The organism is Pseudomonas sp. THAF187a, from assembly GCF_009363395.1.
Classification (GTDB): Bacteria; Pseudomonadota; Gammaproteobacteria; order Pseudomonadales; family Pseudomonadaceae; genus Aquipseudomonas; species Aquipseudomonas khazarica.
Genome location: NZ_CP045349.1, coordinates 3,860,844 through 3,916,641, shown reverse-complemented (window position 1 = coordinate 3,916,641; position 55,798 = coordinate 3,860,844). Strand labels below are relative to the sequence as shown.

At 65.2% G+C, this 55,798-nt stretch carries 53 protein-coding genes (2 of these 53 only partly in view); 38 read left to right on the top strand and 15 right to left on the bottom strand.

All coding sequences use genetic code 11. From position 1 onward, the window contains the following. Positions 1-270, bottom strand: partial view of an NUDIX hydrolase gene (locus FIV02_RS18160; RefSeq protein ID WP_037049459.1) — the start only. Its footprint begins 285 nt before the window's first position; 270 of the gene's 555 nt are visible here — the first part of the coding sequence; it begins with the start codon at positions 268-270; the stop codon falls past the left edge of the window. A 148-nt stretch (positions 271-418) separates the two neighbouring features. Between FIV02_RS18160 and FIV02_RS18155 the strand changes: the two genes are divergently transcribed. Genes FIV02_RS18155 through FIV02_RS18135 form a run of 5 tightly spaced genes read left to right on the top strand, consistent with a single transcriptional unit; the run spans position 419 to position 3,682 of the window. Further along, positions 419-1,021, top strand: coding sequence for a CoA pyrophosphatase (locus FIV02_RS18155; RefSeq protein ID WP_037049712.1), 603 nt, complete (start codon positions 419-421; stop codon positions 1,019-1,021). A 12-nt stretch (positions 1,022-1,033) separates the two neighbouring features. Beyond that, entirely contained in the window at positions 1,034-1,558 is a 525-nt protein-coding gene (locus FIV02_RS18150) for a gamma carbonic anhydrase family protein (protein ID WP_037049457.1), read from the top strand. Beyond that, complete coding sequence (locus tag FIV02_RS18145; protein ID WP_047589956.1) at positions 1,551-1,748, top strand: DUF1289 domain-containing protein; 198 nt, start codon at positions 1,551-1,553, stop codon at positions 1,746-1,748. The genes FIV02_RS18150 and FIV02_RS18145 overlap by 8 nt, the downstream gene beginning before the upstream one ends. 21 nt (positions 1,749-1,769) lie before the next feature. After that, positions 1,770-2,951 (top strand): formate-dependent phosphoribosylglycinamide formyltransferase, encoded by a 1,182-nt coding sequence (gene purT / locus FIV02_RS18140; RefSeq protein WP_047589954.1) that lies wholly within the window; start codon positions 1,770-1,772, stop codon positions 2,949-2,951. After that, complete coding sequence (locus FIV02_RS18135) at positions 2,948-3,682, top strand: SGNH/GDSL hydrolase family protein (protein WP_152489402.1); 735 nt, start codon at positions 2,948-2,950, stop codon at positions 3,680-3,682. The genes purT and FIV02_RS18135 overlap by 4 nt, the downstream gene beginning before the upstream one ends. On the opposite strand, the gene FIV02_RS18130 is transcribed toward FIV02_RS18135, so the two are convergent. After that, positions 3,654-4,940 carry an HlyC/CorC family transporter gene (locus tag FIV02_RS18130; RefSeq protein WP_037049445.1) on the bottom strand — a complete coding sequence of 429 codons (1,287 nt, stop codon included), beginning with the start codon at positions 4,938-4,940 and terminating at the stop codon, positions 3,654-3,656. The genes FIV02_RS18135 and FIV02_RS18130 overlap by 29 nt on opposite strands. A 10-nt stretch (positions 4,941-4,950) precedes the next feature. Further along, the gene (locus tag FIV02_RS18125) at positions 4,951-5,751 is read right to left on the bottom strand and encodes an inner membrane protein YpjD (RefSeq protein ID WP_037049443.1); all 801 of its coding nucleotides are present in this window, start codon (positions 5,749-5,751) and stop codon (positions 4,951-4,953) included. Between the two features lie 158 nt (positions 5,752-5,909). Between FIV02_RS18125 and ffh the strand changes: the two genes are divergently transcribed. The 6 genes from ffh to FIV02_RS18095 all read left to right on the top strand — a co-directional run bounded on the left by ffh (position 5,910) and on the right by FIV02_RS18095 (position 9,892). Continuing rightward, the gene (gene ffh / locus FIV02_RS18120; RefSeq protein ID WP_037049441.1) at positions 5,910-7,286 is read left to right on the top strand and encodes a signal recognition particle protein; all 1,377 of its coding nucleotides are present in this window, start codon (positions 5,910-5,912) and stop codon (positions 7,284-7,286) included. Positions 7,287-7,427: 141 nt separating this feature from the next. Next, on the top strand, positions 7,428-7,679 hold the full coding sequence (rpsP, locus tag FIV02_RS18115; protein ID WP_003246162.1) for a 30S ribosomal protein S16: 252 nt from the start codon (positions 7,428-7,430) through the stop codon (positions 7,677-7,679). An 8-nt stretch (positions 7,680-7,687) separates the two neighbouring features. Beyond that, on the top strand, positions 7,688-8,224 hold the full coding sequence (gene rimM / locus FIV02_RS18110) for a ribosome maturation factor RimM (RefSeq protein ID WP_037049438.1): 537 nt from the start codon (positions 7,688-7,690) through the stop codon (positions 8,222-8,224). A 5-nt stretch (positions 8,225-8,229) separates the two neighbouring features. After that, positions 8,230-8,973, top strand: coding sequence for a tRNA (guanosine(37)-N1)-methyltransferase TrmD (trmD, locus tag FIV02_RS18105; RefSeq protein WP_037049436.1), 744 nt, complete (start codon positions 8,230-8,232; stop codon positions 8,971-8,973). A 42-nt stretch (positions 8,974-9,015) separates the two neighbouring features. After that, on the top strand, positions 9,016-9,366 hold the full coding sequence (rplS, locus tag FIV02_RS18100) for a 50S ribosomal protein L19 (protein ID WP_003246155.1): 351 nt from the start codon (positions 9,016-9,018) through the stop codon (positions 9,364-9,366). A 112-nt stretch (positions 9,367-9,478) separates the two neighbouring features. After that, on the top strand, positions 9,479-9,892 hold the full coding sequence (locus tag FIV02_RS18095) for an acyl-CoA thioesterase (RefSeq protein ID WP_037049434.1): 414 nt from the start codon (positions 9,479-9,481) through the stop codon (positions 9,890-9,892). Positions 9,893-9,904: 12 nt separating this feature from the next. Here the strand turns inward: FIV02_RS18095 and FIV02_RS18090 are convergent, their stop codons facing one another. Together FIV02_RS18090 and FIV02_RS18085 are read right to left on the bottom strand one after the other, a co-directional pair. Next, positions 9,905-10,585 carry a hypothetical protein gene (locus FIV02_RS18090; protein WP_152489401.1) on the bottom strand — a complete coding sequence of 227 codons (681 nt, stop codon included), beginning with the start codon at positions 10,583-10,585 and terminating at the stop codon, positions 9,905-9,907. A 77-nt stretch (positions 10,586-10,662) separates the two neighbouring features. Next, positions 10,663-12,519, bottom strand: coding sequence for a sodium:proton antiporter (locus FIV02_RS18085; protein WP_152489400.1), 1,857 nt, complete (start codon positions 12,517-12,519; stop codon positions 10,663-10,665). A gap of 207 nt (positions 12,520-12,726) precedes the next feature. Between FIV02_RS18085 and xerD the strand changes: the two genes are divergently transcribed. After that, positions 12,727-13,623, top strand: coding sequence for a site-specific tyrosine recombinase XerD (xerD, locus tag FIV02_RS18080; RefSeq protein ID WP_037049426.1), 897 nt, complete (start codon positions 12,727-12,729; stop codon positions 13,621-13,623). A 59-nt stretch (positions 13,624-13,682) separates the two neighbouring features. On the opposite strand, the gene FIV02_RS18075 is transcribed toward xerD, so the two are convergent. Genes FIV02_RS18075 through FIV02_RS18065 form a run of 3 tightly spaced genes read right to left on the bottom strand, consistent with a single transcriptional unit; the run spans position 13,683 to position 15,479 of the window. Continuing rightward, positions 13,683-14,699: an alpha/beta hydrolase gene (locus FIV02_RS18075; RefSeq protein ID WP_152489399.1), complete on the bottom strand. Its 1,017-nt coding sequence runs from the start codon at positions 14,697-14,699 to the stop codon at positions 13,683-13,685. Positions 14,700-14,734: 35 nt separating this feature from the next. After that, entirely contained in the window at positions 14,735-14,995 is a 261-nt protein-coding gene (locus FIV02_RS18070) for a DUF2790 domain-containing protein (protein ID WP_037049420.1), read from the bottom strand. 58 nt (positions 14,996-15,053) lie between these two features. Continuing rightward, positions 15,054-15,479 carry an organic hydroperoxide resistance protein gene (locus FIV02_RS18065; protein ID WP_036994554.1) on the bottom strand — a complete coding sequence of 142 codons (426 nt, stop codon included), beginning with the start codon at positions 15,477-15,479 and terminating at the stop codon, positions 15,054-15,056. A gap of 302 nt (positions 15,480-15,781) precedes the next feature. Between FIV02_RS18065 and FIV02_RS18060 the strand changes: the two genes are divergently transcribed. The 3 genes from FIV02_RS18060 to thrC all read left to right on the top strand — a co-directional run bounded on the left by FIV02_RS18060 (position 15,782) and on the right by thrC (position 19,384). Further along, entirely contained in the window at positions 15,782-16,510 is a 729-nt protein-coding gene (locus tag FIV02_RS18060; RefSeq protein ID WP_047589945.1) for a disulfide isomerase DsbC N-terminal domain-containing protein, read from the top strand. Between the two features lie 102 nt (positions 16,511-16,612). Next, on the top strand, positions 16,613-17,917 hold the full coding sequence (locus tag FIV02_RS18055) for a homoserine dehydrogenase (RefSeq protein ID WP_037049416.1): 1,305 nt from the start codon (positions 16,613-16,615) through the stop codon (positions 17,915-17,917). Positions 17,918-17,974: 57 nt separating this feature from the next. Further along, positions 17,975-19,384, top strand: coding sequence for a threonine synthase (gene thrC, locus FIV02_RS18050; protein WP_047589944.1), 1,410 nt, complete (start codon positions 17,975-17,977; stop codon positions 19,382-19,384). A gap of 57 nt (positions 19,385-19,441) precedes the next feature. Here thrC and FIV02_RS18045 read toward each other — a convergent pair whose 3' ends face one another. Then, on the bottom strand, positions 19,442-19,693 hold the full coding sequence (locus tag FIV02_RS18045; RefSeq protein ID WP_152489398.1) for a hypothetical protein: 252 nt from the start codon (positions 19,691-19,693) through the stop codon (positions 19,442-19,444). A gap of 293 nt (positions 19,694-19,986) precedes the next feature. Here FIV02_RS18045 and FIV02_RS18040 point away from each other — a divergent pair, with 293 nt between their 5' ends. From FIV02_RS18040 to recJ, 11 genes are all read left to right on the top strand, one after another. Continuing rightward, complete coding sequence (locus FIV02_RS18040) at positions 19,987-20,607, top strand: YjfI family protein (RefSeq protein WP_047589942.1); 621 nt, start codon at positions 19,987-19,989, stop codon at positions 20,605-20,607. 13 nt (positions 20,608-20,620) lie between these two features. Continuing rightward, entirely contained in the window at positions 20,621-21,316 is a 696-nt protein-coding gene (locus FIV02_RS18035) for a PspA/IM30 family protein (RefSeq protein ID WP_037049412.1), read from the top strand. A gap of 68 nt (positions 21,317-21,384) precedes the next feature. Continuing rightward, positions 21,385-22,026: an OB-fold-containig protein gene (locus tag FIV02_RS18030; protein ID WP_037049409.1), complete on the top strand. Its 642-nt coding sequence runs from the start codon at positions 21,385-21,387 to the stop codon at positions 22,024-22,026. A gap of 90 nt (positions 22,027-22,116) precedes the next feature. Continuing rightward, on the top strand, positions 22,117-24,162 hold the full coding sequence (locus FIV02_RS18025; protein ID WP_152489397.1) for a flotillin family protein: 2,046 nt from the start codon (positions 22,117-22,119) through the stop codon (positions 24,160-24,162). Positions 24,163-24,376: 214 nt separating this feature from the next. Further along, complete coding sequence (locus tag FIV02_RS18020; RefSeq protein ID WP_152489396.1) at positions 24,377-29,614, top strand: DNA repair ATPase; 5,238 nt, start codon at positions 24,377-24,379, stop codon at positions 29,612-29,614. Continuing rightward, on the top strand, positions 29,611-30,162 hold the full coding sequence (locus FIV02_RS18015; protein WP_152489395.1) for a rhomboid family intramembrane serine protease: 552 nt from the start codon (positions 29,611-29,613) through the stop codon (positions 30,160-30,162). The genes FIV02_RS18020 and FIV02_RS18015 overlap by 4 nt, the downstream gene beginning before the upstream one ends. A gap of 12 nt (positions 30,163-30,174) precedes the next feature. After that, positions 30,175-30,864 (top strand): phospholipase D-like domain-containing protein, encoded by a 690-nt coding sequence (locus FIV02_RS18010; RefSeq protein WP_037049398.1) that lies wholly within the window; start codon positions 30,175-30,177, stop codon positions 30,862-30,864. Continuing rightward, positions 30,864-33,575 carry a DEAD/DEAH box helicase gene (locus tag FIV02_RS18005; protein ID WP_256662991.1) on the top strand — a complete coding sequence of 904 codons (2,712 nt, stop codon included), beginning with the start codon at positions 30,864-30,866 and terminating at the stop codon, positions 33,573-33,575. The genes FIV02_RS18010 and FIV02_RS18005 overlap by 1 nt, the downstream gene beginning before the upstream one ends. A gap of 96 nt (positions 33,576-33,671) precedes the next feature. Further along, on the top strand, positions 33,672-35,111 hold the full coding sequence (gene gtfA / locus FIV02_RS18000) for a sucrose phosphorylase (protein ID WP_037049394.1): 1,440 nt from the start codon (positions 33,672-33,674) through the stop codon (positions 35,109-35,111). A gap of 64 nt (positions 35,112-35,175) precedes the next feature. Then, positions 35,176-35,715: a YaeQ family protein gene (locus tag FIV02_RS17995; protein ID WP_037049391.1), complete on the top strand. Its 540-nt coding sequence runs from the start codon at positions 35,176-35,178 to the stop codon at positions 35,713-35,715. A gap of 187 nt (positions 35,716-35,902) precedes the next feature. Further along, positions 35,903-37,612: a single-stranded-DNA-specific exonuclease RecJ gene (gene recJ, locus FIV02_RS17990; protein ID WP_150606094.1), complete on the top strand. Its 1,710-nt coding sequence runs from the start codon at positions 35,903-35,905 to the stop codon at positions 37,610-37,612. 18 nt (positions 37,613-37,630) lie between these two features. Here the strand turns inward: recJ and dapA are convergent, their stop codons facing one another. Continuing rightward, a complete protein-coding gene (dapA, locus tag FIV02_RS17985) occupies positions 37,631-38,497 on the bottom strand; it encodes a 4-hydroxy-tetrahydrodipicolinate synthase (RefSeq protein WP_152489393.1) in 867 nt (288 codons plus the stop codon). A 381-nt stretch (positions 38,498-38,878) separates the two neighbouring features. Here dapA and FIV02_RS17980 point away from each other — a divergent pair, with 381 nt between their 5' ends. Next, complete coding sequence (locus tag FIV02_RS17980) at positions 38,879-39,622, top strand: tellurite resistance TerB family protein (RefSeq protein ID WP_152489392.1); 744 nt, start codon at positions 38,879-38,881, stop codon at positions 39,620-39,622. A 13-nt stretch (positions 39,623-39,635) separates the two neighbouring features. Here FIV02_RS17980 and FIV02_RS17975 read toward each other — a convergent pair whose 3' ends face one another. After that, on the bottom strand, positions 39,636-41,411 hold the full coding sequence (locus FIV02_RS17975; RefSeq protein ID WP_152489391.1) for a SulP family inorganic anion transporter: 1,776 nt from the start codon (positions 41,409-41,411) through the stop codon (positions 39,636-39,638). Between the two features lie 206 nt (positions 41,412-41,617). On the opposite strand from FIV02_RS17975, the gene FIV02_RS17970 reads away from it, so the two are divergent. After that, positions 41,618-43,270, top strand: coding sequence for a GMC family oxidoreductase (locus FIV02_RS17970; RefSeq protein WP_371923182.1), 1,653 nt, complete (start codon positions 41,618-41,620; stop codon positions 43,268-43,270). Here the strand turns inward: FIV02_RS17970 and FIV02_RS17965 are convergent. After that, the gene (locus FIV02_RS17965; RefSeq protein ID WP_152489390.1) at positions 43,263-44,906 is read right to left on the bottom strand and encodes a diguanylate cyclase domain-containing protein; all 1,644 of its coding nucleotides are present in this window, start codon (positions 44,904-44,906) and stop codon (positions 43,263-43,265) included. The two genes, FIV02_RS17970 and FIV02_RS17965, sit on opposite strands and share 8 nt — an antisense overlap. Positions 44,907-45,056: 150 nt before the next feature. Between FIV02_RS17965 and prfB the strand changes: the two genes are divergently transcribed. The 9 genes from prfB to FIV02_RS17920 all read left to right on the top strand — a co-directional run bounded on the left by prfB (position 45,057) and on the right by FIV02_RS17920 (position 53,253). Further along, positions 45,057-46,152 (top strand): peptide chain release factor 2 gene (prfB, locus tag FIV02_RS17960; RefSeq protein WP_134677070.1). Its coding sequence is split into 2 segments (ribosomal slippage): positions 45,057-45,128 and positions 45,130-46,152, totalling 1,095 coding nucleotides; the frame shifts between segments, so codons are not numbered across the junction. A gap of 113 nt (positions 46,153-46,265) precedes the next feature. Further along, a complete protein-coding gene (lysS, locus tag FIV02_RS17955) occupies positions 46,266-47,768 on the top strand; it encodes a lysine--tRNA ligase (protein ID WP_152489389.1) in 1,503 nt (500 codons plus the stop codon). Between the two features lie 156 nt (positions 47,769-47,924). After that, a complete protein-coding gene (locus tag FIV02_RS17950; protein WP_037049378.1) occupies positions 47,925-48,638 on the top strand; it encodes a TetR/AcrR family transcriptional regulator in 714 nt (237 codons plus the stop codon). A gap of 43 nt (positions 48,639-48,681) precedes the next feature. Further along, positions 48,682-49,233: a hypothetical protein gene (locus FIV02_RS17945; RefSeq protein WP_047588421.1), complete on the top strand. Its 552-nt coding sequence runs from the start codon at positions 48,682-48,684 to the stop codon at positions 49,231-49,233. An 8-nt stretch (positions 49,234-49,241) separates the two neighbouring features. Continuing rightward, complete coding sequence (locus tag FIV02_RS17940; RefSeq protein ID WP_037049374.1) at positions 49,242-50,531, top strand: flavohemoglobin expression-modulating QEGLA motif protein; 1,290 nt, start codon at positions 49,242-49,244, stop codon at positions 50,529-50,531. Positions 50,532-50,573: 42 nt separating this feature from the next. Continuing rightward, entirely contained in the window at positions 50,574-51,233 is a 660-nt protein-coding gene (locus FIV02_RS17935; RefSeq protein ID WP_047588423.1) for a Bax inhibitor-1 family protein, read from the top strand. A gap of 70 nt (positions 51,234-51,303) precedes the next feature. Next, complete coding sequence (locus FIV02_RS17930) at positions 51,304-52,050, top strand: TIGR00266 family protein (protein WP_037049368.1); 747 nt, start codon at positions 51,304-51,306, stop codon at positions 52,048-52,050. Between the two features lie 19 nt (positions 52,051-52,069). After that, complete coding sequence (locus FIV02_RS17925) at positions 52,070-52,933, top strand: alpha/beta hydrolase (protein ID WP_152490139.1); 864 nt, start codon at positions 52,070-52,072, stop codon at positions 52,931-52,933. Further along, complete coding sequence (locus FIV02_RS17920; RefSeq protein WP_037049362.1) at positions 52,930-53,253, top strand: hypothetical protein; 324 nt, start codon at positions 52,930-52,932, stop codon at positions 53,251-53,253. The genes FIV02_RS17925 and FIV02_RS17920 overlap by 4 nt, the downstream gene beginning before the upstream one ends. 82 nt (positions 53,254-53,335) lie before the next feature. Here the strand turns inward: FIV02_RS17920 and FIV02_RS17915 are convergent, their stop codons facing one another. The 3 genes from FIV02_RS17915 to FIV02_RS17905 form a co-directional block, all read right to left on the bottom strand. Further along, positions 53,336-54,121, bottom strand: coding sequence for an OmpA family protein (locus FIV02_RS17915; protein ID WP_152489388.1), 786 nt, complete (start codon positions 54,119-54,121; stop codon positions 53,336-53,338). 47 nt (positions 54,122-54,168) lie between these two features. Beyond that, the gene (locus tag FIV02_RS17910) at positions 54,169-54,582 is read right to left on the bottom strand and encodes a DUF4398 domain-containing protein (protein WP_134677073.1); all 414 of its coding nucleotides are present in this window, start codon (positions 54,580-54,582) and stop codon (positions 54,169-54,171) included. 386 nt (positions 54,583-54,968) lie between these two features. After that, positions 54,969-55,328: a hypothetical protein gene (locus FIV02_RS17905; RefSeq protein ID WP_037049353.1), complete on the bottom strand. Its 360-nt coding sequence runs from the start codon at positions 55,326-55,328 to the stop codon at positions 54,969-54,971. 146 nt (positions 55,329-55,474) lie between these two features. Here FIV02_RS17905 and ppc point away from each other — a divergent pair, with 146 nt between their 5' ends. Next, positions 55,475-55,798: the 5' end (the start) of a phosphoenolpyruvate carboxylase gene (gene ppc, locus FIV02_RS17900; RefSeq protein WP_152489387.1), read on the top strand. It continues 2,313 nt past the right edge of the window; only the first 324 of its 2,637 coding nucleotides appear in the window; it begins with the start codon at positions 55,475-55,477; its stop codon lies beyond the right edge, outside the window.

Sequence of the window (55,798 nt, the reverse complement as noted above, 5' to 3'; positions counted from 1 at the left end):
GGCCTCTTCCAGGGTCTCGCGGGCCGCGGCCTGTTCGATGGTCTCGCCGTTCTCCATGAAACCGGCCGGCAGGGTCCAGTAGCCACGGCGCGGCTCGATGGCGCGCCGGCACAGCAGGACCTGCTCGCCCCACACCGGCAGGCAGCCCGCGACGATGCGCGGGTTCTCGTAATGCACGGTGGTGCACTGGCTGCACACGTGGCGCATGCGGTTGTCGCCCGCTGGGATCATGCGGGTGACCGGGTTGCCGCACTGGCTGCAGAATTTCATGCCTGATCCTCGTTCATGGCGTTATCTTGGCGGTCCTGGTTCGGGCCGGCAAGCCCGCGATTCTGGCCGGCCAGCCCTTTCGTCGGGGTTGGGCGTGCGGCCGCTTTCATGCCATGATGCCGGGCAAAACAAGACTCCGAGTATGGCCATGCTGGACGAGTTGCTCCATCGCGTGCGCGATTATCGACCGCGCCCTCTGGAGGCCGGGCACAGCTTCCCCGAGGCGGCAGTGCTGGTCCCCATCACCCGTAGCGACGAACCTGAACTGGTGTTGACCCTGCGCGCCAGTGGGCTGTCGACCCACGGCGGTGAAGTCGCCTTCCCCGGTGGGCGTCGTGATCCGGAGGATCGTGACCTGGTGCATACCGCGCTGCGCGAGGCCGAGGAGGAGGTGGGACTGCCACCGGGGCTCGTGGAGGTGCTCGGACCGCTCAGCCCGCTGGTGTCGCGTCACGGCATTCGCGTCACGCCCTATGTCGGGCTGGTGCCCGATTACGTCGAGTACAAGGCCAACGATGCGGAAATCGCCTCGGTGTTCTCCGTGCCGCTGGAGTTCTTCCGCAACGACCCGCGTGAAGTCACTCACCGTATCGATTACCTCGGGCAGAGCTGGTACGTGCCGTCCTACACCTATGACCAATATCGCATCTGGGGGCTGACGGCGATCATGGTCGTGGAGCTGGTCAACCTGCTCTACGACGCCGGGATTGCCCTGCACCAGCCGCCCGAACACTTCATACACCTGCGCTGAGGACTGACGAGCATGAAATATCGCCTGGGAGGCTCCCGTGTCGACGCCCATCCCGAAAGCTGGGTCGCGCCCAGCGCCGACCTGATCGGCAAGGTTCGTCTGGACGCGGGGGCCAGCGTCTGGTTCGGCGCCGTGCTGCGTGGCGACAACGAGCTGATCCACATCGGTGAGAACAGCAACGTGCAGGATGGCACCGTCATGCACACCGACATGGGCTTTCCGCTGACCCTGGGCAAGGGCGTCACCGTAGGCCACAACGTGATGATGCACGGCTGCACGGTGGACGATTACAGCCTGATCGGCATCAATGCGGTCATCCTCAACGGCGCGAAGATTGGCAAGAACTGCATCATCGGCGCCAACAGCCTGATTCCCGAGGGCAAGGTCATTCCCGATGGCAGCCTGGTCATGGGCAGCCCGGGCAAGGTGGTGCGCGAGCTCACCGAGCAGCAGAAGAAGATGCTGGAGGCCAGTGCCGCCCATTACGTTCATAATGCCCAGCGCTATGCCCGAGAGCTGGTCGTTGACGATGAATGACGAGAAACCCGTGCGCTCTCCCTGCGTGCATGTCTGCGCGCTGGACGAGCAGGACATCTGCATCGGCTGTCAGCGCACGGCCGCCGAAATCACCCGCTGGGGCCGCATGGACAATGCCGAGCGCCGCGAGGTGCTGCAACGCTGCCTGGAGCGCGCCCGCGCTTCGGGCCATTTACTGATCCCCTCCTGATTCACTGTTCGAGGAACATTCATGCCCCGTATTGGAACCCCTCTATCGCCGAGTGCGACCCGTGTACTGCTGTGTGGTTGCGGTGAGCTCGGCAAGGAAGTGGTCATCGAACTGCAGCGTCTGGGTTGTGAAGTGATCGGTGTCGACCGCTACGCCAACGCCCCGGCGATGCAGGTCGCCCATCGCGCCCACGTGATCGACATGCTCGACGGTGCCGCCCTGCGTGCCGTGATCGAGAAGGAGCAGCCGCACTACATCGTCCCGGAAATCGAGGCCATCGCCACCGCCACGCTGGTCGAGCTGGAGGCCGAGGGGTTCAACGTGGTGCCCACCGCGCGTGCGGCGCAACTGACCATGAACCGTGAAGGCATCCGTCGCCTGGCGGCCGAAGAGCTGGGGCTGCCGACCTCGCCCTATCATTTCTCCGACACCTACGAGGACTACGCCGCTGCGGTGAAGTCCGTCGGCTATCCCTGCGTGGTCAAGCCGATCATGAGTTCCTCCGGCAAGGGCCAGAGCGTGCTGCGCAGCGATGCCGACCTGCAGAAATCCTGGGACTACGCCCAGGAAGGCGGGCGTGCGGGCAAGGGCCGGGTGATCGTCGAGGGCTTCATCGATTTCGACTACGAGATCACCCTGCTCACCGTGCGTCATGCCGGTGGCACCAGCTTCTGCGCGCCGATCGGCCATCGCCAGGAGGGTGGTGACTATCAGGAGTCCTGGCAGCCGCAGCCGATGAGCCCGAAGGCACTGGCCGAGTCCGAGCGCGTGGCGCTGGCGGTGACCGAGGCGCTCGGTGGGCGTGGCCTGTTCGGCGTCGAGTTGTTCGTCAAGGGCGACCAGGTCTGGTTCAGCGAGGTGTCACCGCGTCCGCACGACACCGGCCTGGTGACCCTGATCTCCCAGGAGCTGTCCGAGTTCGCCCTGCATGCACGGGCCATTCTCGGCCTGCCGATTCCGCTCATTCGCCAGATGGGGCCGTCGGCTTCGGCGGTGATCCTGGTCGAGGGCAGCTCGCAGCAGGCCAGCTTCGCCAACCTCGGTGCCGCCCTGAGCGAAGAGGACACGGCGCTGCGTCTGTTCGGCAAGCCCGAGGTCAAGGGGCAGCGCCGCATGGGCGTGGCGCTGGCTCGCGACGAGTCCATCGAAGCTGCCCGGGCCAAGGCCCTGCGCAGCGCGCAAGCGGTTCGCGTCCAGCTGTGAGCCGGCACGCGTTGTGGTGGCTGGCGACTCTGCCATTGCTGCCCATCGCGTTGCCGTTGGCCGTGCATACGCGGCGCACGGCCCTGCGCCTGCCCGTGGCGCAGGGTGAACCTTGCGGACTGGCGGCCGCCGATCGGCCGGGTGAACCGCTACGCCTGCTGCTGATCGGCGAGTCGACCGTGGCGGGCGTCGGTGTGCGAGGTTTCGATCAGGCGCTGGCAAGCTGCCTGGCTGCCGCGCTGGCCGAGCACCTCGGGCGACCGGTGCAGTGGCGTGCCTGTGGCGAGAACGGCATCACCGCGCGCCAGGCGTGTGAGCGCCTGTTGCCGCAGGCATTGGCCGAGCCGGCTGATCTGGTACTGCTGGTCTTCGGAGTCAACGACACCACACATCTCACTCCGGCCAGGCGCTGGCACCAGGCGCTGATCGAGATGGCCGAGGCTTTCCGGGCGCAGGGCTGTCACGTGGCGTTCAGCGCCGTGCCGCCCCTGCGGCACTTCACGGCGTTGCCCTGGCTGTTGCGTCAGTTGATGGGCTGGCGGGCGAGTCTGCTGGACCGTGAGCTGCAAGCGCTGACGCAGCGTTCTGGGGCGCTGCATTGCGCACTGGATCTGCCGTTCGAGGCGCGCTACCTGGCCGAGGATGGTTACCACCCCTCGGCATTGGGCTATCGGGTATGGGGCGAGGGCCTCGCCAGGCGACTCAGTCCGCTGCTGCAGCGTCCGTCTTGACCTTTTCCACCTGCCAGACACGCACGCTCTTCACGCGGTTTTCCGCCGCCTGGAGGATTTCCAGGCGGTAGGGGCCGATCTTCAGGCAGACGCTGCTGTCGGGGATGCTCTCCAGCGCTTCGGTGATCAGGCCGTTGAGGGTCTTGGGGCCGTCGCTGGGCAGGTGCCAGCCGAGGGTCTTGTTCACTTCGCGGATGTAGGCGGCGCCATCGATGACCAGGGTGCCGTCTTCCTGCGGGTGGATATCCGGGCTGCGCAGGCTGTCCTGGTTACTGAAGTCACCGACGATTTCCTCGAGGATGTCCTCCAGAGTGACGATGCCGATCACGTCGCCGTACTCGTCGACGACGATGCCGATGCGGCGCTTCTGCTTCTGGAAGTTGATCAGCTGGGTCGACAGCGGCGTGTTCTCCGGCACGAAGTAGGGTTCGTGGCAGGCCGCGAGCAGGGCTTCCTTGGTCAGCTGGTTGTGGCTCAGCAGGCGGGCGATCTGGCGCATGTGCACCACGCCCTCGATCTGGTTGATGTCGCCGCGGAATACCGGCAGCCGGGTGTGCGGTGTGCTGCGCAGCTGGCCGACGATGCTTTCCAGGTCGTCGTCGAGGTCGATGCCGGCGACTTCGTTGCGCGGGATCATGATGTCGTCGACCGTGACCCGCTCCAGATCGAGGATGCCCAGCAGCATGTTCTGGCGATTCTTCGGCAGCTCGGAACCGGACTCGCGCACCACGCTGCGCAGTTCCTCGGTGGACAGGCTGTCACTGGCGCGCTGCGCCGGGTCGACGCCGAACAGGCGCAGCAGGCCGTTGCTGATCACGCCTGTCAGCCAGACCACGGGATAGAGCACGCGTTGCAGCAGGCTCAGTACGCGGCTGGCGGGGAAGGCCACCAGCTCGGGGCGCAGCGCCGCCAGGGTCTTGGGGGTGATCTCGCCGAAAATCAGTACGACGATGGTCAGGCCGGCCGTCGCGATGGCGATCCCGGCTTCGCCCCACATGTCCACGGCCAGTACGGTGGCGATGGAGGCCGCGAGGATGTTCACCACGTTGTTGCCGACCAGGATGGTGCCGAGCATGCGGTCGGGCCGGTCGAGCAGGCGGGTGACACGGCGGGCGCCACTGTGTCCTTCCTTGGCCAGGTGCTTGAGCCGGTAGCGGTTGAGGCTGAGCATGCCGGTCTCGGAGCTGGAGAAGAACGCCGAGCAGAGGATGAGGAAAATCAGCAGGCCGAGCAGATAGCTCGAATGAAGGTCGTCCACGACGGCTGCCTCAGATATGCAGGATGAATTCGCGTACCAGCTTGCTGCCGAAGTAGGCCAGCATCAGCAGGCAGAACCCTGCGAGGGTCCAGCGAATGGCCTTGTGGCCGCGCCAGCCGAGCTGGTGGCGACCCCAGAGCAGAACGGCGAACACCACCCAGGCGAAGCAGGACAGGATGGTCTTGTGCGCCAGGTGCTGGGCGAACAGGTCGTCGATGTACAGCGCGCCGGACAGCAGCGACAGCGACAGCAGCAGCCAGCCCGCGAAGAGGAAGCCGAACAGCAGGCTCTCCATGGTCTGCAGCGGCGGGAAGTTGCGGATGAGCCCAGATGGATGCTTGTGCTTGAGCTGGTAGTCCTGCAGCAGCAGCAGGACCGACTGGAACACGGCGATGGTCAGCATGCCGTAGGCCAGGATCGAGAACAGGATGTGGGCGAGGATGCCGGGGTGTTCGTCGATCGGATTGATGGTGCCGCTGGGAATGAACTCCGCCGCCAGCACCGTCAGGGTGCCGAGCGGAAACAGCAGCAACAGCAGGTTCTCCACCGGAATGCGTGCGCAGGCCAGGAGGATCAGGGCGATGACGGCGCAGGCGATGAGGCTGGCGGCGTTGAAGAAGTCCAGGTTCAGGCCGTGGGCGTCATACAGCTGGAAGAACAGGCTGACGACATGCAGGCACAGGGCAAGCGTACCGAGCGCTACCAGCAGGCGTTTGTCCGGGATGCTGCGCTTGGTCAGGCGCAGCCCTTGATAAGCAGTGGCGCCGGCATAAAGGAAGGCGGCGGCAAGACTGGGCAACAGAGGGTGCATAAATCCGTGTAAGGCGAGCCCGAAAGGCGCTGAGTGTGGCACAGAAGGGTATCGGCACGAAAGACTGGCGGCGGTGTCGGCCGCTCGGCGACTTCGCTATAATCCGCCGCTTGTCGCACATCCGGTACGCCGGGTCGCACCCTATTCAAGGAACGCGCATGTTCGAAAATCTTACCGATCGCCTGTCCCAGACGCTGCGTAACGTCACGGGCAAGGCCAAGCTGACCGAAGACAACATCAAGGACACCCTGCGCGAAGTGCGCATGGCGCTGCTCGAAGCCGACGTGGCTTTGCCGGTGGTCAAGGAGTTCGTCGGCAAGGTCAAGGAACGCGCCGTCGGCACCGAGGTGTCCAAGAGCCTGACCCCGGGCCAGGCCTTCGTGAAGATCGTCCGCGCCGAGCTGGAAGAGCTGATGGGCGCGGCCAACGAGGACCTGGCGCTGAATGCCGCGCCGCCTGCCGTGGTGCTGATGGCTGGTCTGCAGGGTGCGGGCAAGACCACCACCGCCGGCAAGCTGGCCAAGTTCCTCAAGGAGCGCAAGAAGAAGTCGGTGTTGCTGGTCTCTGCCGACGTCTATCGTCCGGCGGCGATCAAGCAGCTGGAAACCCTGGCTGGCGACCTCGACGTCACCTTCTTCCCCTCCGATGCCAGCCAGAAGCCGGTGGACATCGCCAACGCGGCGATCCGCGAGGCCAAGCTCAAGTTCATCGACGTGGTCATCCTCGATACCGCCGGTCGCCTGGCCGTCGACGCCGAGATGATGGCCGAGATCCAGGCGCTGCACGCGGCGGTCAAGCCGGTGGAGACGCTGTTCGTGGTCGATGCCATGACCGGCCAGGATGCCGCCAACACGGCCAAGGCGTTCAGCGACGCGCTGCCGCTGACCGGCGTGGTGCTGACCAAGGTCGACGGCGACGCCCGTGGCGGTGCCGCGCTGTCGGTGCGACATATCACCGGCAAGCCGATCAAGTTCATCGGTATGGGCGAGAAGAGCGATGCGCTCGAGCCTTTCCACCCTGATCGTATCGCCTCGCGCATCCTCGGCATGGGCGACGTGCTCAGCCTCATCGAGCAGGCCGAGCAGACCCTCGACCGCGAGAAGGCCGAGAAACTCACCAAGAAGCTGAAGAAGGGCAAGGGCTTCGATCTCGAAGACTTCCGCGACCAGCTGCAGCAGATGAAGAACATGGGCGGCCTTGGCGGCCTGATGGACAAGCTGCCGTCCATCGGCGGCGTCAACCTGTCGCAGATGGGCAACGCCCAGGGCGCAGCCGAGAAGCAATTCAAGCAGATGGAGGCGATCATCAACTCGATGACGCCTGCCGAGCGACGTGACCCGGAGATGATCAGCGGTTCGCGCAAGCGCCGTATCGCGCAGGGTTCCGGCACCCAGGTGCAGGACATCGGGCGTCTGATCAAGCAGCACAAGCAGATGCAGAAGATGATGAAGAAATTCACCGCCAAGGGCGGCATGGCCAAGATGATGCGCGGCATGGGCGGCATGTTGCCCGGCGGCGGCATGCCGAAATTCTGATCTCTGCAGCCCGGTCGATGGCCGGCTGGAAAAAGAGATTTGCAAACCGCCGCATAATCCTTAAAATATGCGGCCTTTCGGGCCCAGGCCCATTTTTAATGTGTGCCTCAAGTTAGCACCGACTATAGGAACGATGTTCACATGGTAACCATCCGTCTTGCTCGTGGCGGCTCCAAAAAGCGCCCCTTCTACCACCTGACCGTGACCAACAGCCGCAATGCGCGCGATGGTCGTTTCGTTGAGCGTATCGGTTTCTTCAACCCGATCGCTGCCGGTGGCGAAGTGCGTCTGTCCGTCGACCAGGAGCGTGCGACCTACTGGCTGGGCCAGGGCGCTCAGCCGTCTGAGCGTGTTGCTCAGCTGCTCAAGGAAGCTGCCAAGGCTGCTGCCTAAGCATCTTTATGAGTACGACGCCGGCCGTCGCCGAGGACCTGATCGTTCTCGGCAAGATTGTCTCGGTGCACGGCGTCAGGGGTGAAGTGAAGGTGTACTCCTTTACCGATCCCATCGATAACGTGCTCGATTACCGAAACTGGACGCTCAAGCGTGACGGTGAGGTAAAGAAAGTGGAACTGGCCAGCGGCCGCCTGCAAGGCAAGGTGCTGGTAGCCAAGTTGAAGGGTCTGGATGATCGCGAAGTCGCGCGTAGCTACGCCGGTTTCGAGATCTGCGTGCCGCGTAGCGAGCTGCCGGATCTGGAGGAAGGTGAGTTCTACTGGTACCAGTTGCAGGGCTTGAAGGTCATCGATCAGGCAGGGCAGTTGCTCGGTGTGATCGACCACTTGTTCGAGACCGGTGCCAACGATGTGATGGTGGTCAAGGCCTGTGCGGGCAGCCTGGATGATCGCGAGCGGCTGTTGCCCTATACGGAGCAATGCGTGCTGTCGATCGACCTGGCCGCTGGCGAGATGCGGGTCGACTGGGATGCGGATTTCTAAGGCTCATGCGCGTAGAAGTCATCACGCTGTTCCCGGAGATGTTCGCCGCCATTGGCGAGTACGGCATCACCAGTCGTGCGGTGAGGCAGGAGCTGCTCAAGCTCAACTGCTGGAATCCGCGGGACTACACAACGGATCGCCACCATACGGTGGATGACCGTCCCTTCGGCGGTGGCCCGGGGATGGTGATGAAGATCAAGCCTCTCGAGGATGCCCTGGCCAGCGCCAGGCAAGCCGCGGGGGAGACGGCGAAGGTGATTTACCTGTCGCCGCAGGGGCGTCGTCTGAATCAGGCGGCGGTCCGCGAGCTGGCGCAGGAGGATGCACTGATCCTGATCGCCGGTCGTTATGAAGGCATCGACGAGCGTTTCATCGAGACGCATGTCGATGAGGAATGGTCGATTGGCGACTACGTCCTGTCCGGCGGTGAGCTGCCGGCCATGGTGCTGATCGATGCGGTGACGCGCCTTTTGCCTGGTGCATTGGGTCATGCCGATTCGGCCGAGGAGGACTCCTTTACGGATGGCCTGCTCGACTGCCCGCACTACACCCGACCGGAGGTGTATGCGGATAAACGTGTTCCTGACGTGTTGCTTAGTGGCAACCACGAACACATCCGGCGCTGGCGTTTGCAGCAGTCCCTTGGTCGGACCTGGGAACGTCGCGCTGATCTTCTGGATAGCCGCTCGCTTTCTGGAGAAGAGAAGAAGCTGCTGGAGGAATACATCCGCCAGCGGGACGATAGTTAACGTATCGATGGCAGGCCGGGAGGCTTGTCTTAGGAGCGCAGCATGACCAACAAGATTATCCAGATGCTCGAAGCCGAGCAGATGAACAAAGAAATCCCGACTTTCGCACCGGGCGACACCGTTGTCGTGCAAGTGAAAGTGAAGGAAGGCGACCGTCAGCGTCTGCAGGCCTTCGAAGGCGTCGTTATCGCCAAGCGTAACCGTGGCCTGAACAGCGCTTTCACCGTGCGCAAGATCTCCAGCGGTGTAGGCGTCGAGCGTACCTTCCAGACCTACTCCCCGCTGGTCGACAGCCTGAGCGTCAAGCGTCGCGGTGACGTGCGCAAGGCCAAGCTGTACTACCTGCGCGACCTGTCCGGCAAAGCCGCGCGCATCAAGGAAAAGCTGTCCTAAGTTCGGACGCTTCTCTGAAAAAAGCAGCCTACGGGCTGCTTTTTTCGTTTCTGGGCCGCGTTGACCGATGGGTTTCGTGGCCAGGTCCATCCATAGAATGAGCAGTCGTGGCATGACCCCGAGAGAGCAGGAAATCCAGCGGCGTACCCAGTTGTCGGAAACCCGCGTGACCAAGGCGGTGTTCCCGCCGACCACCAACCATCACAACACCCTGTTCGGCGGCACGGCGCTGGCCTGGATGGACGAGGTGTCGTTCATCGCCGCCACGCGTTTCTGCCGCCTGCCGCTGGTGACCGTGTCCAGCGATCGTATCGATTTCAAGCATGCGATCCCGGCGGGGTCGATCGTCGAGTTGATCGGTCGGGTGGTCAAGGTTGGCAACACCAGCCTCAAGGTGGAGGTCGAGGTGTTCGTCGAGGGCCTTTACCAGGAGGGGCGCGAGCGGGCCATCAGCGGCAGCTTCAGCTTCGTCGCCGTCGACGAGCAGCAGAAGCCGGTGCCGGTGCTGCCGGGCTTCGCGCAGTAGGCGTGCAGCGGCTCAGGGGCGCAGGCTGACTTTCAGGCTGGCCTGCGACAGGTCGATGTTGTGCAGGCTCAGGTTGCCGAAGCTCTGCCCGGCAGGGGCGTCCTTGACCCGGATGTTGTCGAAGCGCAGCTCACCGATCGAGCTGGGCAGGTTGACGTTGAACGAACCGTCGTTGTTCAGCGTCGAGCGCAGCTTGCCGGTGTCGTAGCGCACGTCGCTCAGACGGGTTTCGGCGTCCAGGTTGTCGAGTACCGGCATCACCAGCTTGGCCAGCTGCTTGACCGTGCCCAGTCCGTCGCCGCTTTCCGCACGCAGCAGCAGCCCCTGCAGCGCGTCGTCCAGGCCCTGCGCGCTGACCTCGCTCATCTCGCTGTCGCTCAGTGACTGCATGCCTCGCGGCGTTTCTTCCTGGCTGATGCTGCTGGGGGGCTGCAGGCGCTGGATGTCGGCGCTGGCCATCTGAAAGGGGGTCATCAGCGCGGCCACCAGGGTGGCGGCGAGGCGCAGGTTGCTCTGCTTCTTCAGCGCCTTGCCCAGTTGCTTCTGGGTCAGCAGACCTTGTTCCACCAGCACCTCGCCGAGGCGCTTGTGGCTGGTCAGCTGTACCTTGATGGCAGCATCCAGCTGCGCGCTGCTGATCAGTCCCTTGTTGATCAGTATCTGGCCGAGTCGAGAGTTGACGTGCTGGGACATGACGGGCTACCAAGTGTGTGATGGCATGGTGGAATCATGGGTGTGACATCCCTGTCTGTCACCCAACCAAAGATAGGCTACCCCGCAGTCGGTCCCGTGGCCGCGGGTTGTTCCTCTACGGGTGCGGCAGGTGCTGTTTCCTCTGTTTCGATAAGTGCCATCAGCGTCCAGCCCGTGCCGGGTGTGAAGGTCAGCGGCTGGGTGGCGATGTGCAGCCAGCCGTTGGGTGCGCGGGCCAGCAGCAGGGTCGCGCGTTTGCCGTACAGCGCGGTGTAGGCATCCCAGTCGAAGGTCTCGCTCAGGGTGGTGCTGCGGACCTCGTCGCCACGCGCCAGCCGGCTGGCGAATTGAGGATAGCTCAGCGCCTGGCTGCCGATCGCCGTGCCCCGTACTTCATCGCTGCTGCGATGCTTGTCGCTGCGCCTGCCGTCGGCGCTGGTGGGCAGGGTGAAGCGCCGGTTCCTCGGGAAGTCATGGCGGAAATGCATGCAGGCCAGGGCGTTCAGCTCCGCCGACGGCGCCAGTGCCAGCAGGTGGCCGAGGCCGACCAGGTCCAGGTGCGCTTCGGCGTGTTGCGAGGTCGGGTTGCCGAAGTAGGTGGGCAATCCGGCCATGCGCGCGGCGCGGATGTTCTCCCAGCTCGAGTCGGTCAGCAGGACCTGGCTGCCGAGCCCCTGGATGGCCTTGCCCACTGCCCGGGCGACCGGGTTGGCACCGACGATCAGGAAGCCGCTCGGCGAGGGTTCCGTCACCTTCAGCAGGCGCGCCAGCGGGCGTGCCGTGGCGCTTTGCAGCACCACGGTGCCGATGATGACCAGGAAGGTCAGTGGCACCAGCAGCTGGGCCTGTTCGTTCCCCTGCTGCTCCAGGCGCAGGGCGAAGATCGCCGAGACCGCTGCGGCGACGATGCCGCGCGGGGCGATCCAGGCCAGCAGGGCGCGTTCACGCCAGTTCAGGCTCGAGCCCAGTGTGCAGGCGAGGATGTTCAGCGGCCGGGCGATCAGCTGGATCACGGCGAGCAGCACCAGCGTCGCCGGCCCCAGGGCCAGCAGGGCGTAGAGGTCCAGCCGGGCGGCGAGGATGATGAACAGGCCGGAGATCAGCAGCACGCTGAGGTTCTCCTTGAAATGCAGGATCGGGCGGATGTCCACGCCGCGCATGTTGGCCAGCCACATGCCCATGATCGTCACCGCCAGCAGGCCGGACTCGTGCACCAGCAGGTTGGCGGCGATGAAGATGCCCAGCACGGCGGCCAGCGAGGCGAAGTTGTGCAGGTACTCCGGCAGCCAGCGACGGCGCAGGACGATACCGAAGGCCCAGCCGGCGGCGGCGCCGAGCAGGCTGCCGCAGGCGATCACCGCGGCGAAGGTGCTGAGGCTCTCGCTCAGCGCATTGCCCTCGCCGTAGCTGACGATGAAGGCGAAGGTCACCACCGCCAGCAGGGCGCCGATGGGGTCGATGACGATGCCTTCCCAGCGCAGGATGTTGGCGACTGCCGACGTGGGGCGAACCACGCGCAGCATCGGGGCGATCACCGTGGGGCCGGTCACCAGCGTCAGGGTGCCGAACAGCAGGGCGAGGTCCCAGGCGAAGCCCAGCAGGTAGTGGCTGGCCAGGCTGATCACGGCCCAGGTGAGCAGGGCGCCGAGGGTCACCAGGCGATGCACGACCTTGCCGATCTCGCGCCATTCGGAGAGGTGCAGGGTCAGGCTGCCTTCGAACAGGATCAGGGCGACGGCCAGCGAGATGAAGGGAAACAGCAACGGGCCGAACAGCTCCTGTGGGTCGAGCAGACCCAGCAGGGGGCCGGCGAGAATACCGCCGAACAGCAGGAACAGAATGGCCGGCAGGCGCAGTCGCCAGGCCAGCCATTGGCTGGCCAGTGCCAGCAGGCCGATGCCGCCCAGGCTCAGCAGGATCTGTGTTTCGCTCATCGAATCTCCCTATCTGGTATTTCTGGAAACTGCCTGCGTGGCCATCACAGCGTCGAAAACAGGCGCAAAGTGCTCATTGCATAGCGGGTAGACTGCACGTCTTCGCCTGTTCTTGCCTTGCGCTGGTTGCCTCGCCCACGGCTGTAGAGTTGCCCTATCGCGGTGAGGCTGTGGAAAACTAGCGGCACATTTTGTCATGGGTCGTCGATGTCAACGTTAACTCATCCCCTGATCGAGCGCTTCCTCGAGGCGTTGTGGTTGGAAAAGGGGCTCTCCGCCCATACGCAGGCCGCCTATCGCAGCGACCTGGAGCACTTCAACGCCTGGCTGGATGCGCGTGGCCTGGCGTTGCAGCACATCGGTCGCGACGCGATTCTCGATCACCTGGCCTGGCGCCTCGAACAGGGCTACCAGGCGCGCTCGACGGCGCGCTTCCTGTCCGGGCTGCGGGGGTTCTACCGTTTCCTGCTGCGCGAGACCCTGATCGGCGAAGACCCGACGTTGCAGGTCGACCTGCCGCAGATCGGTCGGCCGCTGCCCAAGTCGCTGTCGGAGGCCGATGTCGAGGCCCTGTTGCAGGCGCCCGATCTGGACGACCCCATCGGCCTGCGCGATCGCGCCATGCTCGAGGTGCTCTACGCCTGCGGGTTGCGGGTCAGCGAGCTGGTGGGCCTGACGCTTGAGCAGGTCAATCTGCGCCAGGGGGTGTTGCGGGTGTTCGGCAAGGGCAGCAAGGAACGCCTGGTGCCGCTGGGCGAGGAGGCCATCGCCTGGATCGAGCGCTACACGCGCGAGGCGCGCCCGCTGTTGCTCGGTGGCAAGCCCAGTGATGTGCTGTTTCCCAGTCTGCGGGGTGAGCAGATGACCCGGCAGACCTTCTGGCACCGGATCAAGCACCAGGCCCGTGTCGCGGGGATCGCCAAGGCACTGTCGCCGCATACCCTGCGGCATGCCTTCGCTACCCACCTGCTCAACCATGGTGCCGATCTGCGCGTGGTGCAGATGCTGCTGGGGCACAGCGACCTGTCCACCACGCAGATCTATACCCACATCGCCCGCGCGCGTCTGCAGGAACTGCACGCCCAGCATCATCCGCGCGGCTGATCGCGGATGAACGAAACCCCGCCGTCGTTGCCGAGGGCGGGGTGCGTTCTGCCGGTGGTTTATTTCAGGCTGTTCTTCAGCGCCTGGGCGGCCTGGTCCATGGCACTGCGTACCGCTGGGACCTCCGCGACCACGTTGAGCAGCCCGTAGTCATGGATCATGCCGTTGTAGCGCACCGAGGTGACCGCGACGCCGGCGGCGTTCAGGCGGCGGGCGTAGGCTTCGCCTTCATCACGCAGCACGTCCATCTCGGCGGTCTGCACCAGTGCCGGCGGCAGGCCCTGCAGCTGTTCCAGGCTGGCGCGCAGCGGCGAGGCGTAGATCTCGTTACGCTGCTTCGGGTCGCTGGTGTAGTTGTCCCAGAACCATTCCATCATGCCGCGGGTCAGGAAGTGGCCTTCGGCGAACTGGTTGTAGGACGCGTTGTTGAAGTTGGCATCGGTGACCGGCCACAGCAGCAACTGGAAGCGCAGCTTCGGTGTGCCGGCGGCCTTCGCCTTGAGGGCGACCACGGCCGCCATGTTGCCGCCGACGCTGTTACCGGCCACGGCCAGGCGCGAGCCGTCGACACCGATCTTGCTGCCGTTGTCCGCGACCCATTTGGTCGCTGCATAGGCCTGGTTGATCGCGGTCGGGTACCTGGCTTCCGGCGACGGCGTGTAGTCGACGTAGATCGCCGCGGCGCCGGAGCCCACCACCAGGTCACGGATCAGCCGCTCGTGGGTCGGATAGTCACCCAGTACCCAGCCGCCACCGTGGAAGAACATGAAGCCGGGCAGTACGCCGCGAGCGCCTTCGGGACGTACCACCTTGAGGGTGATGGCCTGGCCGTCCACATCGATCGTCCTGGTCTCCACGGTGATGCCGGACAGGTCCACCTTGACGCTGGCCTGGGCGCCCACCAGCACGCCGCGGGCGTCTTTCGGGGCGAGCGTTTCCAGGGGCTGGCCAGCACCTGCGGCCAGTGCGTCGAGGAAACCCTGGGTGTTGCGTTCCACGCCGGGGCTGCCGGCGGCGAAGCTGTTGCCGATGGCCAGGGCGAGCAGCCCGGCGGTCAGCGTGCGAGAGATGTTCATGGTCAAACTCCTGTCGTTAGGTAGGGCTGCTGGGTTCAGTTCTGGTTGCTGCACACGCTGGACAGCTGTTCGTAGTCGAGGACGTGCACCTCGCCCGCGCTGTTGCGGTAGGTCATCTTCGCCGTCACGACCTCGCACTGCGGGCTATTCGGCACCTCGATGGCGATCACCTTGGCGATATCCAGGTCCTGCCCGTAGCGATAGGGCGTGGCTTGCGCGCCGTGGGCGACGCTGGTCAGCGAGGCGCCAAGCGAGAGAGTCGTCAGGGCGATGGCGAACAGGGGGCGGGTTTTCATGCTGCTTCTCCTCTCGGGCAGCGCTCGGGTCCTGGCCGCGAGCGCTGGCTGCTGTCTGTCAGACGATGGTCAGGGTGACGTCGATGTTGCCGCGGGTGGCGTTGGAGTACGGGCAGACGATGTGCGCGCGATCCACCAGGGTCTGTGCCGCTTCAGGGGCGAGGCCGGGCAGGCTGATCCGCAGCTCGACCTCGATGCCGAAGCCGGTGGGGATGGCGCCGATGCCTACGGTGCCTTCGATGAAGGTGTCAGCCGGAATGCTCAGCTTGTCGCGAGCTGCGACGAACTTCAGCGCGCCGAGGAAGCAGGCGGAATAGCCGGCTGCGAACAGTTGCTCGGGGTTGGTGCCGTTGCCGCCTGCGCCGCCGAGTTCCTTCGGGGTGGTCAGGGCGATGTCCAGGATGCCGTCGGAAGAGACGGCGCGGCCTTCACGGCCACCAAAGGCTTCGGCGGTTGCACGGTAGAGAACGTTTTCGATGGTCATGGCGGTAATCCTCTTGGGTTGGGGTTGGATGGAGTGGTTCGCCAATGATTTGTGCGCTAACCGTTTCCATGGGGCGAACTGTATTGCGCAAAAGATTTGTGCGCAAGATAAGTTTATCGAGTATTTCGCTATATGGATATGTTGCGCAGGAATAAGGAGCGAAGAGGGGGTGGAGGGTGCGCGCGTAAAATGCCCGTGTGCTGCTGACGCGTGTGCCGTCTGTTAGCTGTTCGGCTGTCTGCGACGCCATCTGTGGTAGGCTGTTGCGATTTTCACCGGTCCGTCGTTCGACAGGAGTGTTCATGTCCCTGACCCGTATTTCCGCTGCCCTGGCGCTCATGCTGGGCGCTGGCGTCTCGATGGCTGCAGAACCTGACCAGGCCATTCGTCAGGCGCTGAAGTCGCTCGACGCCAACTTGCCGATCGAAGCCATTGCCGAGAGCCCGATGTCGGGCATCTATCAGGTTCAGCTGGAGGGTGGGCGGCAGCTCTACACCAGTGCGGACGGCCAGTTCCTGATCCAGGGCTATCTGTTCCAGGTCAAGGATGGCAAGGCGGTCAACCTCACCGAGATCGAAGAGAGCCGTGCGGTGGCCAAGCAGATCAATGCCATTCCGGCCAAGGAAATGGTGGTGTTCGCGCCCAAGGCGCCGAAAACCCATATCACCGTGTTCACCGACACCGATTGTGGCTACTGCCAGAAGCTGCACAGTGAAGTGCCGGAGCTCAATCGCCTGGGCGTCGAAGTGCGCTACGTGGCCTTCCCGCGCCAGGGCCTGAACAGCCCGGCAGCCAAGGAACTGGCCAGCGTCTGGTGCAGCAAGGATCGCCAGGCGGCGATGAACCTGGCCAAGACTCGCCAGGCGGTGCCGGAGGCGGACTGCGACAACCCGGTGGCCAAGCAGTATCAGTTGGGCCAGATGATCGGTGTCAACGGTACGCCGGCCATCGTGCTGGCCAACGGCAAGATGATTCCGGGTTACCAGCCGGCGCCGCAGCTGGCCAGGATCGCCCTGGAGTCGAACGATTGAGTGCGGATTGACTAACAAACAGCCGCTTCGTAATGTGCGGCTCTTTTCGGCGGCCGGGGCTTGCTCCGGCCGTTTTATGCAGTGCTGATGGGGATATAGAGCGTGAAGCCGGTCAAAGTGGGTATCTGTGGGCTGGGGACCGTAGGTGGCGGTACTCTGAATGTACTCAAGCGCAACGCCGAGGAAATTACCCGGCGTGCCGGTCGCGGCATCGAGATTGCCCAGATCGCCATTCGTTCGCCCAAGCCGCAATACGACACGACCGGCATCCAGATCACCCGTGACGTCTTCGAGCTGGTCAACAACCCGGACATCGATGTGGTCGTCGAGCTGATCGGCGGCTACACCCTGGCCCGCGAGCTGGTGCTCAAGGCCATCGACAACGGCAAGCACGTGGTCACCGCGAACAAGGCGCTGATCGCCGTACACGGCAACGAGATCTTCGCCCGTGCCCGCGAGAAGGGCGTGATCGTCGCGTTCGAGGCGGCGGTTGCCGGTGGCATTCCGGTGATCAAGGCGATTCGCGAAGGCTTGGCGGCCAACCGCATCAATTGGCTGGCCGGCATCATCAACGGCACCGGCAACTTCATCCTCACCGAGATGCGTGAGAAGGGGCGTGCCTTCGAAGACGTGCTCAAGGAAGCGCAGGCGCTGGGTTATGCCGAGGCCGATCCGACCTTCGACGTCGAAGGCATCGACGCCGCGCACAAGCTGACCATCCTGGCCTCCATCGCCTTCGGCGTGCCGCTGCAGTTCGACAAGGCCTATACCGAAGGCATCACCCGGCTGACCACTGCCGACGTGAACTATGCCGAGGCATTGGGCTATCGCATCAAGCACCTGGGTGTCGCCCGTCGCACCGAGGCCGGCATCGAGCTGCGCGTGCACCCGACGTTGATCCCGGCGGACCGCCTGATCGCCAACGTCAACGGCGTGATGAACGCGGTGATGGTCAATGGCGATGCCGTCGGTAGCACCCTGTATTACGGTGCCGGCGCGGGCATGGAGCCGACCGCCTCGGCGGTGGTGGCGGACCTGGTGGACGTGGTGCGTGCCCTGACCACCGACCCGACCAATCGCGTGCCGCACCTGGCGTTCCAGCCTGACTCGCTGTCCGATCACCCGATCCTGCCCATCGAGCAGTGCGAGAGCGCCTACTACCTGCGTATCCAGGCCAAGGATCACCCGGGTGTGCTGGCGCAGGTGGCGAGCATCCTCTCCGAGCGTGGCATCAACATCGAGTCGATCATGCAGAAGGAAGCCGAGGAGCAGGACGGCCTGGTGCCGATGATCCTGGTAACTCACCGTGTGATCGAGGCGCGCATCATCGACGCCATCGCCGCCATGGAGGCGCTGGACGGCGTAACTTCGCCGGTCATGCGCCTGCGTGTCGAGCAGCTCAACTAATTCCGTGTCCACCTGCGGGCTGCGGGCCCGCAGGTGCAGCAAACGAAGGTCTATCCCATGCGCTATATCAGTACTCGCGGCCAGGCGCCGGCCCTGAATTTCGAAGACGTGCTGCTGGCCGGCCTGGCTAGTGATGGTGGTCTCTACGTGCCGGAGAACCTGCCGCGCTTCACCGTAGAGGAAATCGCCTCCTGGGCGGGCTTGCCGTACCACGAGCTGGCGTTCCGCGTGATGCGCCCGTTCGTGGCGGGTTCCATCGCCGATGCCGATTTCAAGAAGATCCTCGAAGAGACCTACGGTGTCTTCGCGCACAACGCCGTGGCGCCGCTGCGCCAGCTGAACGGCAACGAGTGGGTCATGGAGCTGTTCCACGGTCCGACCCTGGCGTTCAAGGACTTCGCCCTGCAACTGCTCGGTCGCCTGCTCGACCACGTGCTGGCCAAGCGTGGCGAGCGCGTGGTGATCATGGGAGCGACCAGTGGTGATACCGGTTCCGCTGCCATCGAAGGCTGCAAGGCCTGCGACAATGTCGACATCTTCATCATGCACCCGCACAACCGGGTGTCCGAAGTGCAGCGTCGGCAGATGACCACCATCCTCGGCGAGAACATCCACAACATCGCCATCGAAGGCAACTTCGACGACTGCCAGGAGATGGTCAAGGCCAGCTTCGCCGACCAGGGCTTCCTCAAGGGCACCCGTCTGGTGGCGGTCAACTCGATCAACTGGGCGCGGATCATGGCCCAGATCGTCTACTACTTCCACGCCGCGCTGCAGCTCGGTGCGCCGGCGCGTTCGGTGGCCTTCTCGGTGCCGACCGGCAACTTCGGCGACATCTTCGCCGGTTACCTGGCGCGCAACATGGGCCTGCCGGTCAGTCAGCTGATCGTCGCCACCAACCGCAACGACATCCTGCACCGCTTCATGAGCGGCAATCAGTACGTCAAGGAAACCCTGCATCCGACCCTGTCGCCGTCGATGGACATCATGGTCTCGTCCAACTTCGAGCGGCTGCTGTTCGACCTGCACGGTCGCAATGGCGCCGCCATCGCCGGTCTGATGGACAGCTTCAAGCAGGGTGGCGGCTTCAGTGTCGAGGAAGATCGCTGGGTCGAGGCGCGCAAGCTGTTCGACTCGCTGGCGGTGAATGACGAGCAGACCTGTGAAACCATCACCGAGGTGTACAAGGAGTGCGGCGAGCTGCTCGATCCGCACACGGCCATCGGCGTGCGCGCAGCGCGTGAGTGCCGTCGCAGCCTGGCCACGCCGATGGTGGTGCTGGGTACCGCGCACCCGGTCAAGTTCCCCGAGGCGGTGGAGAAGGCGGGTATCGATGCGGTTCCTGCGTTGCCGGCGCACCTGGCCGACCTGTTCCAGCGCGATGAGCGTTGCACCGTGCTGGCCAACGACCTGAAGGTCGTGCAGCAGTTCGTCGCGGCGCATGGCAATCGCGGCAAGCCGCTCTGAGTCGTCTGTCAGCATGCAACCGGCGCCCCAGTGGCGCCGGTTTCGTTTGGGCCTGGCTCAGAGGCTGAAGATCAGCACCAGCAGCGCCGTCAGGGTGATCAGCGTCAGCCAGATCAGGGCATTGAGGCGGCTGGCGCGGAGGATGGCGGCGCCGCGCAGGTGGACGGGAGGGTTGTCCTCCAGATACTGGTCGATGCGGCGTTCGGCCTCCTTCTGGTCGGTCGCCAGGTATTCGCTGAGCAGGTCGATGGCGGCATGGCGCTGCTCGGCATGCAGCAGCTGGCGTACGGCGGGTGGCAGTTCGTTCATGCTGCTGCCGCTCTCCTGTGCGGGTCGGTTGGGGTCATAACTGCGACCGGGTTAGCGCTTTTTCCCGTGCGCCCTGCGTGTGGCTGAGGTTTAATTCGACACGTCGCGAATGGATGCGTTCTAGCCCGATCATGGATGAGCCCTGGCCCCTGCCTCTTTTCTTTTTGTTCCCGTCTGCTGATCGGCTCGTTTCGTGCCGAGGATGACGCCTGCGCGCTCGTCTGACGAACGGTATCACATTTATCACATGTAATTACTTTACGACTCACATGTAAGGGTCTAGGCTGTTGTTCATGGAAAGCAAATCATCAGCCCATTACCAGCGTCTTTATCGTCAGCGTCTGCGCGAGCAGGGGCTGGTGAAGAAGGAAGTCTGGATCTTGCCCGAGCACGCACCGCTGCTGGTTGCGTTCGAGCGCAAACTACGCCAGCCGCAGTCGACGCTGGTTCCGATGGAGAAGGAGGAGGATATGAGCATGCCTCAGGTTTGGACCGCCAAGGCGCTGCATGAAGCGCTGGCGGCAACGGAGTTGTTCCAGAGCGGGCAGGCCGGCATCGAGCTGATTCAGGGCGCCGACGCCAGTCTGCACATCACCATGCGCGAATATGGCGACCTGCCGCTGTTCGTTGCCGTGTTCGGCGAACAGATCATCGTCGAGGCGCTGCTCTGGCCGGCGGCGGACGTGAAGGACGCCGCTGCTTTCAACGAGGAAGTGCTGCGCACCCACAAGCTGTTCCCGCTGTCGTCCATCGGCCTGGAGAAGATGGTCGACGGGCGCGACTGCTACACCATGTTCGGCGCACTGAGCTCCTATTCCACGCTGTCCGATGTGGTGTTCGAGATCGAGCTGCTGGCGGACAACGTGATCAAGGCCACCGAAGCCTATGAAGGCTTCCTCAAGACCGGCGCCTGAGAGGAGAGTATCCATGAACGTCTGGAGCAAATTGCTGACCGCGCTGCGTGGCGGCGCCAACGAGATGGGCGAGGCCGTGGTCGATAGCCAGGCCCTGCGCATTCTCGACCAGGAAATCCGCGACGCCGACAGCGAGCTGCGCAAGTCCAAGGAAGCCCTCGCCGAGATCATGGCCAAGCACAAGCTGGCCAGCGACAAGGTGAGCAAGAGCGCAACCAGCATCGCCGAGTACGAGCAGTACGCTCTCAAGGCGCTGGAAGCGGGCAACGAGACCCTGGCCAAGGAAGTGGCCGAGAAGATCGCCAACCTGGAGGTCGAACAGGCCAGCGAGCGTGAGCAGGCCGAAGGCTTCGCCGCCAGCGTCGCGCAACTGCGCAAGGCCGTGAGTCAGGCCGAGGGCAACATCAAGCGCCTCAAGCAGCAGGTGGATACGGTCAAGGCCACCGAAAGCGTGCAGAAGGCGCAGATGGCCGTGGCCCAGCGCTACGGCGGTTCCCAGGCCAAGCTGCAGACGGCGGTCGAGTCGCTCGAGCGCATCAAGCAGAAGCAGGCCGAGCGTGGCGCGAAGATGGAAGCCTCGGCGGAACTCGCTGCCACCAGCGCACCGGACGACTCGCTGGAAGCCAAGCTGCGAGCTGCGGGCATCAAGGCGGACAGCGCCAGTGCCGACAGCGTGCTGGCGCGCCTGAAGGACAAGTCCAAGGCCTGATCGAGGCTGCATGAACCGGCAGGGGCGAGTGACCGTCCCTGCCGTATGGATTCAGGACAAGGAAAACCATGGAACTCTTCCTGCAGACCGCGCTGTCGTTTCCCACTGCCATCTACAGCTTCCTGCTGTGCGTGGCGGTCATCTATTGGCTGGTGGTCGCGGCCGGCCTGCTCGATATCGACCTGCTCGACATCGAGGCCGACTCGGTGATGGAGGGCGGCGCACAGACCGAAGGCCTGGCGGGGCTGCTGTACAAACTCAAGCTCGACGGCGTGCCCGCCACGCTGGTGCTGACCCTGCTGTTCTTTTTCGCCTGGTTCGCCTGCTACTTCATCGAACTGTGGCTGCTGCGTCACCTGCCGCTGGGCATCCTGCGCTACCCGCTCGGCCTGGTGGTGATCGTCGCCTCTTTCCTCCTGGCGGCGCCGCTCTGCGCGGCCATCTGCCGGCCGCTGCGCCCGCTGTTCCAGAAAGTCGAGGCGATCAGCAGCAAGTCGGTGCTGGGTCAGGTGGCGGTGGTCCGCAGCGGCAAGGTCACCGAGCGCCACGGCGAGGCGGTGCTGGAAGACGGCGGCGCGGGGCTGATCCTGCGTGTGCGCGCCGACGAGGCACTGGGCTTCAAGCGCGGCGACCGCGTGGTGCTGCTGGAGTACCTGGTTGCCGAACATGCCTATCGGGTCATCACCGAAGAAGAGTTTCGAGGCGTATAGCGTCTGCCGACAATCCGTACGTCACACAGGGCTGGCAGGGTAGGGCATCGCCGAACCTGTCTGCACAATTAGCAAAGGAGTACAGCTGTAATGGAAAACCTCATTCCCTTCATCGTCGGGGCGGGGCTGGTCGTTCTCTTCGTGATCGCCCTGATCGCGCTGTTCAAGGCGTTCTACATCAAGGTTCCGCAGGGCACCGCGCTGATCGTCAACGACATGAGCTCGACGCCCAAGGTGCACTTCACCGGTTCCCTGGTGTACCCGGTGATCCACCTCAAGGAGTTCATGAAGATCTCCCTGATCACCCTGGAAGTGGACCGTCGCGCCAAGGACGGTCTGATCTGCCGTGACAACCTGCGTGCCGACATCACCGTGGCCTTCTACCTGCGCGTCAACGAGACCCAGGAAGACGTGCTCAAGGTGGCCAAGGCCATCGGTGTCGACCGTGCCTCCGATCGTGGCGCGGTCAACGAGCTGTTCAATGCCAAGTTCTCCGAGGCGCTGAAGACCGTCGGCAAGCAGTTTGACTTCGTCCAGCTGTTCGAGAACCGCCAGGATTTCCGCGACCGCATCGTCGAGGTGATCGGCAACGACCTCAACGGTTACGTGCTGGAAGACGTGGCCATCGACTACCTGGAGCAGACCTCCAAGGTGTCGCTGGACCCGAGCAACATCCTCGACGCCGAGGGTATTCGCAAGATCACCGAGCTGACCGCTGCGCAGAACGTCATCACCAACGAACTCGAGCGCAACGAAGAGCTGGCGATCAAGAAGAAGAACGTCGAAACCCGTGAAGCGACCCTGTCGCTCGAGCGTCAGCAGGCCGATGCCGAGGCGCGGCAGAAGCGCGAGATCGAAACCATCCGCGCCCGTGAGGAAGCCGAGACCCTCAAGGTCCGTGAAGAAGAGCGCCTGAAGGCCGAGCAGGCGCGCATCCAGACCCAGCAGGAGCTGGACATCCGCGCCGAGAACCATCAGCGCGAAGTGGAAGTGGCGCAGCAGAACCGCCAGCGTGCCGTGGTCATCGAGGTGGAGAAAGTCACCCGTGCCAAGGACCTGGAAGTGGTTGCCCGCGAGCGCGAAGTCGAACTGCAGCGCATCGAGAAGGAAAAGGCTCTGGAAGAAGAGCGCAAGAACATCGCCGGTGTGATCCGCGAGCGCGTGGCGGTCGAGAAGACCGTGGCCCAGGAAGAAGAACGCATCAAGGAAGTGCGCGAAGTGTCCGAGGCCGAGCGCCTCAAGCAGGTCACCGTACTCAATGCCCAGGCCGAGGCCGAGCAGGAGCTGGTGCGTCAGGTCAAGCAGGCCGAAGCCGACGAGGCACGTTCCAAGCACAAGGCGGTCGAGATCAACACCCTGGCCCAGGCCGAACTGGAAGCGGCCTCCAAGAGCGCCGAGGCCAAGAAGAAGCTGGCCGAAGGGGTCGAAGCCGAGCGTGCCGCGCCCGGCCTGGCCGATGCCAAGGTGCGCGAAGTCACCGCCGCCGCGAAAGAGAAGGAAGGCCTGGCCGAGGCTCGCGTGCAGGCTGAGCGCCTGATCGCCGATGCCAAGGGCGAGCAGGAAAAAGGTCTGGCCGAAGCCCGTGTGCTGGAGGCGCAAGCCTCGGCGAAGGAGAAGGACGGTCTGGCCGAAGCCAAGGTGCTGGAGGAGAAACTCTCCGCCCAGGCACGCGGCGAGGAGCAACTGGGTCTGGCCAAGGCCAAGGCGACCAAGGAACAGGGTTCGGCCGAAGCCGCGATCCTGCTGGAGCGCCTCAGCGCCGAAGCCGAAGGTCTGGGCAAGAAGTTCGGTGCGCTGGATTCGCTCAGCGACGCGGCACGCGCTCACGAAGAGTTCCGCATGCAGCTGGAGAAGAGCTTCGAAGAGGCCATGGCCGCCATCGACGCCAACAAGGACATCGCCAAGGACCAGGCCGAAGTGCTGGCCGCAGCCATGGCCAAGGCGAAGATCGAGATCGTCGGCGGCGAGGGCGACTTCTTCAACTCCTTCGCCAAGTCGCTGTCGGTGGGCAAGGCCATCGAAGGTGTGGTCGGCAAGAGCCCGGTGGTGCAGGACGTGATTTCCCGCCTGCTGGCCGGCAAGGCCGCATCCACCGCGCCGGTCGTCGCCCCGAACGCCGGTTCGGAGCAGGCCTGAGTCAGGCCTGAACAGTGTAGGGTGGACAACGCGTAGCTTGTCCACCGCTCTGCGTCGCCATCGGCGGACAAGAAGAGCGTTGTCTCCCTACCGGCTACAGCATGCCGAGCCTTGTGGGAGGGGCTTTAGCCGCGAGCCTCCCACGCTTTTTCCAGACCCCTCGCTCTGTTGATCGGGCGAGGGTGCTCGATGCCGCATATCCAGGAAGAACACGATGTCGGACGTACAGACACAGGACGTATTGGACAAGGCCGTCGCCGAGGGCGGCGCCTACGAGGTGCTGCACAAGCGCCTGCAGGAGCAGGGGCAGCGCCTGCGCGGGTTGACCGAGGCGCTCAATGGCCAGCGCCTGGCCGAGTTCGGCAGCAGTGCGATGGAGGCCATCGGCCGAGTCCGCATCCGCACCGAGAACAACTGCATCGCCCGCGATATCGTCCAGGTCGGCGAGTGCCTGCTGTTCGGCTACAACGTGTTCCTCGGCCTGAAAAAGGAAACCACGATCTCCGACGTGTTCTCCCTCTACCGGCTGGTGCAGGGCGCGGAAGGCTTCGATGCCGAGCCGGTGTCCCTGGAGGGCTCCTTCCTGGCGCAGGCCAGCTTCGTTGCCGACTTCAACGAGCTGTACACCTACTACAAGAACACCCGTCTGCTGCAACTGGCGATTCGCGATGGCAAGCTGCTGGCGAGCTTCCAGATCGGCGAACGGGTCAGCGACATCCGTGTGTTCCGCTGGTCGATCTCCACCGACGGCAAGGAAGTTCGCTACATCGATAACCGTGGCGAGCGCGATATCGCCCTGCCGGCGCCGTTCGATTTCGAATGGCAGAAGACGTCCCGCGAGATGGCGGTCACCGGCCGCCATCCGCACATGAACATCCTCGACACGGTGTTCGTCGAAACCGTCGGTGGCGACCTCACGATCAAGGTCGAGAACAACACCCAGGACGGCCTGGGCATCTACCGCGAAGCCGTGGTGGACAAGACCCAGTCGCTCGACGACGCGCAGATCGAATACGCCCGCCTGGGCAGCCTGATCCTGCTCAAGGTGCTGCCTTACCGCGAGGAGCAGTGGCGCTACCTGGTGTTCAACAGCCTGACCAACCAGGTCGAACGCATCGACGCCATCGGCCTGGCCTGCGTACAGCTGCCGGAAGATCACGGCATCATCTTCCCCGGCGGCTACTACCTGCAGAGCGGCGAGTACAAGACCTTCGAGCAGCCCATGGACGGCATGCGCTTCAAGCGCTCGGTCCGCTCGCCCAACGGCGAGGACGTGCAGTACATCTTCTACCACCCGGAGGAAGGTCGTTCGGCGCTGTTCACCTACAACATGATCAAGCGTCAGCTGCACAACCCGATCTTCGGCCACGGCTACGCGCGCCTGGAGGACGGGCGTATGGTGATCTTCTCTGCCGAGGGCAGCGAGCCGACCCGCATCCATCCGATGCAGATCTGGCAGACGCCGTTCGAGAGCGACGACTACGCGGCTCGCCAGCCGGCGCGCAGCGGTTTCTTCGGTCGTATCGGCAATGCCGAGCTGGTGCGCGGCGTGTCCGACCTGCTCAACCTGAGCCGCGAGATCGACAGTCGCGAAGTGTCGGTGGCGCGCTACACCCAGCTGTGCCAGAACACCCGTCGCCTGTTCGACGTCTACCACTGGCTGGGTGACGCCCAGTGCGCCGAACTGGCGCCGCTGCTGCGCGAGGTGGCCGCGACCTCCGAACTGGTGCTCGACGAGTTCGAGAAGGTCGAGAGCATTCGCCAGCAATCGGCCCGTGCCATGACCGAGGCCGAGACGCGGCAGAAGAGCCTGCTCGCCGGCTTGCTGGTCGACAGCTGGGACGAGGTGCAGCATTTCGTCGAGGCGCTGAATGCCATCACCGCGCAGCGCGGCCAGCTGCTGACTATCCGTGACTACCGCTATATCGACGTGGCGCGCATCGACGCCATGGAAGCCGAGTTGCTCGAAGCGCAGGAGCGCGTGGCGGCGGCCACTTCGAACTTCCTCGCCAGCGACGCGGCCCTGCAACCCTATGTGCAGCGCCTGGGTGAACTCGATGGCCAGGCGCAGAAGGCCGAGAGCGTCACCCAGCTGAACGAGCCGCTGGTCGAGATGCAGGCCATGGCCGGCAACCTGGACATGCTGTCGAGCCTGATGGCGTCGCTGAAGATCGACGATGCCACCCAGCGCACCCGCATCGTCGAGTCGATCTCCGAGGTCTATGCCCACCTCAACCAGGCCAAGGCGCGCGCCGAACAGCGGCGCAAGGGGCTGGGCTCGGCCGAGACCGTGGCGCAGTTCGGTGCTCAGTTCAAGCTGTTCAGCCAGGGCATCACCAACGCCCTGGCGCTGGCGCAGGACCCGGAGAAGTGCGACGAGCAGCTGTCCCGCCTGCTGGTGCAGCTGGAAGAGCTGGAAAGCCAGTTCGGCGATCACGAGGAATTCCTCAGCGACATCCTGGGCAAGCGCGAAGAACTGCTGGAAACCTTCGAGTCGCACAAGCAGAGCCTGCTCGACGACCGTCAGCGCCGCGCCCAGGGCGTGCTCGACGCCGCCCAGCGCATCCTCGACAGCCTGGGCCGGCGCACCGCGCGCCTGACCCAGATGGAGGAGCTCAACGCCTTCTTCGCCGCCGACCCGCTGATTCTCAAGCTGCGCGAGATGGCGGAGCGCCTGCGCGAGCTCAAGGACAGCGTCAAGGCCGATGACGTCGAGGCGCGCCTCAAGGGCGCCCGCGACCAGGCCGTGCGTGCCCTGCGCGACAAGAGCGAGCTGTTCGAGGAGGGCGGCAACGTCATCAAGCTCGGCCCGCGCCACCGTTTCAGCGTCAACACCCAGGAACTCGACCTGACCCTGATGCCGCGTGGCGATGGCCTGTACCTGCATCTGACCGGCACCGATTTTCTCGAGCCGCTGCGCGACGAGACGCTGGAAGGCCTGCGTGACTACTGGCAGGTGTCGCTGGAGTCCGAGTCGCCGTCGCTGTACCGCGCCGAATACCTCGCCGGGCTGGTGCTCGACGCCGCCGTGGCTGGCCGTGAAGGGCTCAGCCTGGACCTGCTCAAGACTCACCTGGCGCAGCCGGAGAGCCTGACCCGGGTGATCCGCGACTTCGCCGCCCCGCGCTACAAGGATGCCTACGAGAAGGGCATCCACGACCACGATGCGGCGCTGATCCTCGGCCAGCTGCTGCCGCTGCGCGAAAGCGCCGGCCTGCTACGCTTCGCGCCCACCGCGCGGGGGTTCGCCGCGCTGTTCTGGAACCGCTGGGGGGCGGATATCGAGGCCGAACTGTGGCCGGAGCGTGCACGCAGCAGCCTGCACCTGCGTCAGCTGTTCGGCAGCAGCGATGGTGTCCGCCGCCTGCAGGACGAAATCGATGCGGCGATGCAGCGCTTTCTCGCCCAGCATCCGCTACCGGTCGATGCCGCGCAGCGTCAGCAGGCTGCGGCCTATCTGATCGAGGAACTGGCGGCCAAGCCCATCGAGTTCACCTTCAGCAAGTACGCCCGCCAGCTGCTCGACACCCTGCAGCAGCGCATGCAGGCCAGCCACGTGTGGGACGACTACCGCGCTGCCCTCGACAACCTGCGCGGCCGCCCGCAGCAGCGCTGGTCGCTGGTGCAGACCTGGCTCGATGGCCTGTGCGCGCAGGACGAGGCCCTGCGCGAGCTGCTCGACTACGTGCCCGAGGCGATCGCCATCAGCCTGCTCGATGACGATTTCCCCCGGCGCTTCACCGAGGTCGACCTGCGCTTCAGCGTCAGCGGCCTGCTCGGTGACCATCCGCGTCTGCAGGATGCGACCCTGGTGCTGGCCATCGACGATTACTTCGCCCGCCTGCAACAGCATCTGGAGCACTTCGTGCCGCAGCTGCAGCGCTACCAGACGCTGCGTCAGGAGGTCATCAACCGCGAGCGTGAGGCGCTGCGCCTGGCCGAGTTCAAGCCACGGCCGCTGTCGTCGTTCGTGCGCAACAAGCTGATCAACGACGTCTACCTGGGCTTCATTGGCGACAACCTGGCCAAGCAGATGGGCACCGCCGGCGAGAACAAGCGGACCGACCTGATGGGCCTGCTGATGCTCATCTCGCCGCCGGGTTATGGCAAGACCACCTTGATGGAGTATGTGGCGCACCGCCTGGGGCTGATCTTCATGAAGGTCAACGGCCCGGCGCTGGGCCACGAGGTGCGCTCCATCGATCCGGCGCAGGCGCCGGACGCCACCTCGCGCCAGGAGCTGGAAAAGCTCAACCTGGCGCTGGAGATGGGCAACAACGTCATGCTCTACGTCGACGACATCCAGCACACCCACCCCGAGTTCCTGCAGAAGTTCATCTCGCTGTGCGACGGCACCCGGCGCATCGAAGGCGTGTGGAAGGGCAAGACCAAGACCTACGACATGCGCGGCAAGAAGTTCTGCGTGGTGATGAGCGGCAACCCCTACACCGAGTCCGGCGAAGTCTTCAAGATTCCGGACATGCTCGCCAACCGTGCCGACATCTACAACCTGGGCGACACCCTGGGCGGCATGCAGGAGGCCTTCGCGCTGTCCTACATCGAGAACAGCCTGACCTCCAACCCGGTGCTGGCGCCGCTGGCCACCCGCGACATGGCCGACGTCTACCGTTTCGTCGCCAAGGCCGAGGGCAAGCCGTTCTCTGCCAATGAACTGAGCCACACCTACAGCGCCGCCGAGATCAACGAGATTTCCTCGACTCTGCAACGCCTGATGCAGGTGCGCGACGTGGTCGGCCGGGTCAACCAGCAGTACATCGTCAGCGCCGCGCAGGCCGACCAGTACCGCACCGAGCCGCCGTTCAAGCTGCAGGGCAGCTACCGCAACATGAACAAGATGGCGGAGAAAATCAGCTCGGTGATGAACGATGGCGAGCTGCTGCAGCTGATCGCCGACCACTACCAGGGCGAGTCGCAACTGCTCACCACCGGTGCCGAAGAGAACCTGCTCAAGCTCGCCGAGCTGCGTGGCAATCAGACGCCCGAACAGGCCGAGCGCTGGGCGCAGATCAAGCGCGACTTCATGCGCAACAAGGCCATGGGCGGCAGCGACAGCGATGTCGGTGGCCGCGTGGTGGCGCAGCTCAACGACCTGGTGGAAAGCGTGCGTGGCCTGGGCGCCGGCAAGCCGGCGGCCGAGGCGCCCAGCGTGCCCTGGGAGCAGCTGCTGGCGGGGTTGGACAACCTTGGCAAGCTGCGGCCACAGGTGGAAGTGGTTGCACCTGCGCAGCCGGGCACGCAAAAATTGCTCGAGAACCTGGCCGACAGCCTGGAAAACAGCTTCCTGCCGCTGATCAAGGCGATGGACAAGAAGATCGACATCGATTTGCGTACGCACAACCGCATGCTGGAAATATCCACCCAACTGCGCGACCTCGGCACGCTGCTCGGACACGAGCAGCGCAGCGACGCCGCGGATGACGAGGCGCCGTGAGGCGAGGCTGGCTGGTTGAGCTGCGTCCGCTGCTGCTGATCAGTGGTGCGATGCTGCTGCTGCAACTGGCCAACAGCGCCCTTGGCGGCGCCCTGAACGTCTGGGGCCTGGTGCCCCGGCATGTCGAGGCATTGCCGGGCATTCTCTTTGCGCCCTGGCTGCACGGCAGCTGGGCACACCTGCTCAGCAACCTCAGCGGTTTGCTGGTGCTGGGCAGCCTGGTGCTGTTGCGCTCACGGCGCGACTTTCTGTTCTCCAGCGCCTTCATCATCATCGGCAGTGGCCTGCTGGTCTGGGTGTTCGGCCGTACCGGCCTGCACATCGGTGCCAGCGGCTGGCTGTTCGGCTTCTGGGGCCTGTTGCTGGCGCGCGCCTGGTTCGAGCGCAGCCTGCTCGATCTGCTGCTGGCGGTGCTGGTGTTCTTTCTCTATGGCGGCTGGTTCTTCGGCTTGTTGCCGCGTGCCGGCGTTTCTTTCGAATATCACCTGGCGGGAGCGTTCTGCGGCGTGTTTTACGCCGCCCTGAGCCGCCGCCGTCTCACTCGATGAAAAGGACTTTGCATGGACTTCAACCATCTCGATCAGCAACTGCGTGACAGCCTCGCCGACCTGCGTCTGAGCAACGAGGAGCGCGACGAACTGCGCCAGCTGGGCAGCGAGCTGAGCAGCGACCAGGTGCGCTTCATGCGCAACCGCGCCTTCGCCCTGGCCCGTGAGCTGATGCGCGAGCCGACCAATGTCGAGCCGGTGCTGAAGTGGCTGGAGCAGGTGATCAAGACCCTCGACAGCGTCGGCAGCGCTCCGCGCGTGGAGCATGCTACGGCGCACTTCAGCCCGGGCGAGAGCTGCCGGCGCAAGATCCGCGACCTCTGCCGCCAGGCGCGCAAGAGCGTGGAGATCTGCGTCTACACCATCTCCGACGATCAGCTCAGCGAAGAGGTGCTCGCCTGCCATGAGCGCGGCATCGCGGTGCGGGTGATCAGCGACAACGAAAAGCAGTTCGATGCCGGCAGCGACATCCAGCGCCTGCGTGACAAGGGCGTGCCGCTGCGCATCGATGCCGGTCCCTTCCACATGCACCACAAGTTCGCCCTGTTCGACGGTCGCCTGCTGCTCAACGGCAGCTTCAACTGGACCCGCAGCGCCAGTACCAGCAACGAGGAAAATCTGCTGGTGATCGACCATCCGCAACTGGTGGCGGCCTACAGCCGCGAGTTCGAGATGCTCTGGACGCGTTACGCAGACAACTGATGACTCAGCCTCACGCCCAACGGCTTCTCGGTTTCTACCGCAGCTGCTACCTGGCCGACAGCCGCGACCTGGACCTGGACAACATTGCCAGGCTGCCCGGCAAGCGCTGGGCCTGGCTCGACGGGGACGAGGAACTGGCCAGCGGCGGTGTGCCGCTGCTGCCGCTGTCGGCCGAGCTGGGCCGGGAGCTGGCCGAGGCGCAGACGCTGTACCAGCGTGAGCTGCAACTGATCTACGGCGTGCTGCCGATCTGTGGTCGCCAGCAGCTGGATGGCGGCGCATCGCGGGCCATCTGCGGTCCCCTGATGTATTACGAGGCCAGCCTGCAGCCGACTGCCGATGGCCAGGCCCAGTTGCTGGTCATCGATCCGCAGCAGGTGCGTGGCAACTGGCGTCTGCTGCGCAGCCTGTTCGACGAAAGTGGCGCGGACAGCCTGGACGGCCTGCCGTTGCCCAGCGGGGTACTGGATGCCGCGGCACTGGGCCAGTTGCTCGCCTGGGTGACGCGCCATACGCAGGTGCGTGAGGTCAGCGAGGCGGCGGGCTTTCCCCGGCTGGTCGACGGCGAGGCGCTGGCCAAGGCCCAGCGCCGGCGCAGCCTGTCGTTGCAGGCGGGCGCCTTCGTCGCTCTGGTGCCGCGTGGCAGTGGCAGCCGTGGCATCGCCCATGAGCTGCAGTTGCTGCAGGAGGCGCAGCAGTTGTCGCCGGCCCTGTTGCAACTGCTCGGCGAGGCGCCGGACGCGCCGTTGTCCGTGGCCGCGAGCACGCCGCAGCGCCTGCCGGCCCAGCTCAGCCTGGCGCAATGCCGCGCGTTGGACAATGCCGCGCGCCATTGCCTGAGCCAGATATCCGGCCCGCCCGGTACCGGCAAGAGCTACAGCCTGGCGGCGCTGGCGCTGGATCGTTACCTGCAGGGCGAGAGCGTGCTGCTGGTCAGCCGCAGTGCCCAGGCCGTGCGGGTCATCGCGCAGAAGCTGCGTGAGGACTTCGGCCTGCGCGAGGGTATCCTGGAGGGCGATGGGCAGAGCCTGCGCCAGGCTCTGCGCGACCGCCTGCAGCGCATGCTGCAGGGCGAGATTTCCGATGTCAGCGACCAGCTCGAGGCGCGCCAGCGCAGTGAACTGGAGGTGCTGACCCAGGCCGAGCGCCGCCTTTCCGGCGACTTCGTGGCCCGCTGTGAGCAGGCCGTGCGCTGGAGCCGTCTGCTGCTGCGCGCCGAGCGCGGCAGCCTGGCCTTCTGGCGTCGCTGGCTGCAGGTGCCCTGGGTACGCAGGCGGGTCGGCAGCAGTGTGCGTCCCTGGGCGTTGCTGGACGAGCTGCGTGAATGTCAGCGGCGTCGCCAGCAGCTCAGCCGCGAGCACCTCAACAGCCATCACAGCCTGGCGCTCAAGCGCCTGCTGATGACCGACCGCAGCCTGTTCGTGCGCTACAACCAGGCCATCCGTGCGCGCAATTCGCAGCGCCAGCTGGCGCTGTTCGAGGACATCGATCCGGCGCGCCTGCTGGCCGCGTTCCCGATCTGGGTGGTGACGCTGGACGAGCTGCACCGCCTGCTGCCGTTGCGCGCCGGGTTGTTCGACGTGATGGTGATGGACGAGGCGACCCAGTGCGACATCGCCTCGGCGCTACCGGCCTTCCAGCGCTGCAAGCGCGCGGTGGTGACCGGCGACGCACGCCAGCTGCGGCATATCTCCTTTCTCTCCCGCGTGCGCGAGGCGCAGCTGCTGCAACGCGCCGGGCTGCAGGCGGACGAGCGCGAAGCCTGGAGCTACCGCGACAACAGCGTGCTGGACCTGGTCGGCCTGCAACTGGCCAGCCAGGACGCGGTGGTGTTCCTCGACGAGCACTTCCGCAGCCGCCCGGCGCTGATCCGTTTCAGCAACGAACTGTTCTACGACCAGCGCCTGCGGGTGATGAAGGAACGTCCCGGTGGCGACACCTGCGACAGCCTGCAACTGCTGCGCGTCGAGGGCGCACGTGGTCGCAACGGGGTCAACGAGGCGGAGGTCGAGCGGGTGCTGGAGTTGCTGCGCGAGCACTTCGATACCTACCGGGACAGCCCGCTCAAGCCCAGCGTTGGCGTGCTGTCGCCGTTTCGCGACCAGGTCGAGCGTATCCGCGAGCGCATTGGCGAGAGCATGCCGCTGGAGCAGTTGCGCGCGTTTCGCCTGCTGGTGGACACGCCCTACGGCTTCCAGGGCGAGGAGCGCGACCTGATGATTCTCAGCTTCGCCATCGACGTCGAGTCCACCCAGGCGGCCCACTACCTGAACCGCGCCGACCTGTTCAACGTGGCCATCACCCGCGCTCGTGAGCGCCAGGTGCTGCTGTTCAGTGGTGACGAACGCCAGTTGCCGGCCACCCATCTGCTGCGCCGTTACCTGGAATTTCAGCAGCAACCGGCGGTCAGTTTGCAGGCAGGGGCCATCGATGTCGCCCGCCAGGATCTGTGCCAGGCGCTCGAAGCGCAGGGCGTCGGGGTGTGGAGCCACTACCCGCTGGCCGGGCAGGTGCTGGATCTGTTCTGCCGCCGCGGTGACAGATGCCTGGCCATCGACCTGATCGGTTTCCCTGGCGAGGGCGAAGGCTTTCTCGAACTGGAGCGCTACCTGGTGCTGGCCCGCGCCGGTCTGGAAACCCTGCCGCTGAGCTACGGTCTCTGGCAGGAGGCGCCGGACCAGGCCGTGCAGGCGGTGCTGGCGCGGCTCTGAGGCGCCGCTTCGCGGATGCGTCGTCGCGGCGTCGCTTGACGCGTGCGGCGATCGTGGCCTAGGCCTTTGGTAGACCAACACTGTGCCGGGGGGCTCATGACACTGCGCAATGCTGTTCAACTGATCACCTATCCCGACCGCCTGGGGCGCAACCTGGGCGAGCTCTACCAGTTGCTCGACCGGCACCTGGGCGATGCCTTGGGCGGTGTGCATATCCTGCCGCTGTATCCGTCCAATGCCGACGGTGGCTTCTCGCCGCTCACCCACATGGAGGTGGACCCGCGCTACGGCGACTGGGCGGATGTCGAACGCATCTCCGCGCGTTTCGACCTGTGCGTCGACCTGGTGATCAGCCATATCGCCGACGAGTCACCGGAGTTCCTCGACTTCGTTGCGCGCGGCCAGGACTCGCCCTACGCGGAGCTGTTCGTGCAGGTCGACAGCCTCGGCGAGATCAGCCATGACGACCTGGCCAAGATCCATATCCGCAAGGAGAAGGAGCCATTTCGCGAGGTGCGGCTGGCCAACGGCGAGACCTGCCGGGTCTGGTGCACCTTCACCGAACGGCAGATCGACCTGAACTACGATTCGCCGCAGACCTACCAGCTGATGGAGCAGTACATGGCCTTCCTCGCCGCGCGCGGGGTCAAGCTGTTCCGTCTGGACGCCTTCGGCTACACCACCAAGCGCATCGGCACCAGCTGCTTCCTGGTGGAGCCGAACGTCTATCGCATCCTCGAATGGTTTCGCGAAACCGGGGCCAAGTACGAGACCGAGATGCTCCCGGAGGTGCACGACCATATCAGCTACCAGTACGCCATCTCGCGCCGGCAGATGCGCCCCTATGCCTTCGCCTTGCCGCCGCTGGTGCTGCATGCCTTGCTCACGGGGAGCAGCCGCTACCTCAAGCACTGGCTGCGCATGTGTCCGCGCAACCAGATCACCGTGCTCGATACCCATGACGGCATCTGCATTCCGGATGTCGAGGGCATGTTGCCCGAGGCGCAGATCCAGTACCTGGTCGACGAGATCTCGACGCGCAGCGCCGACCCGATCCTGCGCCGCTCGGCGGTGAACGTGCACAGCGTGGGCGCCATCTATCAGCTGACCTGCACCTTCTACGAGGCGCTGATGCGCAACGACGAGGCCTACATTGCCGCACGGGCCATGCAGTTCTTCACCCCCGGCATCCCGCAGGTGTACTACGTTGGCCTGCTCGCCGGCTGCAACGATTTCGATCTGCTCGAGCGAACCGGCGAGGCCCGCGACGTCAACCGCCATTACTACAGCGTCGAGGAGGCCGAGCAGGCCTTGCAGCAACCGCTGGTGCAGCGCCTGCTGGCGCTGATGCGTTTCCGCTGCCGGCACCCGGCCTTCGAGGGGCGTTTCGAGCAGAACTATTCGGCGGATGACCAGCTGCTGCTGGCCTGGCGCCATGGCGAGCATTACTGCCGCCTGCACCTGGACCTGAGCAGCCTGCAGGCGAACATCGAGTACAGCGACGAGCAGCGGGGGATCTGCCACATGACCTGCTGAAGGTCGGCGGGGGCCATGCTTTCGCGGTAGACTTGCGCTCTTTCGACCAGCCAAGAAGCCCGCCATGGCCCTGCCATCGACCACCTACAAGATCGACCTGAACCTCACCGACATGGATCGCAGCGTCTACCAGACCCTGCGTTTCACCGTCGCCCGCCATCCTTCGGAGACCGAGGAGCGTCTGGCCGCGCGGTTGATCGCCTATGCGCTGTTCTACGACGAGCAACTGGCCTTCGGCCGTGGTCTGTCGGACGTCGACGAGCCGGCGCTGTGGGAGAAGAGCCTGGATGATCGCGTGCTGCACTGGATCGAGGTGGGGCAACCGGACAGCGAGCGCATCACCTGGTGCTCGCGGCGTACCGAGAAGTTCAGCCTGGTGGCCTACGGCAACCTGCGCGTGTGGCAGGGCAAGTGCCTCGACCCGGTGCGCAGCCTGAAGAACATCAACGTCGTGGCCCTGGGGCAGGAGGCGCTGGCCGAGCTGTCGCTGGACCTGCCGCGCTCGCTCAGCTGGAGCGTGATGATCAGCGATGGCGAGCTGTTCGTCACCGATGAACGCGGCCAGCACGAGATTCCGCTGGAGTGGTTGGCCGGCCAGCGCTGAGCGCTGTAGGGTGGACGACGGTCTTTTCGTCCAGCACAACGCGTGTGCGGGGTGGATGGATGCCGTGTCGCCCACCCTGCGCATCAGCCCGGCGAGTGTCGAGCCGTAGCCCGGATGCGATCCGGGGCCGCCCCTACCCAATGTCCGGACTGCATCCGGGCCACATCTGAAAAGCGACCTTTTGTTCATGCGTATCGAAGCCCGTCCCTTGCCTGCTCAGTTGCCCGACCTGGGCAACCTGCCGCCCTTGCTGACCCGCCTGTACGCCGCCCGTGGCGTGCAGTCCGCCGAGGAGCTGGACAAGGGCCTGGCGCGGCTGATTCCGTATCAGCAGCTCAAGGGCATGACGGCGGCGGTGGAGCTGCTGGTCGAGGCGCTCGAGCAGCGCCAGCGCATCCTCATCGTCGGTGACTTCGATGCCGATGGCGCCACCGCCAGCAGTGTCGGCGTGCTCGGCCTGCGTCTGCTCGGCGCGGCGCATGTCGACTACCTGGTGCCCAACCGCTTCGAATACGGCTACGGCCTGACCCCGGAGATCGTCGCCGTGGCGCTGCAGCGCCAGCCCGACCTGCTGCTGACCGTGGACAACGGCATTTCCAGCGTCGAAGGCGTGGCTGCGGCCAAGGAGGCCGGGCTCAAGGTGCTGGTGACCGACCACCACCTGCCGGGGCCCGAATTGCCGCAGGCCGACGCCATCGTCAATCCCAACCAGCCCGGCTGCGAGTTCCCGAGCAAGGCCATGGCCGGGGTCGGGGTGATGTTCTACGTGTTGCTGGCGCTGCGTGCACGCCTGCGTGAAAGCGGCTGGTTCGCCACTCGCCAGGAGCCGAACCTGGGCGAGCTGCTCGACCTGGTGGCGCTCGGCAGCGTGGCCGACGTGGTGCCGCTGGATGCCAACAACCGCATCCTGGTCCATCAGGGGCTGGCGCGTATCCGTGCCGGCCGTGCGCGGCCCGGGCTGCGGGCGATTCTCGAAGTGGCCGGGCGCGATCATCGGCGCATCACCTCCACCGACCTGGGGTTCATCCTTGGCCCGCGACTGAATGCGGCGGGGCGCCTGGACGACATGAGCCTGGGGATCGAGTGCCTGCTCTGCGACGACGAAGCGCTGGCTCGCGACATGGCGGTGCAGCTCGACCAGCTCAACCAGGACCGCAAGGCCATCGAGCAGGGCATGCAACGCGAGGCGCTGGCCCAGCTCAAGGACCTGCCCGTGGCGGACATGCCGTTCGGCCTGTGCCTGTTCGAGCCGGACTGGCACCAGGGGGTGATCGGCATCCTCGCCTCGCGCCTGAAAGAGCGCTACCACCGTCCGGCCATCGCCTTCGCCGATGCTGGCGATGGCATGCTCAAGGGCTCGGCGCGCTCGGTGCCAGGGTTGCATATCCGCGACGCGCTGGACGCGGTGGCGGCGCGACATCCGGGGCTGATCAGCAAGTTCGGCGGGCACGCCATGGCCGCCGGGTTGTCCCTGCGACAAGAACATTTCGGTGCCTTCGCCGCGGCCTTCGATGCCGAGGTGCGCCGTCAGCTCAGCGAGGACGACCTCACCGGCAGGCTGCTTTCCGACGGCCAGCTCGACGCCACCGAGTTTCACCTCGAGCTGGCTCGTGCGCTGCGCAATGCCGGGCCCTGGGGCCAGCACTTCCCCGAGCCGCTGTTCCACGGCGTGTTCCAGATCGTGGGCCAGCGCATCGTCGGCGAGCGTCACCTGAAGCTGGTGCTCAAGACCGAGTGCGGTAGCGTGCAACTCGACGGCATCGCCTTCAACATCGACCGCGACATCTGGCCCAACCCCACGCTGCGCTGGGCCGAGGTGGCCTACAAGCTCGACCTCAACGAGTTTCGCGGCAACGAGAGCGTGCAGCTGATGGTGGCGCATATCGCCCCGCGCTGAGGCGGGGCAGCGCGCGAGCTAATTCGCCAGGCCTTCGAGTACCTGGCGCAGCTGTTCGCGGTTGGCCGGCGAGCAGGGCAGGATTGGTGCGCGCACCTCGTCGCTGCTCAACCCCAGCAGGGCCAGGGCCGCTTTCAGCGCAGCCGGGTTGGCTTCGCAGAAGGCCGCCTGCATCCAGGGCAACAGGCGATAGTGCAATTGCCGGGCGCCGCGCAGATCACCCTGCATGACGCACGCGTGCATGCGGGCATAGAGGTCGGTGCGGACATGCGCCGAGGCCGAGATGGCGCCATGGCCGCCCAGGCACAGGGTACTGAATATCTGCGTATCCTCACCGGCAAGCACCTGCACCTGCGCGTCCGCGATCAGGGCCATGGTGGTTTCCGCATCGCCTGCACAGTCCTTGATGGCGGCGATATTGGCGTGGCGCACGATGCGGCGCAGCGTGTCGCGTTCGATCCGCACGCCGGTCCGGTAGGGGATGTCGTAGAGCACCAGCGGGACGCTGGCGGCATCGGCCAGGGTGGTGAAGAAGTGCTCCAGCCCCGCCTGGGAGGGGCGAATGTAGTAAGGCGCCGGCACCAGCAGCCCGGCCAGCGGGCGGCGCTGGATCTCCCGCTGCCGATCGAGCAGGGCATTCAGCTGGTTGCCGGCCAGGCCCATGATCACCTGGTGCGGCGCGGCCTGGCGCAACACGGCGTCGAGCACGGCGAGCTGTTCGTCCTCGCTCAAGGCCGCGGCTTCGCCCGTGGTGCCGCACACCACCAGGCCGGCCGCGCCATCGGCGAGCAACCGCTGCACCAGCCGATCGAGGCTGGCGAAGTCGATCTCACCGTTGCGCAACGGGGTGGCCAGGGCGACCCAGATACCACTGAAACTGGACATGTGAAACTCTCCTTGCGACTGACCGTCTGGTCGCCGTCAGGGAGGGTGCGGGAGAGGTGCTGGAGGGTATGAACCTGGCGCCTGGTGTCCTGTCAGCCCATCTGACGGGACAGCGCGCCCCGGTCAAATGAGCGACTGTTTCTTGGATTTCTTGGCAACGACGACGCACGCGCACTGGCAGGCACGGAAGCCTGGGAGCAGTGAGCTGTGGTCGAAGGTGGCGTACATGGGAGGCCCGTTGCATCAATCGTTCGCCGATGGTGCTTGGCCCGGCGCGCGGCTGTCAAGCGCGAGCGACGGTAATATCTGGAAGCATTCCGCAGGCTGCCCGGCCAGGGGACGAGGCCTACACTCGAGCGGATTTCCTCAGGAGGATGCTCAATGAATACCCGTGGCTTGCTCGATCAACTGCTCAAATCCGGTCAGGACCTGCTGCAACAGAAAGGGGCGGGCGGTGCGTCGTCGGGGCTGGGCGGCGCGCTCGGTGGGTTGCTCGGTGGTGGCGCAGGTTCCGGCAGCAAGGGCGGCAGCGATCTCGGCGCCATGCTCAAGGGCGCTGGTGGCGGTGCGGCGCTGGCCATGCTGCTGGGCAACAAGCGGGTGCGTAAGGTGGGCGGCAAGGTGGCGGTCTACGGTGGCCTGGCTGCGCTTGGCGTGCTGGCCTACAAGGCCTACGGCAACTGGCAGGCGCAGCAGGCCCAGCAGGGTGGTGCGCAGCCGTTCGAGCCGCAGACCCTGGACCGTCTGCCGGCGCCGCAGGCCGAGCAGCACAGCCGGGCAATTCTCAAGGCGCTGGTGGCAGCGGCCAAGGCCGACGGCCATGTGGACGCCCGCGAGCGTCAGTTGATCGAGGAGGAACTCGGCAAGCTGGCGCAGGACGCCGAGCTGCAGGGCTGGCTGCACACCGAGCTGAACAAGCCGCTCGACCCCGCCGATGTCGCCCGCGCCGCGACCACGCCGGAAATGGCCGCCGAGATGTACCTGGCCAGCGTGCTGATGGTGGATGAGGAGCACTTCATGGAGCGTGCCTACCTCGAGGAGCTGGCGCGCCAGCTGCAACTGGCGCCTGCGCTGAAGACCGAGCTGGAGGCGCAGGTGCGTCAGGAGCTGTCCGGCGTCCGCTGATGCGGCGTGCGCATCAGTCCCTGTGCCAGGCGCGGCCCGGCACTCTGTTCTCGGCCTGCCAGTCGACGTCATGATCGGCCAGGTAGGCGTCGACTGCGGCGCCTACCGTGGGCTGGATACGCTGTTCGCGGTTCTCCCGCAGGAGCCCGAAGCGTCTGAACTTGTCCTTGACCGGCCCCTTGACCTCGGCGAAATGCAGCTCGATACCGGCCTCGGCCAGCATCTGCTCCAGTTCGGCGAGCATGTCGGCGGAGGTGACATCGATGCTGGTCACCGGCTCGGCGGCGATGACCAGGCGACGCACCGGCGTCGGCGAGCGGGTGATCGCCTGCAGCACGCACTGCTGGAACTGTTCGGCATTGGCGAAGAACAGCGGCGCATCCCAGCGCAACAGCAGCAGACCAGGTATCAGGCGGGCCTCCGGGTGGCGCTGGATATCGTGAAAGCCCCGTACGCCGTCGACCTGGCCCAGCACCGCGTAGTGCGGACGCCAGCCATCCCAGAGAAACTCGATCACCGCCAGCAGCACGGCAATGCCGATGCCGGGGATGGCGCCGAAGGTGGCGACGCCGGCGAAGCAGGCCATCGACAGCCAGAACTCCCACTGTTGCACGCGATAGATGCGGATCAGGTCTCGCACCTCGAACAGGCCGATCACGGCAGCGATCACCACTGCCGCCAGGGCGCTGGTGGGCAGGTGCTGCATCAGGTTGGGGGCGGCGACCAGCAGCAGGGCGACCGCTAGGGCGCCGACCACGCCGGCCATCTGCGTCTGTGCCCCGGCGGCCTCGGCTACTGGTGTGCGTGACGAGCTGCTGCTGATCGGGAACCCCTGGAAGAAACCGCCGATCAGGTTGGCGGCCCCCAGGCCGACCATCTCCTGGTTGGGGTCGACATGACGGCCACTGCGCGCGGCATAGGTGCGCGACAGCACGCTGGTGTCGGCGAAGGCGACCAATGCCGCCGCCACACCGCCGAGCACGACGGCGGACAGGTCGACTCCGCTGAGCCAGGGCAGGCTGAAGCCCGGCAGCCCCTGCGGCAGTTCGCCGAGGACGCTGGCGCCGTGGCGGGCGAGGTCCAGCAGCTCCACCGCCAGGGTGGCGAGGGTGACGGCGATGAGGATGCCGGGCAGGCGCTTGAAGCGCCGCAGCAGCAGGATCAGCGCCAGCGTGCCGCCGCCGATGGCCAGGCTGGCCCAGTTAAATTGCGCGTCCAGCACGCCGCCGACGATGGCCCGGATGTCCTGTACCGGTCCCTGGCTGTCGATGGAGAAGCCGAGCAGCTTGGGCGTCTGGCTGATCACCACGCTCAGGGCGATGCCGTTCATGTAGCCGTAGCGAATCGGCTTGGACAGCAACTCGGTGACGAAGCCCAGGCGCAGCAGGCCGGCGACGATGCAGGTCAGGCCGGCCACCACGGCCATCATGCTGGCCAGGGTGATCGCCCGCAGCGGGTCACCTCCCGACAGCGGCAGGACCACGGCGAGAATCACTGCGGTCAGGGCCGAGTCGGGGCCGAGCACCAGGATGCGGCTGGGGCCGAACAGGGCGTAGGCCAGCAGCGGCACGATGGTGGCGTACAGGCCGTAGATGCCGGCGACGCCCGAGGCTTCGGCATAGGCGATGCCCACTGGCACCAGCATGCTGGTCAGCACCAGGCCGGCGGCGATGTCCCTGGGCAGCCAGCCCAGGCGATAGTGGAGCAGCGTGTGCAGACCTGGGAGCCAGCGTCGCCAGCCGCGTTGCTGCACGATGACGGGAAGCGATTTGTAGTGAGGGGCGGGCATCGCGTGGCGCTCGGGAGACATCTGTCTAGTAAAGCGCAGAGTAGGGGCGCCTCACCAGCCTGGCGGCGTTGCGCTGTCTTGCCGGTGTTTCCGCAGAGGTTCTGCAGGGATATTCACGCGCTGCATGTCAGACCAAAAGATCATACTGTTGCGACGCGATGCCCGTTAGGCTCGGGGTTCCGATCCGCCGCCTCGCGAGGATGCTCATGGCGCAGTTGCCCCTGGAGAGTTACGACTACCTGATCGTCGGTGCCGGCCCGGCCGGTTGCCTGCTGGCCAATCGTCTGTCCGCAGATCCCTCCGTCAGCGTGTTGCTGATCGAGGCCGGCGGCCCGGACAACTACCCCTGGATCCACATCCCGGTCGGTTACCTCTACTGCATCGGCAACCCGCGTACCGACTGGTGCTACAGCACCGAGGCGGACCCCGGCCTGCACGGTCGTTCGCTGAAGTACCCGCGTGGCCGGGTGCTCGGCGGCAGCTCCTCGATCAACGGCATGATCTACATGCGCGGGCAGGCTGCCGACTATGACGGCTGGGCGGCGGCGGGCAACCCGGGCTGGGCCTGGCGCGACGTGCTGCCCCTGTTCAAGCGCTCGGAGAACCATTTCGCCGGAGCCAGCGAGCTGCACGGCGCTGATGGCGAGTGGCGGGTCGAGCGCCAGCGCCTGTCCTGGGAGATTCTCGAGGCCTTCCGCCACGCGGCGGCGCAGCGCGGCATCGCCAGCATCGACGACTTCAATGGCGGCGACAACGAAGGGTGCGGTTACTTCCAGGTCAATCAGCGACACGGCGTGCGCTGGAACGCCTCGAAAGCCTTCCTGCGCGATATCGGCCAGCGCCCCAATCTGCAGGTGCTGACCGGTGCCGAGGCCGAGCGCCTGGAGCTGGAGCAGGGCCGCGCCAGCGCCGTGCAGCTGCGCTGGCAGGGGCGGGCGCTGCGCATCGCCGCGCGCCGCGAAGTGCTTCTGTGCGCCGGCGCCATTGGCTCGCCGGCCTTGCTGCAGCGCTCGGGTATCGGCCCGCGACCGCTGCTGGAACGGCTGGGGATCGGTGTGCGCCACGAACTGCCAGGGGTGGGCGCGAACCTGCAGGACCACCTGCAACTGCGCCTGATCTACCGCATCGAGGGGGTGAAGACGCTGAACCGCATCGCCGCCACGCCCTGGGGCAAACTGGGCATGGGGCTGGAGTACCTGCTCAAGCGCAGCGGGCCGCTGTCGATGGCGCCCAGCCAGCTCGGCGCCTTCGCCAAATCCGACCCCGGCCAGGCGCGCGCCAACCTGCAATACCACGTGCAGCCGTTGTCGCTGGAGCGCTTTGGCGAGCCATTGCATGACTTCCCCGCGTTCACCGCGTCGGTCTGCAACCTGCGCCCGGAGAGCCGTGGCTGCGTCGAAATCCGCTCGGTGGACGCCAGTGTCGCGCCGGCGATCCGCCCCAATTACCTGAGTGACGAGCGCGATCTGCAGGTGGCCGCCGATGCGATTCGCCTGACCCGCGAGATTGCTGCGGCCCCGGCACTGGTCCCCTACCACCCGCAGGAATACAAGCCGGGGCCGGACTATCGCAGCGACGCGGACCTGCGGCAGGCGGCGGGGGAGATCGGCACCACCATCTTCCACCCTGTCGGCACCTGTGCGATGGGCCAGGGGCGCGACGCCGTGGTCGATGCGCGTCTGCGCGTGCACGGCGTTGCCGGGCTGCGCGTGGTCGATGCGTCGATCATGCCGAGCATCACCTCCGGCAACACCTGCTCGCCGGTACTGATGATCGCTGAGAAGGCCGCGCAGATGATCGCCGAGGATGCGCAGCACCCGGCGAGCGTCGTTGCGCCCCAGGCCGTCGCGCTCAGCTGAAGTCAGCCGCTGGCTGATGGAAGCGGGCGCAGTTGCGCCCCCCGTGCTTGGCCTGGTAGAGCGCCAGGTCGGCCAGTTGCAGGACATTGCCCAGGTTGTCGTGATCCTGTGGCCAGATCGCGCCGCCGACACTGCAGCCGATGTTGACCTCTCCCGCCTCCAGCGTGATGGGCATGCCGAGCGCGGCGATGGTGCGTTCGGCCACCAGCTGAGCATGACGCTGGGCGTCCTGCTCGGGCACCAGCAGCACCATCACGAACTCGTCGCCACCCAGGCGCGCGACCATGTCGCCCTCGCGCAGGCAGTGGCGCAGGCGCTGTGCGACTTCGGCCAGCAGTTGGTCGCCAGCCGCGTGGCCGTGGGTGTCGTTGATCGGTTTGAAACCGTCCAGGTCGAGGTACAGCAGGGCCAGGCAGCCCTGCAGCAGGCGGCTGCGCTGCTGTGCCAGGGGCAGGAATTTCTCCAGGGCGATGCGGTTGGGCAACCCGGTGAGCGCATCGTGGTGAGCCAGGCTTTCCATCACGCCGAGGGCCGTCTGCTGCTGGGTCAGGCTTTCCACCAGGTGGCGGATCGAATGGCTCAGCTGGCGTACTTCGCGGCTGCCCTGCAATTCGGGGATTTCCGTCGCCTCGCCGGCGCTGAGGCGATCCGCTGCGCTGGCGATGTCCTGCAGCGGGCGCGTGAAGTAGCCGCTGATCAGCCAGCCGAGAAAGGCGAAGATCAGCGCCAGTCCGCCACCGATGAACAGGACGTTGGTGCGCAGCTCATGGGCCGGGGCATAGGCCTGCTCCAGCGACTGGCGCGCGACCACCGTCCAGCCCAGGCCGGGGTAGTCCTGATAACCCTGGCTCAGGGTGAGGCCAGTCAGGTATTCCTTGCCATCGGGCCAGCGCTGAATCCTCCAGCGGCTCTGGCCAGGCTGCAGTTCGCCGAGAACGGGCAACTCCAGCTTCTGGCCGATCATGGCGCGCGGGCCGAGAAGGATGCTGTGATCCTGGCCGATCACGAAGAACTCGACCAGGTGGTGGTCCTGGCTCGGCGCCAGGATCGACCGGCGCACCTCGTCGGCCCAGGCCCAGGACAGGTGGCTGGCCAGCACGCCGACCAGATTGCCGTCGCTCCCATGAATCGGCAGGCTGATATCGACGAATTTCATCGCCTCGCCCGTCGGGTTGGGCAGCAGGTTGGCGAGCAGCACCGCGTCATGCACATCGCCGATGAACAGGCCGTCGCGGCCCTGGAGGTAGACGGGCCGCTGGGCGATGCTGACACCCTCGAGCACGCCGTTGCTGGAGGCCAGGACCAGGCCTTGCGGGTCGGTGAAGCCGATCCAGGACATGCTCGGCATTTCCTGCTGCAGGCTGTCCAGCAGGCGGCGTATCTCGCGCGAGTCGTTCGGCGCGAGCAGCGCCTGCTGGTTGCCAAGGAGGCGCAGTACGGAGGCCCGCGAGGCCATGTCGCGGTCGAGGCGACCGACCATGGCGAACGACACCTCCGCCAGGTCGCCGCCGACGTTCTGGCGAATCTGCTGGCTGCTGTGCTGGCTGATCAACGACCCCAGCAGGGCGCAGAGCAGGCTGACCAGAATGGCGATGAACAGGGCGATGTGGCTGCGCATGCTGTGTGATGGGAGCATGGGGTGGGGCTCGTCTGAGGTCGTCAGCTCAGTATATGCACCGTTGATCCAGAGAGTTGCGATTGACTGCCGATAGTGGGCTGCCAGCCTGGGCCGGCTCGGGTATAATCGCCGGCTTTTCCGTCCGATTTGCCGCGAGCGCCGACCACCATGGAAATCAATCCGATCCTCAACGCCATCAAGGACCTGTCCGAGCGAACCCAGTCGATTCGGGGGTATCTTTGACTACGATCACAAGCATGATCGCCTGGTCGAAGTAAACCGCGAGCTGGAAGACGCCAGCGTCTGGAACAAGCCCGAGTACGCGCAGAGCCTGGGCCGTGAGCGCGCCATGCTGGCGCAGATCGTCGAAACCATCGATGACCTCACCGGCAGCCTGGCCGACTCCAGGGACCTGCTGGAAATGGCCGCCGAAGAGAACGACGAAGGCGCGGTGAGCGATATCGCCGCCGAAGTCGAGCGCCTGCGCGAGATTCTCGAGAAGCTGGAATTCCGCCGCATGTTCAGCGGCGAGATGGACCCGAACAACTGCTACCTGGACATCCAGGCCGGCTCCGGCGGCACCGAGGCCCAGGACTGGGCCAACATCCTCCTGCGCATGTACCTGCGCTGGGCCGACAAGCGCGGCTTCAGTGCCGAGATCGTCGAGCTGTCCGAGGGTGAAGTCGCCGGTATCAAGGGCGCCACCGTGCACATCAAGGGCGAGTACGCCTTCGGCTGGCTGCGCACCGAGATCGGCGTGCACCGTCTGGTGCGCAAGAGCCCGTTCGACTCCGGCGCGCGCCGCCACACCTCGTTCTCGGCGGTGTTCGTCTCGCCGGAGATCGACGACAAGGTGGACATCGAGATCAACCCGTCCGACCTGCGCATCGACACCTACCGCTCCTCCGGGGCCGGTGGTCAGCACGTCAACACCACCGACTCGGCGGTGCGGATCACCCACGTGCCGACCAACACCGTGGTGGCCTGCCAGAACGAACGTTCGCAGCACGCCAACAAGGACACCGCCATGAAAATGCTGCGGGCCAAGTTGTACGAGCTGGAGATGCAGAAGCGCAACGCCGCTTCTCAGGCACTGGAAGACAGCAAGTCGGACATCGGCTGGGGTCACCAGATCCGCTCCTACGTGCTCGACGATTCGCGGATCAAGGACCTGCGTACCGGCGTCGAGCGTAGCGACTGCCAGAAGGTGCTCGATGGCGATCTCGACGGTTACCTCGAGGCCAGCCTCAAACAGGGCCTGTAAGCCTTACCCTGTAGGAGCCAGCTTGCTGGCGATGCTCTTCGGGAGCGTGATCTCCAGCAAGCTGGCTCCTACCAAACCCCATTTGATCTAGACGCCAGGCAGATAAAGCGACCATGAGCGACCAACAACTCGACCAGAACGAACTGCAACAGGAAGAAAACAAGCTGATTGCCCAGCGCAAGGAAAAGCTTGCTGCCGTCCGTGAGCAGGGCATTGCCTTCCCCAACGATTTCCGCCGCGACAGCCTGTGCGCCGAGCTGCAGAAACAGTACGAGGGCAAGAGCAAGGAAGAGTTGGAGGCCGCTGCCATCCCGGTGAAGATCGCCGGGCGCATCATGCTCAACCGTGGCGCCTTCATGGTGCTGCAGGACACTTCCGGTCGTCTGCAGGTCTACGTCGACCGCAAGGGCCTGCCGGCCGAGACCCTGGAAGCGATCAAGAGCTGGGACCTGGGCGACATCATCGCCGCCGAAGGCACCCTGGCGCGCTCCGGCAAGGGTGACCTGTACGTGCACATGACCGACGTGCGCCTGCTGACCAAGTCGCTGCGCCCGCTGCCGGACAAGCACCACGGCCTGACCGACACCGAGCAGCGCTACCGCCAGCGCTACGTCGACCTGATCGTCAACGAGGAAACCCGCCACACCTTCCGCGTGCGTTCGCAGGTGATCGCGCACATCCGTCGCTTCCTCAACGAGCGCGGCTTCCTCGAAGTCGAAACCCCGATGCTGCAGACCATTCCCGGTGGCGCCGCGGCCAAGCCGTTCGAGACCCATCACAACGCGCTGGACATGGCCATGTTCCTGCGTATCGCCCCGGAGCTGTACCTCAAGCGCCTTGTTGTTGGCGGCTTCGAGAAAGTGTTCGAGATCAACCGCAACTTCCGTAACGAGGGCGTGTCGACCCGGCACAACCCCGAGTTCACCATGCTCGAGTTCTACCAGGCCTACGCCGACTACCGCGACAACATGGACCTCACCGAGGAACTGTTCCGCGAGCTGGCCCTGGCCGTGCTGGGCAGCACCGACGTGCCGTACGGCGACAAGGTGTTCCACTTCGGCGAGCCGTTCGTGCGCCTGTCGGTGTACGACTCGATCCTCAAGTACAACCCGGACATCACCGAGGCCGACCTCAATGACGTCGACAAGGCCCGTGCCATCGCCAAGAAGGCCGGCGCCAAGGTGCTCGGCCACGAAGGCCTGGGCAAGCTGCAGGTGATGATTTTCGAGGAACTGGTGGAGAGCAAGCTGGAGCAGCCGCACTTCATCACCGAGTACCCGTTCGAGGTCTCGCCGCTGGCCCGTCGCAACGATGACAACCCCAGCGTCACCGACCGTTTCGAACTGTTCATCGGTGGCCGCGAGATCGCCAACGCCTACTCCGAGCTCAACGACGCCGAAGACCAGGCCGAACGCTTCCTCGCCCAGGTGGCCGAGAAGGACGCCGGCGACGACGAGGCCATGCACTACGATGCCGACTTCGTTCGCGCGCTGGAATACGGCATGCCGCCGACCGCCGGTGAGGGCATCGGCATCGACCGCCTGGTGATGCTGCTGACCAACTCGCCGTCGATTCGCGACGTCATCCTGTTCCCGCACATGCGCCCGCAGGCCTGATGTTCCAGCAAGAAGCCGCCCAAGGGCGGCTTCTTGCTATCTGTTTTCTGCCCGCGGTTCGTTGACGGTGCGACAGGCAGGCGCATCCGGCCTTTTGGTTGATCGGCGAACCCAGTACTCTGCCCCTCATAATCAGAACGTAGAGGTCTTCCCGCCGTGAGTCCTGTGCCTGCGTCCCCGAATGCCAGTCAGGCGGCCAGCGCCGTCGTCGAAAGTGTCCAGTATCAAGGACGCAAGGCCAGCCGCCAGGGCAGCGAGCAGCGGCGCCAGGCGATTCTCGACGCGGCCATGCGCATCATCGTGCGTGACGGCGTGCGCTCGGTGCGCCATCGCGCGGTGGCGGCCGAGGCTCAGGTGCCGCTGTCCGCCACGACCTACTACTTCAAGGACATCGATGACCTGATCACCGATACCTTCGCCCAGTTCGTCGAGCGCAGCGCCGCGCAGATGGCGGCATTCTGGGCCGGTACCCAGGGCGTGCTGCAGGAGCTGGTCGGGCGTCTCGACGGCAGCGAGCGGGCGCGCCGGCAACTGGCCGACGAGATCGCCGAGCTGGCGGTGCAGTACGTCCAGCGCCAGCTGCGTGATCGGCGTGACCACCTGATCGCCGAGCAGGCGTTCCAGCAGGAAGCCTTGCTCAACCCGCGTCTGAGCGACCTGGTGCGGGCGCATCGGCAGATTCTCCAGCAGGGCGTCACCCACTTCTTCGAGGTGCTCGGTTCGCGCCAGCCTGAGCAGGATGCCGTGCTGTTGACGGCCACCATCATGCGGATGGAGTATCAGGGCTTGCTGGACGGTGTCGAGCATCTGGACAGCCAAGGAATGCTGGCCATCCTTAAGCGCTACATGAACCTGGTTCTGGGGTTGTAAGTCCTCGATCTCGCGGTCGAGGGTTTTTCACAAGGAGAGCGAAATGAAAGCCTGGCGCGCACTGGTCGCCCTGTCCTTCCTGCTGTTGAGTGGCTGCCTGGTCACCTTCAAGGACCCGATTCCGGCCAACGAGGCGGCGCCCATGCCGCTGCTGGGCGAATGGAGCCGCGAGGACGAGTGGGGCGATCAGCTGTTCCTGGAGATCACCCGGGCCGGCTCCAACCTGTACGAGGCGCGCATCTACGAAGGCAGCCCGGACAACCTCGACAGTCTCGAGGAGTTCGGCTTCACCGTCGCCCACCACGGCCGCCGCTGGTACCTTTCGGCCGGTCTGCCGAAGAGCCTGGGCGCCAATTTCGCCATCGCCGGCTTCGAGCTGACCAGGGACAACGAGCTGGTGGTGTATAACCTCGACACCGACCGTATTCTTCAGGACATGGACAAGGGCCTGCTGGAAGGCCAGACGGTCTCCATGCCCGAAGCCGATGGTGCCTTGATCACCAGCCCGCTGGACCGGGTGTTCGCTTACCTCGACGATCCGGCCAATGCCGATCTGTTCGTCGAGATCGCGCGCTATCAGCGGGTTGCCGAGTAGGGAGTGCAATGAACAGCCAGCAGAAACTGGACGACTATCAACTCGGTATCCGCGCCCTGAGCGACCGCATCGTCGAGGCGCAGACACCGATCCGCGTACTCGACGCGGTGAAGTGGGACGACGGCATCCGCGACGGTTTCCTCAAGGCCAAGGGCAAGCAGCCGCCGGCCATCGATCGTGCCTATTACCTGGGCCGTCCGCTGGGCTTCGATGCCGCGGCCAAGCGCCTGGAGTTCCAGAACATCGAGCGTGACATCACCCGCCAGCTGGGTCAGTTCAGCCCGGTGGGGCAGATCATGCGGCGCATGTGTCGCGAGTACCGCATGGTCATCCGCATGCTCGAGGCGCGTGGCACCGAGGATTTCGGCCTGATCAGCCAGGAGCTCTATGGTTCGGCCTCCGATGCCTTCCACGCCGGCGATCCGACGCTGGCCGACCTCGGCCTGATGCTCTCCGACTACCTCAACAACATCGACGCCCGTGGCGACCTGGAAGACGAAGCCAAGACGCTGGGCGCTGGTGATGCGGTGAACATGCTGCAGCAGCGCCTGGCCGAGGTGTTCGGTGACGACACCGTGCGGGTGCTGGAGTCCGACGGGATTCTCGCCGACGCCGCCGCCGGCGCCGACTACATCAAGATCCGCAGCGATGCGCGCTTCAACGAGCGTGACGTCAAGGCGCTGGAGGTGCACGAAGGGCTGGTGCACGTAGGCACCACCCTCAACGGCCTGAACCAGCCGATCTGCACCTTCCTGGCCAAAGGGCCGCCCTCGTCGACGGTGACGCAGGAAGGCCTGGCGATTCTCATGGAGGTGATCGCCTTCGCCTCCTACCCGACCCGCCTGCGCAAGCTGACCAACCGCACCCGCGCCATTCACATGGCGGAGGAGGGCGCGGATTTCCTCCAGGTCTTCGAATTCTTCCGCGAGCAGGGCTACGGCCTGGAAGGCAGCTACAGCAACGCCAGCCGGGTGTTTCGTGGCTCCCTGCCGAGCGGCCTGCCGTTCACCAAGGACCTGTCCTACCTGAAGGGCTTCATCCTCATCTACAACTACATCCAGTTGGCGGTGCGCAAGGGCAAGCTGGAGCAGATCCCGCTGTTGTTCTGCGGCAAGACCACCCTGGAAGACATGCGCACCCTGCGCAAGCTGGTCGACGAGGGCCTGGTGCTGCCGCCCAAGTACCTGCCGCAGCAGTTCCAGGACATGAATGCACTGTCGGCCTGGATGTGCTTCTCCAACTTCCTCAATCACCTGAGCATGGACCGCATCGAAGCGGACTACGCCAACATCCTCTAGGCGCCGGACGGGCGCCGCATTTCTCTGTACAGGGAGTACAACATGGAACATTCGGTTTTCGAGCGGCAAGTGCAGCTCACGGATCGCACCATCAGTCCTGCGGTCTACAACCTGGTTATCGGCTTGACCCTGCTCTGGGGCTTCGCGGTCAACTGGTGGATGGTGGACGCGATCAGCGTCGAGTGGATACGCAGCATCAATATCTGGGTCTTCTTCGGCGGATACTTCGCGTCCTGCATGCTGGGCGTCTACCTGTTCTCCAGCTCCAGCAATCCCCTGGTGAGTTTCGTCGGCTACAACCTGGTCGTGGTGCCGTTCGGCCTGATCATCAACCTGGTCGTCAGCCGTTACGACGCGAACCTCGTTCAGCAGGCGATTCGTCTGACGGCCCTGGTCACCGTGGGCATGATGGCCCTGGGCACCTTGTTTCCCGCATTCTTCCAGCGCATTGCCTCAGCGCTGACGATCGCGCTGCTGCTGGTGATCGTCGTGGAACTGGTGGAAGTCCTGGTGTTCGGTATCCGTCATGGCATCCTCGACTGGATCGTGGTGCTGATCTTCTGCGGCTACATCGGCTACGACTGGGGCCGCGCCAATCAGATTCCCAAGACGCTGGACAACGCGATAGACAGTGCAGCCGCGCTGTACATGGACATCATCAACCTGTTCCTGCGCATTCTGCGAATCCTGGGACGCAAATGAAGGGTGCCGTGCCTGGCGGTTGTCCTGCGTCCGTCACCCGCCTTGATACGAACGATCCAGAGGTCCAGTAATGCCCAGCCATCAACTCGACTACGAAATCCTCGGCAGTTCCGCACAGTCGGTGGAGATCATCCTCGATCCGGGGGAAACGGTGATCGCCGAGGCCGGGGCGATGAACTACATGACCGAGGGCGTGCGCTTCGACACCCGCATGGGCGACGGCTCGTCCAGCGGCCTGCTGGGCAAGCTGTGGAGCGCCGGCAAGCGCATGCTCACCGGTGAGTCGCTGTTCATGACCCACTTCAGCAATGCCGGCAAGGGGCAGGCACGGGTCGCCTTCGCCGCTCCTTACCCCGGTACCGTGGTGCCGATCGAGCTGGCGCGGATCGGCGGCACGCTGATCTGCCAGAAGGACGCCTTTCTGTGCGCCGCCCATGGCACCCGCGTCGGCATCAGCTTTGCCAAGCGCATCGGCGCGGGCTTCTTCGGCGGCGAGGGCTTCATCCTGCAGAAACTCGAAGGTGATGGCCTGGCCTTCGTGCATGCGGGCGGCACGGTGATCCGCAAGGAGCTGAACAACGAAACCCTGCGTCTCGACACCGGCTGCCTGGTGGCCTTCAGCGACGGTATCGACTACGACATCGGCCTGGCCGGCGGCCTCAAGAGCATGCTGTTCGGTGGCGAGGGCATCCTCCTGACCACCCTCAAGGGTACGGGCAGCGTGTGGATCCAGAGCCTGCCGTTCTCGCGCCTGGCCGAGCGCGTCTACACGGCCACCGTGCAAGCCCGCGAGGAGGTTCGCGCGGGTGGCAAGTAGACTCGGGCGCTGGGCCCTGCTGCTGGTCAGCCTGTGGCTGGCCGGTTGCAGCGGGTTGCTGTTCTATCCCGAGCCGGGATTGCCGATCACGCCCGAGCGCGCCGGCCTGGCGTATCGCGACATCGAACTGCAGGCCGCCGATGGCACCCGCCTGCACGCCTGGTGGTTGCCGGCCAAGGCGGGCACGCCGGTCAAGGGCACGGTGCTGCATCTGCATGGCAACGGCGGCAACCTGGCCAGGCACCTGGGCGGCGTGCACTGGCTGCCGGAGCAGGGCTATCAGGTGCTGATGCTGGATTACCGTGGCTACGGGCTTTCCGCAGGCAAGCCCAGCCTGCCTGCGGTGTACCAGGATATCGACGCGGCGTTCGCCTGGCTCGAGCAGGCGCCAGAAGTCCAGGGCCGGCCCCTGTTCGTACTGGGGCAGAGCCTCGGCGGGGCGTTGGCCGTGCACTATCTGGCTGCGCACCCCGAGCGCCGGTCAGCCGTGCGGGCCATGGCCCTCGATGGCGTGCCGGCGAGCTATCGCGATGTCGCGCGCCATGCGCTGAGCACGTCCTGGCTGACCTGGCCACTGCAGGTGCCGCTGTCCTGGCTGGTGCCGGATGCCGACAGCGCCATTCATGGCATCGACAAGCTCGAGGGTTTGCCGCTGCTGATCTACCACAGTGTTGACGACACCATCGTGCCGCTTTCCAATGGCCGGCGTTTGTATCAAGCTGCGCGCCCGCCACGTGCTTTCCAGGCGACCCGCGGCGCGCACGTGCAAACCTTCGCCGAACCGGCCTGGCGCGAGTCGTTGCTGGCGTTCTTCGAGACGCCGCTGGCCACGCTCGAACGCCTGGACACGGCTACCGAATCCGCAACAGAGAGTCCGCAATGACCGAACGCAACCCCATCCCGCTGATCATCACCGCCATCGGCAGCATCGTCGGCACCGTCGCCGTGCTCTGGTACTACGGCTATGTGCACTTCGCCAAACCCGAAGATGCCCTGTTGCTGTCCGACTTCACCATGCTCAAGACCATCCCCGGCGAGGACTACAAGGTATCGCTGAAGCCGGCCAACCAGGTCGCGCAGTGCATCGACGGGGTGCTGGTGCTGTTCGATCTGGAGCAGAAGGGCCTGACCGGCGTGCTGGTGGACAACAAGAAGCAGGCCGTACGCTGCATGGGCGAGGAAACGCCCGCGCTGCAGCAGTAAGGGCTGGCAGAGCCCTGCGACAAGCGAACCCCGGAAAACAAGAAACCCGCCAACAGGCGGGTTTCTTCATGGCGCTCGGCGATCAGGTGTCGCTGGAGGAGCGGGGCGCGACCGGCTGGTTGTCGTTGGAGATGGTCACCTCCACACGGCGGTTCTGCGCACGGCCTGAGTCGCTGCCGTTGTCCGCGACGGGGTACTCCTTGCCGTAGCCCTGGGCGACGATGTGCGACGGTGCGACGCCGGCGCGGATCAGCGCGCGACGGACCGACTCGGCGCGTCGTTCCGACAGGCCCTGGTTGTAGCTGGCGGAGCCGACGCTGTCGGTGTAGCCCTCGACGATCACCTGGCGTTCCGGGTTCTTCTGAAGGAAGCGTGCCAGCTCGGTGACGTTGGGCAGGGCACTGCTCTTCAGCTCGGCCTTGTTGAAGTCGAACAGGACGTCACCGAAGGTCACCAGGGTGCCGCGTTCGGTCTGCTTGGCATCGAGGCTGTTCTGCAGCTTGCGAATCTGCGCGTCGCGAGCGTCCAGCAACGCCTGGGCGCGGCGTGCCGATGCGTTCTTCAGTTCGGCTTCGGCGCTGCGCAGGACGATGGTCTGCTTGGCCACCTCGACGCGCTGATTGGTCAGGTAGGCCAGCTGGTCGACCTTCTTCTCGTCTTCCTTCTCCATATAGGCCTTGTCGGCCTTGTTCAGCCATTCCTGGGCTTCCTTGGTTTCCAGCGCCGCGACCTTGTTGGCCTGCGGGTCGCTCTGCAGCGAAGAGAAATTGCTGCGGGCCGACTCGAGGTTGGCGTTGGGCTGGTGCGAGCAGGCGGCGAGGCCGACGCTCATGGCCAGGAGGGCGGGGATCATCACGTGTTTACGCATGGCGATTCATCCTTATATCTGTCAGCGAATGGGCGAGGTGCGGGTGCTCACTGAGCGTTGCGCATGCCTTCCTCGCGTAGTTCCTGAACACCCTGGCGGGCATCCTGCACAGCACGTTCGGCCTTGGCGGCCTGGGCCTTGCGCTCGGCGAGGCGAGCGTCCCATTCGGCCTGCTCGGCCAGGCGACGGGCTTTCTCGTACTCTTCCTCGTGCATGGCGAATTCGGCTTGCTTGAGCTTGTCCTGCGCGGCTTTCATTTCCACCGGGGCGAACTCGGTACCGCCGGCGCTGATCGCCGAGTTCACGGCGGACTCCGTGACGGCGTACTGCTCACTGGGCGGGTTGCCGGCGCAACCAGCGAGCACGAGGCTACTGCCCAGGACCAGGGCAGCCAGTTTGATTCCGCGCAGGCTGGTGTTTGGACGCTTCTCGGTATGGGTCTTCATGGCGGCTAACTCCATTTGAAACACTCCTATGAATGACGATATCCGTGACAAGTGGCGCATCGAAGAGCCGTCTCGCGGGAGGCTGGCGTGCCTCGATGACCTGAAATTGGGACCCGCGTGTTTTTTGAATGGTTCAGAAAAAATGACAGTTTGCTCACGATTCGCCTGATGCGGGGGCGTCATTTGGCCAGCTTTCAGCAGCGGTTTCGGGCGCCGGGGCGGCGCGCTGCAACCCCCGTCAGTACTGCGCGGAGGCCGTTTCTACTGGGTTGCTGAGGAAGGCTGTGCTGGCTTGACGTGGAACCGTGGATTTTTTTGCGCGGTGTCAGTTGAGGCGGCGTAATAGAAAGACGCCTCGAGGGATGCGAGATGACCGGCGAAGTGAGCGATATATCGAACGCTCAGGTGCCGTGGCGGGCCTGCGGGTTCTGCTCGTCCATCTCCGTGATCTCGCGCAGGTACTTGCGCGACAGCGCCAGGAAGCGCGGTGTCGGGCCGACGTCCTCGTAGAGCGGATCGCCCTGTTCGTCCAGGGCCACGACCTTGCTGCCGCGCACGTAGGGCAGGCTGGCTTCCAGTTCCTCCAGGGCCGCGCCGATCAGCTCGCCAAGCAGTTCTTCGCTGTGGTGTTTGGGGTACATCTCGGTGAGCGCGGCCAGGCGGGCGGCCGCTTCGACATCCAGGTGAATCTGGTAGCGGGTCGTCGTCAGGCGGCCCTGGGCATTCTGTTCCCAATGTTCTGCCAGCTCTCGGATTCTCATGCTGTCACTCCTCGCGAACGGGGCAGGCGACCCCTGTGTACAAGCCTAGACCCAGCGCTGTCGCGCGCCCTGCTGCGCGTCGCACCCTTGTAAGAAGTTGGCGCGCTGGGCACTCTGTTGACATCGGTCAGGAGAAGGAGTGCGACATGGCAGAAATCGATGCGCGTCTGCGTGAGGAAGTGCACCTGCTTGGCGAGCTGCTGGGCAAGACCATCAGCACCCAGCTGGGCGACGAGTTCCTCGACAAGATCGAACGCATTCGCAAGGGCGCCAAGGCCGGTCGTCGCGGAACCGCCACCGACACCGAACAGCTGGCCAGCACCCTCGGTCAGCTCGGTGACGATGAGCTGCTGCCGGTGGCGCGCGCCTTCAACCAGTTCCTCAACCTGGCCAATATCGCCGAGCAGCAGCACCGCGTGCGCCGGCGTCGTGCCGACGAGCCCGAACCCTTCGAGCTGCGCGTGCTCGAC

Coding starts and splice junctions, on each gene's coding strand:
- FIV02_RS18155 (WP_037049712.1), top strand. CDS start 419: ATGCTGGACGAGTTGCTCCATCGCGTGCGCGATTATCGACCGCGCCCT.
- FIV02_RS18150 (WP_037049457.1), top strand. CDS start 1,034: ATGAAATATCGCCTGGGAGGCTCCCGTGTCGACGCCCATCCCGAAAGC.
- FIV02_RS18145 (WP_047589956.1), top strand. CDS start 1,551: ATGAATGACGAGAAACCCGTGCGCTCTCCCTGCGTGCATGTCTGCGCG.
- purT (WP_047589954.1), top strand. CDS start 1,770: ATGCCCCGTATTGGAACCCCTCTATCGCCGAGTGCGACCCGTGTACTG.
- FIV02_RS18125 (WP_037049443.1), bottom strand. CDS start 5,751: ATGCACCCTCTGTTGCCCAGTCTTGCCGCCGCCTTCCTTTATGCCGGC.
- ffh (WP_037049441.1), top strand. CDS start 5,910: ATGTTCGAAAATCTTACCGATCGCCTGTCCCAGACGCTGCGTAACGTC.
- rpsP (WP_003246162.1), top strand. CDS start 7,428: ATGGTAACCATCCGTCTTGCTCGTGGCGGCTCCAAAAAGCGCCCCTTC.
- rimM (WP_037049438.1), top strand. CDS start 7,688: ATGAGTACGACGCCGGCCGTCGCCGAGGACCTGATCGTTCTCGGCAAG.
- trmD (WP_037049436.1), top strand. CDS start 8,230: ATGCGCGTAGAAGTCATCACGCTGTTCCCGGAGATGTTCGCCGCCATT.
- rplS (WP_003246155.1), top strand. CDS start 9,016: ATGACCAACAAGATTATCCAGATGCTCGAAGCCGAGCAGATGAACAAA.
- FIV02_RS18095 (WP_037049434.1), top strand. CDS start 9,479: ATGACCCCGAGAGAGCAGGAAATCCAGCGGCGTACCCAGTTGTCGGAA.
- FIV02_RS18090 (WP_152489401.1), bottom strand. CDS start 10,585: ATGTCCCAGCACGTCAACTCTCGACTCGGCCAGATACTGATCAACAAG.
- FIV02_RS18085 (WP_152489400.1), bottom strand. CDS start 12,519: ATGAGCGAAACACAGATCCTGCTGAGCCTGGGCGGCATCGGCCTGCTG.
- xerD (WP_037049426.1), top strand. CDS start 12,727: ATGTCAACGTTAACTCATCCCCTGATCGAGCGCTTCCTCGAGGCGTTG.
- FIV02_RS18075 (WP_152489399.1), bottom strand. CDS start 14,699: ATGAACATCTCTCGCACGCTGACCGCCGGGCTGCTCGCCCTGGCCATC.
- FIV02_RS18070 (WP_037049420.1), bottom strand. CDS start 14,995: ATGAAAACCCGCCCCCTGTTCGCCATCGCCCTGACGACTCTCTCGCTT.
- FIV02_RS18065 (WP_036994554.1), bottom strand. CDS start 15,479: ATGACCATCGAAAACGTTCTCTACCGTGCAACCGCCGAAGCCTTTGGT.
- FIV02_RS18060 (WP_047589945.1), top strand. CDS start 15,782: ATGTCCCTGACCCGTATTTCCGCTGCCCTGGCGCTCATGCTGGGCGCT.
- thrC (WP_047589944.1), top strand. CDS start 17,975: ATGCGCTATATCAGTACTCGCGGCCAGGCGCCGGCCCTGAATTTCGAA.
- FIV02_RS18045 (WP_152489398.1), bottom strand. CDS start 19,693: ATGAACGAACTGCCACCCGCCGTACGCCAGCTGCTGCATGCCGAGCAG.
- FIV02_RS18040 (WP_047589942.1), top strand. CDS start 19,987: ATGGAAAGCAAATCATCAGCCCATTACCAGCGTCTTTATCGTCAGCGT.
- FIV02_RS18035 (WP_037049412.1), top strand. CDS start 20,621: ATGAACGTCTGGAGCAAATTGCTGACCGCGCTGCGTGGCGGCGCCAAC.
- FIV02_RS18030 (WP_037049409.1), top strand. CDS start 21,385: ATGGAACTCTTCCTGCAGACCGCGCTGTCGTTTCCCACTGCCATCTAC.
- FIV02_RS18025 (WP_152489397.1), top strand. CDS start 22,117: ATGGAAAACCTCATTCCCTTCATCGTCGGGGCGGGGCTGGTCGTTCTC.
- FIV02_RS18020 (WP_152489396.1), top strand. CDS start 24,377: ATGTCGGACGTACAGACACAGGACGTATTGGACAAGGCCGTCGCCGAG.
- FIV02_RS18010 (WP_037049398.1), top strand. CDS start 30,175: ATGGACTTCAACCATCTCGATCAGCAACTGCGTGACAGCCTCGCCGAC.
- FIV02_RS18005 (WP_256662991.1), top strand. CDS start 30,864: ATGACTCAGCCTCACGCCCAACGGCTTCTCGGTTTCTACCGCAGCTGC.
- gtfA (WP_037049394.1), top strand. CDS start 33,672: ATGACACTGCGCAATGCTGTTCAACTGATCACCTATCCCGACCGCCTG.
- FIV02_RS17995 (WP_037049391.1), top strand. CDS start 35,176: ATGGCCCTGCCATCGACCACCTACAAGATCGACCTGAACCTCACCGAC.
- recJ (WP_150606094.1), top strand. CDS start 35,903: ATGCGTATCGAAGCCCGTCCCTTGCCTGCTCAGTTGCCCGACCTGGGC.
- dapA (WP_152489393.1), bottom strand. CDS start 38,497: ATGTCCAGTTTCAGTGGTATCTGGGTCGCCCTGGCCACCCCGTTGCGC.
- FIV02_RS17980 (WP_152489392.1), top strand. CDS start 38,879: ATGAATACCCGTGGCTTGCTCGATCAACTGCTCAAATCCGGTCAGGAC.
- FIV02_RS17975 (WP_152489391.1), bottom strand. CDS start 41,411: ATGCCCGCCCCTCACTACAAATCGCTTCCCGTCATCGTGCAGCAACGC.
- FIV02_RS17970 (WP_371923182.1), top strand. CDS start 41,618: ATGGCGCAGTTGCCCCTGGAGAGTTACGACTACCTGATCGTCGGTGCC.
- FIV02_RS17965 (WP_152489390.1), bottom strand. CDS start 44,906: ATGCTCCCATCACACAGCATGCGCAGCCACATCGCCCTGTTCATCGCC.
- lysS (WP_152489389.1), top strand. CDS start 46,266: ATGAGCGACCAACAACTCGACCAGAACGAACTGCAACAGGAAGAAAAC.
- FIV02_RS17945 (WP_047588421.1), top strand. CDS start 48,682: ATGAAAGCCTGGCGCGCACTGGTCGCCCTGTCCTTCCTGCTGTTGAGT.
- FIV02_RS17940 (WP_037049374.1), top strand. CDS start 49,242: ATGAACAGCCAGCAGAAACTGGACGACTATCAACTCGGTATCCGCGCC.
- FIV02_RS17935 (WP_047588423.1), top strand. CDS start 50,574: ATGGAACATTCGGTTTTCGAGCGGCAAGTGCAGCTCACGGATCGCACC.
- FIV02_RS17930 (WP_037049368.1), top strand. CDS start 51,304: ATGCCCAGCCATCAACTCGACTACGAAATCCTCGGCAGTTCCGCACAG.
- FIV02_RS17920 (WP_037049362.1), top strand. CDS start 52,930: ATGACCGAACGCAACCCCATCCCGCTGATCATCACCGCCATCGGCAGC.
- FIV02_RS17915 (WP_152489388.1), bottom strand. CDS start 54,121: ATGCGTAAACACGTGATGATCCCCGCCCTCCTGGCCATGAGCGTCGGC.
- FIV02_RS17910 (WP_134677073.1), bottom strand. CDS start 54,582: ATGGAGTTAGCCGCCATGAAGACCCATACCGAGAAGCGTCCAAACACC.
- FIV02_RS17905 (WP_037049353.1), bottom strand. CDS start 55,328: ATGAGAATCCGAGAGCTGGCAGAACATTGGGAACAGAATGCCCAGGGC.